The sequence below is a fragment of the Streptomyces sp. NPDC007808 genome (assembly GCF_042868655.1).
Classification (GTDB): Bacteria; Actinomycetota; Actinomycetes; order Streptomycetales; family Streptomycetaceae; genus Streptomyces.
The window spans coordinates 286,405-341,474 of record NZ_JBIAEQ010000006.1 but is presented as its reverse complement, the minus strand read 5'-3'; the positions used below and the strand labels follow the sequence as shown (position 1 = coordinate 341,474).

Annotated in this window: 53 protein-coding genes and 1 tRNA gene (2 of these 54 only partly in view); 26 read left to right on the top strand and 28 right to left on the bottom strand. The window is 72.1% G+C overall.

The features are described from left to right. A protein-coding gene (locus ACFYNL_RS23915) for an aldo/keto reductase (protein WP_388806792.1) crosses the window boundary here: on the top strand, positions 1 to 226 show its 3' portion. It extends 758 nt beyond the left edge of the window; the window shows 226 of its 984 coding nt (coding positions 759-984); its start codon lies beyond the left edge, outside the window; its stop codon occupies positions 224 to 226. Beyond that, on the top strand, positions 223 to 2,520 hold the full coding sequence (locus tag ACFYNL_RS23910; RefSeq protein WP_388806791.1) for a helix-hairpin-helix domain-containing protein: 2,298 nt from the start codon (positions 223 to 225) through the stop codon (positions 2,518 to 2,520). The genes ACFYNL_RS23915 and ACFYNL_RS23910 overlap by 4 nt, the downstream gene beginning before the upstream one ends. Positions 2,521 to 2,631: 111 nt before the next feature. Here the strand turns inward: ACFYNL_RS23910 and ACFYNL_RS23905 are convergent, their stop codons facing one another. Further along, positions 2,632 to 3,318 carry a hypothetical protein gene (locus ACFYNL_RS23905; RefSeq protein WP_388806789.1) on the bottom strand — a complete coding sequence of 229 codons (687 nt, stop codon included), beginning with the start codon at positions 3,316 to 3,318 and terminating at the stop codon, positions 2,632 to 2,634. A 47-nt stretch (positions 3,319 to 3,365) separates the two neighbouring features. On the opposite strand from ACFYNL_RS23905, the gene ACFYNL_RS23900 reads away from it, so the two are divergent. Continuing rightward, the gene (locus ACFYNL_RS23900) at positions 3,366 to 3,554 is read left to right on the top strand and encodes a DUF5703 family protein (protein WP_388806787.1); all 189 of its coding nucleotides are present in this window, start codon (positions 3,366 to 3,368) and stop codon (positions 3,552 to 3,554) included. Between the two features lie 95 nt (positions 3,555 to 3,649). Here ACFYNL_RS23900 and ACFYNL_RS23895 read toward each other — a convergent pair whose 3' ends face one another. The 3 genes from ACFYNL_RS23895 to ACFYNL_RS23885 all read right to left on the bottom strand — a co-directional run bounded on the left by ACFYNL_RS23895 (position 3,650) and on the right by ACFYNL_RS23885 (position 6,398). Next, positions 3,650 to 4,537 (bottom strand): chaplin, encoded by an 888-nt coding sequence (locus ACFYNL_RS23895; RefSeq protein WP_388806785.1) that lies wholly within the window; start codon positions 4,535 to 4,537, stop codon positions 3,650 to 3,652. A 144-nt stretch (positions 4,538 to 4,681) separates the two neighbouring features. Beyond that, the gene (chpH, locus tag ACFYNL_RS23890) at positions 4,682 to 4,915 is read right to left on the bottom strand and encodes a chaplin ChpH (RefSeq protein ID WP_388806783.1); all 234 of its coding nucleotides are present in this window, start codon (positions 4,913 to 4,915) and stop codon (positions 4,682 to 4,684) included. A 157-nt stretch (positions 4,916 to 5,072) separates the two neighbouring features. Then, on the bottom strand, positions 5,073 to 6,398 hold the full coding sequence (locus ACFYNL_RS23885) for a M20/M25/M40 family metallo-hydrolase (protein WP_388806781.1): 1,326 nt from the start codon (positions 6,396 to 6,398) through the stop codon (positions 5,073 to 5,075). 190 nt (positions 6,399 to 6,588) lie between these two features. Between ACFYNL_RS23885 and ACFYNL_RS23880 the strand changes: the two genes are divergently transcribed. The 4 genes from ACFYNL_RS23880 (at position 6,589) to ACFYNL_RS23865 (ending at position 10,701) form a co-directional block, all read left to right on the top strand. Further along, a tRNA-Leu gene (locus tag ACFYNL_RS23880) sits at positions 6,589 to 6,676 on the top strand. 83 nt (positions 6,677 to 6,759) lie between these two features. Continuing rightward, complete coding sequence (locus ACFYNL_RS23875; protein ID WP_388806779.1) at positions 6,760 to 8,868, top strand: AAA family ATPase; 2,109 nt, start codon at positions 6,760 to 6,762, stop codon at positions 8,866 to 8,868. After that, the gene (locus ACFYNL_RS23870; RefSeq protein ID WP_388806777.1) at positions 8,852 to 10,132 is read left to right on the top strand and encodes an McrC family protein; all 1,281 of its coding nucleotides are present in this window, start codon (positions 8,852 to 8,854) and stop codon (positions 10,130 to 10,132) included. The genes ACFYNL_RS23875 and ACFYNL_RS23870 overlap by 17 nt, the downstream gene beginning before the upstream one ends. A gap of 146 nt (positions 10,133 to 10,278) precedes the next feature. Then, positions 10,279 to 10,701 carry a YchJ family protein gene (locus tag ACFYNL_RS23865; protein WP_388806775.1) on the top strand — a complete coding sequence of 141 codons (423 nt, stop codon included), beginning with the start codon at positions 10,279 to 10,281 and terminating at the stop codon, positions 10,699 to 10,701. Between the two features lie 2 nt (positions 10,702 to 10,703). Here ACFYNL_RS23865 and ACFYNL_RS23860 read toward each other — a convergent pair whose 3' ends face one another. After that, a complete protein-coding gene (locus ACFYNL_RS23860; RefSeq protein WP_388806773.1) occupies positions 10,704 to 11,405 on the bottom strand; it encodes a FadR/GntR family transcriptional regulator in 702 nt (233 codons plus the stop codon). A 136-nt stretch (positions 11,406 to 11,541) separates the two neighbouring features. Here ACFYNL_RS23860 and ACFYNL_RS23855 point away from each other — a divergent pair, with 136 nt between their 5' ends. The 3 genes from ACFYNL_RS23855 (at position 11,542) to ACFYNL_RS23845 (ending at position 15,120) form a co-directional block, all read left to right on the top strand. After that, on the top strand, positions 11,542 to 12,060 hold the full coding sequence (locus tag ACFYNL_RS23855; RefSeq protein WP_388806772.1) for a gluconokinase: 519 nt from the start codon (positions 11,542 to 11,544) through the stop codon (positions 12,058 to 12,060). A gap of 160 nt (positions 12,061 to 12,220) precedes the next feature. After that, on the top strand, positions 12,221 to 13,699 hold the full coding sequence (locus ACFYNL_RS23850; protein ID WP_388806770.1) for a GntP family permease: 1,479 nt from the start codon (positions 12,221 to 12,223) through the stop codon (positions 13,697 to 13,699). Between the two features lie 281 nt (positions 13,700 to 13,980). Beyond that, positions 13,981 to 15,120, top strand: coding sequence for a hypothetical protein (locus tag ACFYNL_RS23845; protein ID WP_388806768.1), 1,140 nt, complete (start codon positions 13,981 to 13,983; stop codon positions 15,118 to 15,120). Here the strand turns inward: ACFYNL_RS23845 and ACFYNL_RS23840 are convergent. The 4 genes from ACFYNL_RS23840 to ACFYNL_RS23825 all read right to left on the bottom strand — a co-directional run bounded on the left by ACFYNL_RS23840 (position 15,070) and on the right by ACFYNL_RS23825 (position 19,057). Next, a complete protein-coding gene (locus ACFYNL_RS23840; RefSeq protein WP_388806766.1) occupies positions 15,070 to 15,693 on the bottom strand; it encodes a cytochrome b/b6 domain-containing protein in 624 nt (207 codons plus the stop codon). The two genes, ACFYNL_RS23845 and ACFYNL_RS23840, sit on opposite strands and share 51 nt — an antisense overlap. Next, the gene (locus ACFYNL_RS23835; protein ID WP_388806764.1) at positions 15,677 to 16,423 is read right to left on the bottom strand and encodes a molybdopterin-dependent oxidoreductase; all 747 of its coding nucleotides are present in this window, start codon (positions 16,421 to 16,423) and stop codon (positions 15,677 to 15,679) included. Before ACFYNL_RS23835 ends, ACFYNL_RS23840 begins: the two co-directional genes overlap by 17 nt. A gap of 99 nt (positions 16,424 to 16,522) precedes the next feature. Beyond that, on the bottom strand, positions 16,523 to 18,070 hold the full coding sequence (locus ACFYNL_RS23830; RefSeq protein WP_388806763.1) for an APC family permease: 1,548 nt from the start codon (positions 18,068 to 18,070) through the stop codon (positions 16,523 to 16,525). A gap of 36 nt (positions 18,071 to 18,106) precedes the next feature. Beyond that, on the bottom strand, positions 18,107 to 19,057 hold the full coding sequence (locus ACFYNL_RS23825) for a hypothetical protein (RefSeq protein ID WP_388806761.1): 951 nt from the start codon (positions 19,055 to 19,057) through the stop codon (positions 18,107 to 18,109). Positions 19,058 to 19,364: 307 nt separating this feature from the next. On the opposite strand from ACFYNL_RS23825, the gene ACFYNL_RS23820 reads away from it, so the two are divergent. The 4 genes from ACFYNL_RS23820 to ACFYNL_RS23805 all read left to right on the top strand — a co-directional run bounded on the left by ACFYNL_RS23820 (position 19,365) and on the right by ACFYNL_RS23805 (position 22,187). After that, positions 19,365 to 20,267, top strand: coding sequence for a DMT family transporter (locus ACFYNL_RS23820; protein ID WP_388806759.1), 903 nt, complete (start codon positions 19,365 to 19,367; stop codon positions 20,265 to 20,267). A 645-nt stretch (positions 20,268 to 20,912) separates the two neighbouring features. Then, positions 20,913 to 21,443, top strand: coding sequence for an NUDIX hydrolase (locus ACFYNL_RS23815; RefSeq protein ID WP_388806757.1), 531 nt, complete (start codon positions 20,913 to 20,915; stop codon positions 21,441 to 21,443). A 25-nt stretch (positions 21,444 to 21,468) separates the two neighbouring features. Beyond that, on the top strand, positions 21,469 to 21,861 hold the full coding sequence (locus ACFYNL_RS23810; protein WP_388806755.1) for a YidH family protein: 393 nt from the start codon (positions 21,469 to 21,471) through the stop codon (positions 21,859 to 21,861). After that, a complete protein-coding gene (locus ACFYNL_RS23805; RefSeq protein ID WP_388806753.1) occupies positions 21,858 to 22,187 on the top strand; it encodes a DUF202 domain-containing protein in 330 nt (109 codons plus the stop codon). The genes ACFYNL_RS23810 and ACFYNL_RS23805 overlap by 4 nt, the downstream gene beginning before the upstream one ends. Positions 22,188 to 22,245: 58 nt before the next feature. Here the strand turns inward: ACFYNL_RS23805 and ACFYNL_RS23800 are convergent, their stop codons facing one another. Beyond that, entirely contained in the window at positions 22,246 to 23,223 is a 978-nt protein-coding gene (locus tag ACFYNL_RS23800) for an NADP-dependent oxidoreductase (protein WP_388806751.1), read from the bottom strand. 112 nt (positions 23,224 to 23,335) lie between these two features. Here ACFYNL_RS23800 and ACFYNL_RS23795 point away from each other — a divergent pair, with 112 nt between their 5' ends. The 3 genes from ACFYNL_RS23795 to ACFYNL_RS23785 all read left to right on the top strand — a co-directional run bounded on the left by ACFYNL_RS23795 (position 23,336) and on the right by ACFYNL_RS23785 (position 26,076). Beyond that, a complete protein-coding gene (locus tag ACFYNL_RS23795; RefSeq protein ID WP_019757251.1) occupies positions 23,336 to 23,632 on the top strand; it encodes a hypothetical protein in 297 nt (98 codons plus the stop codon). A 201-nt stretch (positions 23,633 to 23,833) separates the two neighbouring features. After that, complete coding sequence (locus ACFYNL_RS23790) at positions 23,834 to 24,856, top strand: phosphotransferase family protein (protein ID WP_388806749.1); 1,023 nt, start codon at positions 23,834 to 23,836, stop codon at positions 24,854 to 24,856. A 5-nt stretch (positions 24,857 to 24,861) separates the two neighbouring features. Further along, complete coding sequence (locus ACFYNL_RS23785; RefSeq protein WP_388806747.1) at positions 24,862 to 26,076, top strand: acyl-CoA dehydrogenase family protein; 1,215 nt, start codon at positions 24,862 to 24,864, stop codon at positions 26,074 to 26,076. Between the two features lie 64 nt (positions 26,077 to 26,140). Here the strand turns inward: ACFYNL_RS23785 and ACFYNL_RS23780 are convergent, their stop codons facing one another. From ACFYNL_RS23780 to ACFYNL_RS23770, 3 genes are read right to left on the bottom strand one after another with little or no spacing between them, the layout of a single operon-like run. Beyond that, positions 26,141 to 26,734, bottom strand: a complete 594-nt coding sequence (locus ACFYNL_RS23780; RefSeq protein ID WP_388806746.1) for a TetR/AcrR family transcriptional regulator — start codon at positions 26,732 to 26,734, stop codon at positions 26,141 to 26,143. 39 nt (positions 26,735 to 26,773) lie between these two features. Continuing rightward, positions 26,774 to 28,438: a class I adenylate-forming enzyme family protein gene (locus tag ACFYNL_RS23775; protein ID WP_388806744.1), complete on the bottom strand. Its 1,665-nt coding sequence runs from the start codon at positions 28,436 to 28,438 to the stop codon at positions 26,774 to 26,776. Beyond that, positions 28,435 to 29,208 carry an SDR family oxidoreductase gene (locus ACFYNL_RS23770; protein ID WP_388806743.1) on the bottom strand — a complete coding sequence of 258 codons (774 nt, stop codon included), beginning with the start codon at positions 29,206 to 29,208 and terminating at the stop codon, positions 28,435 to 28,437. Before ACFYNL_RS23770 ends, ACFYNL_RS23775 begins: the two co-directional genes overlap by 4 nt. A 142-nt stretch (positions 29,209 to 29,350) precedes the next feature. On the opposite strand from ACFYNL_RS23770, the gene ACFYNL_RS23765 reads away from it, so the two are divergent. Both ACFYNL_RS23765 and ACFYNL_RS23760 read left to right on the top strand, forming a co-directional pair. Then, the gene (locus tag ACFYNL_RS23765; RefSeq protein WP_388806741.1) at positions 29,351 to 30,589 is read left to right on the top strand and encodes an exo-beta-N-acetylmuramidase NamZ domain-containing protein; all 1,239 of its coding nucleotides are present in this window, start codon (positions 29,351 to 29,353) and stop codon (positions 30,587 to 30,589) included. A gap of 108 nt (positions 30,590 to 30,697) precedes the next feature. Continuing rightward, positions 30,698 to 32,044, top strand: a complete 1,347-nt coding sequence (locus ACFYNL_RS23760; protein ID WP_388806739.1) for a serine-threonine protein kinase — start codon at positions 30,698 to 30,700, stop codon at positions 32,042 to 32,044. A 3-nt stretch (positions 32,045 to 32,047) separates the two neighbouring features. Here ACFYNL_RS23760 and ACFYNL_RS23755 read toward each other — a convergent pair whose 3' ends face one another. Then, complete coding sequence (locus tag ACFYNL_RS23755) at positions 32,048 to 34,846, bottom strand: penicillin acylase family protein (RefSeq protein WP_388806737.1); 2,799 nt, start codon at positions 34,844 to 34,846, stop codon at positions 32,048 to 32,050. 231 nt (positions 34,847 to 35,077) lie between these two features. Between ACFYNL_RS23755 and ACFYNL_RS23750 the strand changes: the two genes are divergently transcribed. The 3 genes from ACFYNL_RS23750 to ACFYNL_RS23740 all read left to right on the top strand — a co-directional run bounded on the left by ACFYNL_RS23750 (position 35,078) and on the right by ACFYNL_RS23740 (position 37,803). Next, a complete protein-coding gene (locus ACFYNL_RS23750) occupies positions 35,078 to 35,683 on the top strand; it encodes a hypothetical protein (RefSeq protein ID WP_388806735.1) in 606 nt (201 codons plus the stop codon). A 99-nt stretch (positions 35,684 to 35,782) separates the two neighbouring features. Next, complete coding sequence (locus ACFYNL_RS23745; RefSeq protein ID WP_388806733.1) at positions 35,783 to 36,511, top strand: 3-keto-5-aminohexanoate cleavage protein; 729 nt, start codon at positions 35,783 to 35,785, stop codon at positions 36,509 to 36,511. Positions 36,512 to 36,735: 224 nt separating this feature from the next. After that, positions 36,736 to 37,803: an RNA ligase (ATP) gene (locus ACFYNL_RS23740; protein WP_388806731.1), complete on the top strand. Its 1,068-nt coding sequence runs from the start codon at positions 36,736 to 36,738 to the stop codon at positions 37,801 to 37,803. 172 nt (positions 37,804 to 37,975) lie between these two features. Here the strand turns inward: ACFYNL_RS23740 and soxR are convergent, their stop codons facing one another. Further along, a complete protein-coding gene (soxR, locus tag ACFYNL_RS23735; RefSeq protein WP_388806729.1) occupies positions 37,976 to 38,443 on the bottom strand; it encodes a redox-sensitive transcriptional activator SoxR in 468 nt (155 codons plus the stop codon). Positions 38,444 to 38,562: 119 nt separating this feature from the next. Here soxR and ACFYNL_RS23730 point away from each other — a divergent pair, with 119 nt between their 5' ends. Beyond that, the gene (locus ACFYNL_RS23730) at positions 38,563 to 39,024 is read left to right on the top strand and encodes a MaoC family dehydratase (RefSeq protein WP_388806728.1); all 462 of its coding nucleotides are present in this window, start codon (positions 38,563 to 38,565) and stop codon (positions 39,022 to 39,024) included. A 20-nt stretch (positions 39,025 to 39,044) separates the two neighbouring features. On the opposite strand, the gene ACFYNL_RS23725 is transcribed toward ACFYNL_RS23730, so the two are convergent. The 3 genes from ACFYNL_RS23725 to ACFYNL_RS23715 form a co-directional block, all read right to left on the bottom strand. Further along, positions 39,045 to 39,668 (bottom strand): TetR/AcrR family transcriptional regulator, encoded by a 624-nt coding sequence (locus tag ACFYNL_RS23725; RefSeq protein ID WP_388806726.1) that lies wholly within the window; start codon positions 39,666 to 39,668, stop codon positions 39,045 to 39,047. 115 nt (positions 39,669 to 39,783) lie between these two features. Continuing rightward, entirely contained in the window at positions 39,784 to 40,071 is a 288-nt protein-coding gene (locus ACFYNL_RS23720; protein WP_062701451.1) for a YiaA/YiaB family inner membrane protein, read from the bottom strand. Between the two features lie 59 nt (positions 40,072 to 40,130). Next, a complete protein-coding gene (locus tag ACFYNL_RS23715) occupies positions 40,131 to 41,282 on the bottom strand; it encodes an acyl-CoA dehydrogenase family protein (RefSeq protein ID WP_388806724.1) in 1,152 nt (383 codons plus the stop codon). Between the two features lie 104 nt (positions 41,283 to 41,386). Between ACFYNL_RS23715 and ACFYNL_RS23710 the strand changes: the two genes are divergently transcribed. From ACFYNL_RS23710 to ACFYNL_RS23700, 3 genes are all read left to right on the top strand, one after another. Then, positions 41,387 to 42,037: a TetR/AcrR family transcriptional regulator gene (locus ACFYNL_RS23710; RefSeq protein WP_388806722.1), complete on the top strand. Its 651-nt coding sequence runs from the start codon at positions 41,387 to 41,389 to the stop codon at positions 42,035 to 42,037. A 35-nt stretch (positions 42,038 to 42,072) separates the two neighbouring features. Further along, positions 42,073 to 42,795, top strand: a complete 723-nt coding sequence (locus ACFYNL_RS23705; protein ID WP_388806720.1) for an ArsR/SmtB family transcription factor — start codon at positions 42,073 to 42,075, stop codon at positions 42,793 to 42,795. Between the two features lie 66 nt (positions 42,796 to 42,861). Next, positions 42,862 to 43,809 carry a DMT family transporter gene (locus ACFYNL_RS23700; RefSeq protein WP_388807289.1) on the top strand — a complete coding sequence of 316 codons (948 nt, stop codon included), beginning with the start codon at positions 42,862 to 42,864 and terminating at the stop codon, positions 43,807 to 43,809. Here the strand turns inward: ACFYNL_RS23700 and ACFYNL_RS23695 are convergent. The 10 genes from ACFYNL_RS23695 to ACFYNL_RS23650 form a co-directional block, all read right to left on the bottom strand. Then, complete coding sequence (locus ACFYNL_RS23695) at positions 43,801 to 45,123, bottom strand: MFS transporter (protein ID WP_388806718.1); 1,323 nt, start codon at positions 45,121 to 45,123, stop codon at positions 43,801 to 43,803. The genes ACFYNL_RS23700 and ACFYNL_RS23695 overlap by 9 nt on opposite strands. Positions 45,124 to 45,511: 388 nt before the next feature. Continuing rightward, complete coding sequence (locus ACFYNL_RS23690) at positions 45,512 to 46,594, bottom strand: Zn-dependent alcohol dehydrogenase (RefSeq protein ID WP_388806716.1); 1,083 nt, start codon at positions 46,592 to 46,594, stop codon at positions 45,512 to 45,514. Between the two features lie 24 nt (positions 46,595 to 46,618). Beyond that, positions 46,619 to 48,007 (bottom strand): aldehyde dehydrogenase family protein, encoded by a 1,389-nt coding sequence (locus ACFYNL_RS23685; RefSeq protein ID WP_388806714.1) that lies wholly within the window; start codon positions 48,005 to 48,007, stop codon positions 46,619 to 46,621. A gap of 144 nt (positions 48,008 to 48,151) precedes the next feature. Beyond that, positions 48,152 to 48,622, bottom strand: a complete 471-nt coding sequence (locus ACFYNL_RS23680; protein ID WP_388806712.1) for a DUF3574 domain-containing protein — start codon at positions 48,620 to 48,622, stop codon at positions 48,152 to 48,154. A 29-nt stretch (positions 48,623 to 48,651) separates the two neighbouring features. Beyond that, a complete protein-coding gene (locus tag ACFYNL_RS23675) occupies positions 48,652 to 50,001 on the bottom strand; it encodes an ABC transporter ATP-binding protein (protein WP_388806710.1) in 1,350 nt (449 codons plus the stop codon). Positions 50,002 to 50,127: 126 nt separating this feature from the next. Continuing rightward, positions 50,128 to 50,802 (bottom strand): class F sortase, encoded by a 675-nt coding sequence (locus ACFYNL_RS23670; protein ID WP_388806708.1) that lies wholly within the window; start codon positions 50,800 to 50,802, stop codon positions 50,128 to 50,130. Further along, on the bottom strand, positions 50,789 to 51,442 hold the full coding sequence (locus tag ACFYNL_RS23665; protein WP_388806706.1) for a hypothetical protein: 654 nt from the start codon (positions 51,440 to 51,442) through the stop codon (positions 50,789 to 50,791). The genes ACFYNL_RS23670 and ACFYNL_RS23665 overlap by 14 nt, the downstream gene beginning before the upstream one ends. Before the next feature lie 100 nt (positions 51,443 to 51,542). Next, positions 51,543 to 52,778, bottom strand: coding sequence for an MFS transporter (locus ACFYNL_RS23660; protein WP_388806704.1), 1,236 nt, complete (start codon positions 52,776 to 52,778; stop codon positions 51,543 to 51,545). 27 nt (positions 52,779 to 52,805) lie between these two features. Next, positions 52,806 to 54,263, bottom strand: coding sequence for a CitMHS family transporter (locus ACFYNL_RS23655; RefSeq protein WP_388806702.1), 1,458 nt, complete (start codon positions 54,261 to 54,263; stop codon positions 52,806 to 52,808). A 177-nt stretch (positions 54,264 to 54,440) separates the two neighbouring features. Further along, on the bottom strand, positions 54,441 to 55,070 hold the 3' portion of the coding sequence (locus ACFYNL_RS23650; protein WP_388806700.1) for a molybdopterin oxidoreductase family protein. Its footprint extends 1,602 nt past the window's final position; the window shows 630 of its 2,232 coding nt (coding positions 1,603-2,232); its start codon lies beyond the right edge, outside the window — the gene reads right to left on this strand; it ends in the stop codon at positions 54,441 to 54,443.

Genomic DNA, 55,070 nt, shown 5'->3' with positions numbered 1-55,070 from the left:
GACGGCCGCCGACGGGCTGGCCGTGACCCCGTTGCAGGTCGCCCTCGCCTGGGTCCGCGACCGGCCCGGTGTGACGGCGCCCGTCATCGGGCCGCGCAACTCACAGCAGCTCACGGCGGCGTTGTCAGTGGAGGACCTTAGTCTTCCTGACGAGATCTGCCGGGCGCTGGACGACGTGTCTGCGCCCGTGCACCGCTATCCCGATCACGACTGGAGCACGCTGTGAGCACGGAGCCGCCCGAGACCGCGGAGAACGCCGAGCCGGGGACGCCGGGCGCCGGGGGTGCCGGGGAGGCCCGGGACGCCGCCGGCGGAGCGGACACCGCGCCCGCGGTGGCCGGGGGCGGCGGTGCCGAGGAACCGACGGCCGAGGAGGCGGCGGCCGACGCGGACGGGACCGCACCCGAGGGGTCGGCGGACGGGGGCGGCGAGAGCGCGGACACCGCGGCCGACCCGGGCACCGGCGACGGCGACACCGCGGCCCGGATGTCCGAGGCCGAGGCCGAACTCGCCGCTCAGCGGCTTGAGCGGGAGCGGATCGAGCGGCGCAAGGCCGAGAAGCACGGCCCCCTGAAGAGCGGGGCCAAGCTGAGCGGGAAGGCCGCCGAACTGCTGGCCGCCGTACGGGCCGTGGAGAGCGGCGCGCAGCCGGCGGCCACCGTCTTCGAGGCACCGGAGCCGCCGCGCCGCCCCGCCCCGGAGCCGGTACGGCGGCCGGAGCCCGTGCCGGCCGAGACGGCCGCGGCCCCCGCGCCGCAGACCGTCGAGTCCGTTCGGCGCGCGCTGGCCGACGGCGGCGCCCCGGAGGCGCTCGCCCCGCGGGTGGCCGCGGCCCTCGGTGACGGCGCGGCCGACCAGCTGCGGGCCGATCCCTGGCAGTTGCTGCGGGTCGGCGGTGTACGGCCGGAGCAGGCCGACGGGTTCGCGCGGGCGCTGCTCGGCGCGGAGAGCGGACCGGACGACGAGCGGCGCGGCCGGGCGGTGACCGTCTGGTTGCTGGAGCAGGCGGCGCTGGCCGGGCACACGGCCCTGGAGCTGCCGACGCTGACGGCGGCCCTGACCCAGCGGGGTGTGCCGGACGCCGACGCGGCCGTGCAGAACACCCTCGCCGAGGGCGAGGCACTGGCCTTCCAGGACGCCCTGGAGGAGCCCGGCGCGCCCGCTCGCGGTGACGGCGACACGGAGGAGGACGAGGAGCGGCCCGTCCGTGTCCTGGTCGGCCTGGAGAGGTACGCCCTCGCGGAGGAGAGCCTCGCCGACGGGCTGGCCCGACTGATCAACTCGGCGCCGAAGCAGGACGGTTCGGCCGAGGAGTGGGAGCGGGCCGCGGCGGCCGGGGGTTCCGCGGCCGACCTGATCCGCGCGGTCTCGGCACACGGCCTGGTCCTGCACACCGGCGGCGAGGCGTCCTTGGCCGAACCGGTGGCACTGCTGCACGCGGCCGGCGCGCTGGGCCTGCGGGCCTGGGCGGCCACCTGCTCCCCGCTCGGCCGGGACCGCTTCGCGGCGCTGTGTGCCGGGCTCGACGGCGGGCCGGACGACCCCGGGCGGACGGGATCCGCGGCCGACGTCGCCACCGTGGCCGGGCTCCTCTGCGGTGCGCAAGGGCCCGGGCGGGACGCGGACGGGGCGTTGGACCTGGATCTGCTCGTCGTGCTGGACGCGCCGCAGCTCGATGTCGAGGCGGCGGCGCTGCTCACGGAGTCGTTGCCGGACGGGGCCCGGCTGGTGCTGGCCGGGGATCCGGCGGTGCTCTGGTCGGCCGGGCCCGGGCGGGTGTTCGCGGATCTGCTGGCGGCGCGGGTCTGCCCGCAGATCGCCTCACGGCGGCCCGATCCCGGCCCGCTGGGCGAGCTGGTGTCCGGCATCGGCATCGGTGAGCTGACCCAGGTCGAGGCACCCGGCAAGGAACTCGTGATCGTGCCGGTACGGGACGCGGGCGAGGCCGTGCACCGAACGGTGCAGCTCGTGGTGGACTCGGTGCCGCGCGCGATCGGCGTCCCGGCCGGGGAGACCCAGGTGATCACGCCGGGTCACGGCGGCGCCGCCGGCACCCGGGCCCTCAACGCCGCGCTCAAGGAACGCCTCAATCCCGGCCCCGGCCGCTTCGGAGGCTTCGACCCCGGTGACCGCGTCGCCTACTCCCCGGCGCCCGGCCGTACCCTGCCGGGCCGGGTGGTGAAGGCGGACGCCGAGGGTCTGCACCTGTCCTGCACCGGCGAGACCGTGGTCGTACCGAGGGAACGGGTGGAGCAGTCCGTACGGCACGGCTGGGCCCTGACCGCGCACCAGGCCGTGGGCGGCCGCTGGCCGGCGGTGGTCGTGGTGCTGCCGGGCGACGCGGCCCAGGCTCTCAGCCGCCCCTGGGTCTACACCGCGTTCGGCCGGGCGCAGCGGCATCTGTCCGTGGTGCACGGCGTCGAGCAGGCCCTGCCCCGAGCGGTGGCCGAGGTGCCGGCCAAGCCGCGTACGACCCGCCTCCCCGTCCTGCTCAGGCCGCAGGTACCGGCGACGGACTGACCCGACCGTGCCGCCGCTCGGCGTGGAGCGTCGGCGTGGACGGCCACACGACGACGGCGGTGGTCGCGGAGAGCATCCGTGACCACCGCCGTCGCACGGCCGCGCCTCGCGTCAGCGATCCGCGTCCAGTGGTTCGAGGTCGTCCTCGTCCAGCTCCGTGTCGAGTTCGTCCTCCAGATCGTCGTCGACGTCGTCCGGATCGTCGTCGAACACCGTGCTGACGTCGAAGCGGCAGACCACCTGCTGCGGGTCGACCCCCTCGAAGGGCGTCTCCAGCCACTCCCCCGGCTCGGCCGACTCGTCCGCGGCCATCACCCACAGCGTGGAGTCGCCCTCATCCAGTCCGAACTCCTTGTGCCGGGAAGCGATCTCGTCCGGTTCGAACTCGCCGAACAGGATGCTCAGCGCCCCGTGGACCGTGCCCGAGGCCTCCGCCCCCTCGTCGTCGTCCGCCGCCTCGACCCGCTGGGCCTGCGCCATCAGCCGCTGCGGCTCCACCACGGCGTAGTCGCGGCGGATCAGCACGCTCAGCGCGTTCGGTTCCTCGGGGCCGGTGTACGGCGGCAGCGCGTCGTCCGCCCCGGGGATCTCGAAGGGCGTGACCTCGTCGTAGCGGTCGTAGAGCAGCTCGTCGTAGGTCTCGGCGGCCGCGGCCAGCTGGTTGAAAGCCTCGTAGACGGCCGGGTCGTCCTCACCCGACCGGCGTTCGACCGCGGCCAGGTGGCGGTCGAGCGCGGTCTTGACCGCCTCGGCGGCGGCGCGTACCTCGGCAGCGGTGGGCTGCACAGCATCAGACATAGTGCAGACGCTATCCGTACCGGGCCCCAGCCCGCACAATAGATGCGATGCCGGAATACGAATTTGTCGACGTGTACGTACCTCGCGGGGTCTCCCGCAAGGACGCCGCACGCCTGCTGACGGACCATGCCGAGTACGGACACTGGGAGTTGGACCGCCTGAGCCTGCTGCGCGACGGAAGCCGCAAGGTGCGGCTGCGCCGCCGGATCATCCGGCAGGTACGGGCCACATGGTGAGTGAGGCAGCACAGCAGCACATGTGAGAACGCAGCGGGCCCCGCGTCGGCGGGGCCCGCTGCGTTCGGGCCCGACGGCCGTCCTTACGGCCGTCCTTACGCCGAGGCCCGTGCCTTGCGGTAGAGGACCGCGCCCGCGAGCAGCGCGCCCGCTCCGACCGGCAGCGTGAGGCCGAGCGGCAGCTCGCTTCCGGTCTGGGCGAGCTCCGCGTCACCCTGCGGCTGCGTCACGAAGTGGGCGCCCGGCTCGTTCCCCTCCGAGCCGCCCGGGTTCCCCGGCGTTCCGGGGTTCTCGGGGCTTCCCGGGTCACCGGGGTTCTCAGGGGTTCCGGGGTTGCCCGGGTTCCCCGGGTTGCCCGGCTCTCCCGGGTCACCGGGGTTGCCCGGATCACCGGGGTTTCCGGGGTTGCCCGGGTTCCCGGGGTTGCCCGGGTTCCCGGGGTTACCCGGGTTCCCGGGGTTACCCGGGTTCCCGGGGTTACCCGGGTTTCCGGGGTTGCCCGGCTCCTCCGGCGACCCTGGCGGGTTGTGGCTTCCACCCCCGCCGTTGGTGCAGTCGTTGCCCTCGGCCGGGTTGCCGATGCCGATGACGTCGACGCTGTTGCCGCACACGTTGACCGGCACGTGGATCGGCGCCTCGACATGGTTGCCGGAGCCGACACCGGGTGAGTCGGTGGCGTGCCCGTCGGACGACGCCCCCGAGCCGCCGTTGCCGCCGTTGCCGCCGGCCGAGCTGCCGCCCTGGTTGGCGCAGCTGTTGCCGCTCGCCGGGTTGAGCACCCCGACGACGTCGACCGTGTTGCCGCAGACGTTGACCGGGACGTGGATCGGGGCCTGCACCGTGTTGCCCGACAGCACACCGGGCGAGTTCGAGGTGGAGCCGTTCGCACCCGAGCCGGTTGCGTGGGCGGCGCCGGCGGCGGCGGCGAGGACGCCGGTCGCGGCCGCCACGGTCATCAGGCCCTTGCGGGTGACCTGTCGCATTGCTGATTTCCTGCCTTCGACCTTGTTCCGAAATGACGACGTCGGATGGGACCGACGTTCCGAAAAGGCCGGTCGGCCCCGGAGCGCATGGCTCGCGCTCCGGGGCCGACGGGCTCAGCCCCGCTCACAGGGCGAGGCACAACGTCACTTGTTGATGCAGGTGTTGCCGAAGGCGGGGTTCAGCAGCCCGATCACGGAGACCGTGTTGCCGCAGACGTTCACGGGGACGTGAACCGGAACCTGAACCACGTTGCCCGACAGGACACCCGGGGAGTGCACCGCGGCACCCTGGGCACCAGCGTCGGCAACGGCCAGGCCCGCGCCCGCGAGAACCAGCCCACCAGTGGCAGCCGCAGCGGCGACGACCTTCTTGATCATTATTCCTCCTTGTTGGCAATGCGATCACAAGTAGCTGATCGCATCACCTGTAACGAGGAGGAACTAATAGGGCTACGACCCTATGAGCGCGTTCACTCTCCCCGGTCACGGCCAGTACGCCTGGCCGAATCGGTGAACGGCGATTCAGTGGGTCGATTCAGGACGCATCGATGAAGCGGTCGAGCACGCGCACCCCGAATTGCAGCCCCTCCACCGGCACCCGCTCGTCCACACCGTGGAACATGCCCGCGAAGTCCAGCTCCGGAGGCAGCTTCAGGGGCGCGAAGCCGAAGCCGCGGATGCCGAGGTCGTCGAAGGACTTGGCGTCGGTCCCGCCGGAGAGCATGTAGGGGATCGCCTTGGCGGCCGGGTCCTCGGCGACCAGCGCGGACTGCATCGCCGCCACGAGCGCCCCGTCGAAGCCCGTCTCGACGGCCTTGTCGGCGTGCACGTCCTCGCGCCGCACGTTCGGTCCGAGGATCCGGTCGAGGTCGGCGAGGAACTCCTCCTCGAACCCGGGCAGGAAGCGGCCGTCGACGTGCGCGGTCGCCTCGCCCGGGATGACGTTGACCTTGTAGCCGGCGCCCAGCTGCGTGGGGTTGGCCGTGTTGCTGAGGGTCGCGCCGATGAGCTTGGCGATGCCGCCGAGCTTGGCGAGGGTGCCCTCCATGTTCTCCGGGTCGAGCTCGGTGCCGAGGGCGTCGCCGAGTTCGTCGAGGAAGGCCCGGGTGGTCTTGGTGACCCGCACCGGGAACTTGTGCCGGCCGAGCCGCGCGACGGCCTCCGACAGCTCGGTGATCGCATTGTCCCGGTGGATCATCGAGCCGTGCCCGGCCGTGCCGGCCACGGTCAGCTTCATCCAGTGCATGCCCTTCTCGGCCGTCTGGATCAGGTAGAGCCGCCGCTCCTCGCTCACCGTGAACGAGAACCCGCCCACCTCGCTGATCGCCTCGGTGACGCCCTCGAAGAGGTCCGGGTGCTTGTCGACGAGGAACCGGGCGCCGTACGTGCCGCCGGCCTCCTCGTCGGCGAGGAAGGCGAGCACGATGTCCCGCGGCGGCCGGCGTCCGCTGCGCAGCCGGTCGCGTACGACCGCCAGGGTCATCGCGTCCATGTCCTTCATGTCGACGGCCCCGCGCCCCCACACGCACCCGTCCGCGACCTCGCCGGAGAAGGGATGGTGGGTCCAGTCGTCGGCGTTGGCCGGGACGACGTCGGTGTGCCCGTGGATGAGCAGCGCCGGCCGGGACGGGTCCTCGCCCTCGATCCGCGCCACGGTGGAGGCCCGGCCCGGGTGCGACTCGAAGATCTTCGGCTCCAGGCCCACCTCCGCGAGCTTCTCGGCGACGTACTCGGCCGCCTTGCGCTCACCGGGACCCGAGTGGTCGCCGTAGTTGCTGGTGTCGATCCGGATCAGCTCGCGGCAGAGGTCCACGACCTCGTCCTCGCCGGTGACGCCCCTGGCCGTGTCCGTGTCGCTCACGCTGCTTCCTCCCACGCTGTCGCTGCTGGTGGTTCCCCCTCATCCTGCCTCTCCCCCCGCCGCCGCCCAAGACCGGCCGCGTCCCGTCACATGCCGTTCACGCCACGACGGGGGGTGATCGGGCCGCCCTCGAAAGCCTGGTAATGTTTCCTCCGTCGCCGCGAGGGAAACCCCGCACGACAGACACCTTGTCCGGGTGGCGGAATGGCAGACGCGCTAGCTTGAGGTGCTAGTGCCCTTTATCGGGCGTGGGGGTTCAAGTCCCCCCTCGGACACCAGTGAGGGCCCCTGTTCATCAGGGGCCCTCGGCTTTTCCCCGGTTTCCCTGCACCGCCTCCGCCCTTGCGTGGATCATGAACCGGTGGCAGACGACAGGACTGTGGAACAGGCGGCCCGGACCTTCGACCGGGCGTCGATGACAGACGTACTGGTGCAGGCGGAGCGGTCGCGTCAGCAGGTCGTCGAGAACTTCCCGCTCGGGGACTGGCCGACCCTGCCTCTGCACCGCTACGCGCTCGGCACGGTGCACGCCCCGGCCGCCGGCCGGCCGTTCTGCTGGTTGATGGAGTACGGGAGCGACCCCCTCGGCAGCATCCGGGGCGGCAGTGCGGCCAAGCACATCATCTACCGCAGTCGGCGCACCGGTGAGTGGCGGCTGCCGGCCCCGCTGCAGAAGACGAGCGTCGACGAGGCGTGGCAACAGGTGCGCGGCGAGTTCGTGGCCGCGTTCGTGGCCGTACGGGGCGGGGACTTCCGCGCCATCGACGACCTGGAGACGCTGTCGTACGGGCAAGCGCTGGTCACCAAGACCCTGACCACCTATTTCCCCGACGACTTCCTGCCCATCTACTCGGCGTCCCACATCCGGCACTTCACCGAGTTGCTCGGTGAGACCGGCCACCAGGCCTACGGCAGCGTCCGCTCCTGGCAGGCCAACCGGGATCTCCTCGCGCTGGTGCGCCGCAGGCCCGAGTTCGAGGGCTGGCACCCACTGGAGGTGATGCGCTTCCTGTACGGCGCGTTCTCCCCGAAGCCGCGGCGGCGCGACACCCTCAAGATCGCCCCGGGGCCGGGGGGCCGCCTCTGGCAGGAGTGCCGGGCGGGCCGGCACATCCGCGTCGGGTGGGACGAGATCGGTGATCTCGGCGAGTACGAGAGCGACACCGACCTCAAACGGGCGCTGGACGACGTCTGGCCGCAATCGGCCGGCGGGAATCTGCGGCTCGCCCGGCAGTTGCTGGCCTACCGCGATCTGGAACCCGGTGACCGCATCGTCGCGAATCGCGGCAAGTCGGAAGTCCTCGCGCTGGGTGAGGTCACCGGCGGTTACACCTACGACGAGGAGTACCCCGAGTACCGGCACAAGGTGCCCGTGGCCTGGGACGAGAGTTATGCCCAGGTCTTCGAGGCGCCCGAGAACGCCTGGCAGCCGACGTTCGCGAAGGTTCCGGAGAAACTGCTGCGGCGCATCCGGGACGGACGCGAGGCCACCTCCCCCGGGCCGGTGGAGGTTCCCGGTGCGGTCCAGGACGTCATCGACGCACTGAGGCACAAGGGCCAGGTGATCCTCTTCGGCCCGCCCGGCACCGGCAAGACCAGGTTGGCCCTCAGCGTCGCGCTGGCGCTCGCCGAGCGGGCGGACGCCATCGACGCGCCGCCCGCCGAACGCGCGTCCGTGCTGGCCGGCTTGCTTCCCGCTCCCGGCGCCTCGGAACCGACGGATGTGTCCATGGTGACCTTCCATCCGTCGTACGCGTACGAGGACTTCGTGGAGGGGTACAAGCCCGAACCCAGCGCCGACCGGGCCGGCCTGAACCTCAAGTGGCGTGAGGGGATCTTCCTGCGGATCTGCGCGGCGGCCGAGAAGGCCCCCGACCGGACGTTCCTGCTGATCATCGACGAGATCAACCGGGGTGACCTGCCGCGCATTCTGGGCGAGCTCGTCACGCTGCTGGAGCTCGACAAGCGGTGCATCCCGGTCACGCTGCCCATCAGCGGGCGCCAGGCCGCCATCCCGTCCAACGTGCGGATCATCGGCACCATGAACACCGCCGACCGCAGCATCGGTCACCTGGACGCGGCGATCCGGCGGCGCTTCGCGTTCCTGGAGGTACCGCCCGACCTGGACTCGGTCGAGGGTTCAGTGGGTGCGCTCGACCTCGCGGTGTTCCTCGCCGGGCTGAACGCCCGCCTGGCCCGGGAGTTCGGCGCCGACCATCAGATCGGTCAGGCGTTCCTGCTGCGAGAGGACCGTCCCGTCAGCTCCGAGGACGAACTCGGCGCGGCTTTCTACCACGACATCGTGCCGCAGATCGAGGATCACGGCATGGGCAGGCCCGAGCCGTTGCGGGCCGTCCTGGGCAGCCTTGTGGATCCGGAGACCGGCCGGGTGGCCCGGGTGCCGCCCCAGGATCTGCCCAACGCGCTCGCCGCCGAGTTCGCGGAGCCGGACGATGCCGTCGAGCGGTGAGCGCCGGTTCGGGCTCCGGGACGTCGCGCTCGATGAACACCAGTCCGCCCAGCTGGATCCGGACGAACTCACCGAGGCGGATCGCCGGGTCCTCGCTCCGCTCGTCGAAGGCAACCGGCTCCGACTCCGGCGGACCCCGGCCGGGTGGACCGTGAAGGCCAGATCCACGGTGGGGATCCTCAGACTGGAGCGGGTACGCCTGATCATCGCGCCGAAGATGACCATCTCCGGTGCCCGGTTGATCTCCTGGCTCTGCTACGCGCAGGACGTCCCCGTGCCCCACGACCGGACGCCGCGCACATGGCTGACGGGCAAGGCCGGCTACGCGAGCGTCGTCCCGCACGCCCTGCTCACCGAATGCCGGGCGCTGCTGGACGAGGGATTGCGGCGCGAGTACGTACGGACGGAGCAGGAGCAACCCGTGCTGCGCGGGCAGTTGGACCTGCGCGCGCAGCTGTCCCGTCGGTACGGTGCCGTCGACCGGCTGCACGTGCGGACGTTCGAACGGCACCTGGACACGTGGGAGAACCTGATCTGCGGGGCCGCACTGCACGCGGCGATCCCGCTGGCGAGCGACGCCGAACTGGCTCGGGCACTGCGGGACCTGGCCGAGCACTTCCCCCGGCCCCGGCCGGAGGTGAAGGCGTCGGGCCTGATGGCTCGTGCCCGGTACACCCGGCTCAACTCCCGTTACCGCGCCGCGCACACCTGGGCGCGACTGGTGCTGGGCGGTGGTGGTGTCACCGACCTGCTGACCGACCGGGGGTTGCCCTCGAAGAGTCTGCTGCTGGGGATGGACCTGCTCTGGGAACGCGTCGTGCGGCGGATGGCCGCGGGGGCGGCGGCCGAGTTCGGTGGCCGGAGAGTGGACGTCACCGACGGCCGGGCCATCAGGACGAGCGACGAGCACGGTCCCTACCGACAGCCGTTCAAGCCCGACGTGCTGCTGCGGTTTGAGAGCCCCACGGCGCGCTACCTGCCCATCGACGCCAAGTACATCGGATACGACGGGAAGCACATCAGCGCCGAGAACCGGCATCAACTGCTCACGTACATCGCCGGATACACCACATCCGACGCCCCGCTCGCCGCCATCGTCCATCCCGGGCCGGAGGGCGCCACGAGCCGGACCGTACGCGTCGACGGGCCGCACGCCCACCTGGGAACCATCAAGGTCCTGGGCATCGACACCCGGCTCGCTCCCGAGCAGGCGGCGCAGCCGTTGCGGGATCTCGTCGCGGAGTTCGCGGCGGGCGGCGGGTAGGTGCGGGGACGCGGCGGGTGGCTGCGGGGACCGCGCGAACGCACCGGGGCGGCACGGTGACCCGGTACCGACGGCGGCCTGCGGTATGGGTCCCGGTACCGACGGCGGCCTCCGGCATGCGTCCCGGTACCGGCACAATGGTGGCCATGTCCCGACGCCCCGCCCGTTCCACCAGCCGCTCCGCTTCCGCGCCGACGAACGGCGGCGCCTGCCCGTGCGGCCTGCCCGGGCCCTACGAGGGGTGCTGCGGCCGCTACCACTCGGGGGCCGCGGCGCCGACGGCCGAGGCGCTGATGCGATCCCGGTACAGCGCCTTCGTCAAGGGCGATGCGGCGTATCTGGTGCGGACCTGGCATCCGCGGACCCGCCCGGCCCGGCTGGACCTCGATCCGGGGATGAGGTGGACGGGGCTGGAGATCCTCGGGACGACGGACGGTTCGGCGTTCCACACCACCGGGACCGTGACCTTCCGGGCCTCGTTCCGGGGTGGGTCGCTGCATGAGCGAAGCCGGTTCGAGCGGGTGGAGGGGGCGTGGGTGTACGTGGACGGGGAGTTCCTGAGCCAGTAGTGCTACGGCGCCAGGATGTCCAGTTCCTGGAGGGCGCCGAACGTGATCTCGCGGGTCAGGTGTTCCGCGCGCGCCGCGTCGCCCGCGCGGACCGCCTCCGCGACCTGGACGTGCAGGGTCACCGCGGCCGGGTCGGGGTCCTCGAACATGACCTCGTGGTGGGTGCGGCCCGCGAGGACCTCGGCGACGACGTCTCCCAGGCGCGCGAACATCTCGTTGCCCGAGGCGCTGAGGATGACGCGGTGGAAGGCGATGTCGTGGACGAGGTAGCCCTCCAGCTGTCGGCCGCGTGAGTGGGCGACCATGCCGAGGGCGCACTCGGTGAGTTCGGCGCACTGGTCCGCTGTGGCGTACTTGGCGGCCAGGCCCGCCGCCACCGGCTCGACCGCCGAGCGCAGCACGGTGAGGGAGCGCAGCTGCCGGGGCCGGTCCGCGCCGGCCAGGCGCCAGCGGATGACCTGGGGGTCGTAGACGTTCCACTCGGACTCCGGGCGCACCGTCACGCCCACGCGGCGGCGGGACTCGACCAGGTGCATGGACTCCAGGACGCGGACCGCCTCGCGCATCACCGAGCGGGAGACGTCGAAGCGCTGGGCCAGTTCGTCCGTGCGCAGGACGCTGCCCGGCGGGTACTCGCCCGCGGTGATGGCGGGGCCGAGGGTGTCCAGTACGTGGCCGTGCAGCCCCCGGCCCGGTGTGCTCATGCACTCAGCGTACGCGGCGGATCACCCACCCAAAAAGTCAGACTTATTCATCACAGAATCTTGAATTCGTCGTACCTATAGGTTTCAGTTGCCTCGACATCACGTGCCGACGAAGACAGCAGACAGTGAGGCAGCGATGAACTCCCCCCAGGTCGTCGTGGTCATGGGCGTATCGGGCACCGGCAAGACCACCATCGGTGCGCTGCTCGCCGCCCGGCTCGGCGTCCCCTACGCCGAGGGCGACGACTTCCATCCGCGGGCCAACATCGACAAGATGTCGGCCGGCACCCCGCTCGACGACGCGGACAGGTGGCCCTGGCTGGACGCCATCGGCGCCTGGGCGAACGAGCGGGCGGGGCTCGGCGGAGTGGTCAGCTGCTCGGCGCTGAAGCGGTCGTACCGAGACCGGCTGAGGGCCGCCGCGCCCGGGGTGGTCTTCCTGCATCTCACGGGCGATCGCGCGCTCATCGAGGACCGGATGTCGCATCGGCAGGGGCACTTCATGCCCACGGCACTGCTCGACTCCCAGTTCGCGACCCTCCAGCCGCTGGGGCCGGACGAGGCGGGCGTCGCGGTGGACGTGGTGGGCAGTCCCGAGGAGATCGCCCGACGGGCCGTGGCAGCCCTGACGGCGCTTCCCGAGCCGACTCCCTGAGGGGCCCCGCGGCCCTGACCCCCTGCGGGCCCCCTCCCGGCCCGACCCGAGGGCCTCTCGGCCCGATCCCGAGGCGCTTTGCGGCCGAGGCCCTCTGCGGCTGAGGCCCTCTGCGGCCTGACTGCCTTCTCCCCCGTCCCCGTACTGCAAGGGAACCCCCGTGACCAGACTCAGTGTCGAGATGCTGGCAGCGGACACCGTCGAGCCCATCACCTCGGCCGGCCACGCTCAGCTGGGCATCGCCGTCCTGGCGGGCATCGCCGTCATCGTCCTGCTCATCACCCGGTTCAAGCTCCACGCGTTCCTGTCGCTGACCCTCGGGTCGCTGGCCCTCGGCGCCCTCGCCGGGGCGCCGCTCGACAAGGTCATCGCCAGCTTCACCACCGGGCTCGGCACCACCGTCGCCGGCGTGGGCGTGCTGATCGCCCTCGGCGCGATCCTCGGCAAGATGCTCGCCGACTCCGGGGGCGCCGACCAGATCGTCGACACGATCCTCGCCAAATGGGGAGGTGAGGGGGCGCAGGCCCCTCCGCACAAGGGTGGGTCCGGGCGGTCGGCGGGCCGTTCGATGCCGTGGGCGATGGTGCTGATCGCCTCCGTGATCGGCCTGCCGCTGTTCTTCGAGGTCGGCGTCGTCCTGCTGATCCCCGTGGTGCTGATGGTCGCCAAGCGCGGCAACTACTCGCTGATGCGCATCGGCATCCCGGCCCTCGCCGGACTGTCCGTGATGCACGGCCTGGTGCCGCCCCACCCCGGGCCGCTGGTCGCGATCGACGCGGTCGGCGCCGACCTGGGTGTCACGCTGGCGCTCGGCGTCCTCGTGGCGATACCGACGGTGATCATCGCCGGTCCGGTGTTCTCCCGGTACGCGGCCCGGTGGGTGGACGTACCGGCGCCGGAACGGATGCTGGTCGCGGCCGGGGGCTCCGCCCAGGACCCCGCGGAAGGTGTCTGCGAGGACCCGCGCAAGCGTCCTGCCTTCGGGGCCACGCTGGGCACGATCCTGCTCCCCGTCGTCCTGATGCTCTCCAAGGCGCTGGTCGACATCGTGATCGACGACCCCGAGAACACCGTCCAGCGGGTCTTCGACGTCATCGGCTCCCCGCTGATCGCCCTGCTCGTCTCGGTGCTCGTCGGCATCTTCACCCTGCTCAAGCCGGCGGGCTTCAGCAAGGAGCGCGTCTCGCCGCTGGTCGAGAAGAGCCTCGCGCCGATCGCGGGCATCCTGCTGATCGTCGGCGCGGGCGGCGGCTTCAAGCAGACGCTGATCGACACGGGCGTCGGCCGGATGGTCCTCGACATCTCCGAGGACTGGTCGATCCCGGCGCTGCTGCTGGCCTGGCTGATCGCGGTGGCGATCCGGCTGGCCACGGGATCGGCGACGGTGGCCACGGTCTCCGCGGCCGGTCTGGTCGCCCCGCTCGCGGCCGACATGTCGACGACCCACGCGGCCCTGCTGGTCCTGGCGATCGGCGCCGGCTCGCTGTTCTTCAGCCATGTCAACGATGCCGGGTTCTGGATGGTGAAGGAGTACTTCGGCCTCAGCGTCGGCCAGAACATCAAGACCTGGTCCGTCATGGAGACGATCATCTCGGTGGTCGCCGGGGGTGTGGTCCTGCTGCTGTCGCTGATCATCTGAGGCCTGTCGCATGGATCATGCCGGCGTCGCGGAGGCCGGACGCACGATGATGCGCGTCGGACGGGGCGGCAGCCGGCTCACCGAGGCCGCCGCCGGGCCCCGCGCCGACGGGGCACCAGGGGCGCTCGGGGCGTGCGGGTCCGGAATGCGCGGTGCACGGCGACCGAACTCACACGGACGATCACAGGAACCGGCTTCCGCGCGGGCGTCGTCGGACCGATGATGAGGTGACTCCCGGGGGCTGCCGCTGCCGTTCGGGGGCACGGACATCGGGGGGCGTCATGGCGGTTTCCCTCGGGATGCGCATCTCGGGGCTGCTCGTCGTCGGAGCGGTGGCGGTGGCCGCCGCGGCCTTCACCACTGACGGGGACGGCAGGGCGGACGGGCGGGGCGGCGGAGGCACGATCGTGACCGCGGGGCCCTCCGGTGACCCCCGAGGGCTGCCCACCGGCGCCGCCCACGGTACGGCGCCGCCCGTGCGGCCCTCGCCCAACGGGCAGTTGGGCGCCCCCGAACCCGTCGACACGCCGGGCGCGCGCCCCGACGGCGCGGCGAGCAGGACGCCGAGCGCCACGCCCGCCCCGTCCCCGAGCAGCAGCGCCACCGTCGCCCTTCAGGCCCCGCCCTGGCTTCCGCCCGGGCCCGTTTCGCCCGACTCCGACGGCATCGCCGACCCCGCCGGCATGTACGACCGGCTCCGCGCCCCGAGCCAGTGCGAGTCCGCGCTCGGCGTGATCCCCCGTCAGCCGGTGGACGGGGAGTGGCGGTTGCTGCGCGCGCTGGCCACCGCCTGCCTGGCGGTGCAGGGCGAAGGCGGTGACTGGGACACGGTGACCGCGGAGCACGCGGCTCTCGCCGGTCGCGTCGACACGTGCAAGGGGCGTGCCGCGTACGCCGTGCTGGGCGGGCTGCTGGACTTCCACCGGCGTCATCCCGACGCCCGGGTGCGGCTCGCGACCCCGACGGGCGCCCCTCCCGCCTGCGGCTACCGGATCGCCTCGGTGGAGACGGGCGGCGACGGCGAGGTCCGGCCGGGTGAGACCGTCGCGGTCGAGCTGGCGGACACCCACTTCGACCACGCCGAACTGCTGGGTGCCGCGAGCGTGAGCGTCGGTGGGCTGGAGGTGCCCGGGACGCCGGTCATGAAGTCGCAGTCGGGTGACCGCCTGGTGCTGTCGGTCGTCGTGCCGACGGCGCTGCGGGCGGGCCCGGCCGATGTCGCCGTGCGCCACGGCGGCACCGAGGTCCGCCTGCCGGCCGCGTTCACCGTCACCGTCCCCGATGTGGTGGCGGAGCCGGGCGCGGGCACGGACGCGCCCGATGAGACGGCGTCGTTGCCGAGTGTGGTGCCGGACGTCGCGTCCGCCGCCTCACGGCCGCCAGAGCGGATGTTCCCGTTCCGCCCACTCCCTGCCGACTGATCCCGTCCGCATGCCCCGGCGGGCCTCCGGGTCGCGCAGGGCCATGCCGATGTGGCCCGCGAGGACGATGCCGATGGTGAGGGCCAGCCAGTCGTGGACGAAGGTCGCGCTGGTACGCCACACCAGGGGCGTGAGATGGGTGAACCACATCATGAGACCGGTGCCGAGCATCACCAGCGTCGCGCCGGCGATCCAGGCCGCGTAGATCTTCTGCCCGGCGTTGAACTTGCCCGCCGGCCTGGAGGCGGGCCGCCTGTCTCGGCGGACCGCGGCGCGCAGCCAGCGCCGGTCGTGCGGGCCGAATCGGTTGAGGGACCCCAGGTCGGCGCGGAACGCGCGGGAGGCGAGCCCGGCCAGAACGGGCCCCGGAAGGGCGAGGCCGGCCCATTCGTGGATGCGGACCACCAGCTCGCGGCGGCCGACCAGTTCGGCGAGCTGCGGCACGTACAGACAGGCGGCGGTCACCACGCACACGCCCATCAGCGCGGCCGTCGTCCGGTGCACCCAGCGCTCGGCCCGGCTGAAGCGCCGGACGCGCACGGGGCCGGGGGGTGCGTCAACTCGTAGGCTCATCGTCACGTCCGTTCGAGCGGCCGACCCAGGCGTCGACGTCGTAGCCCCGTTCCTCCCAGTAGCCGGGCCGCACGTGCTGGGTGACGGTGATGCCGGAGAGCCACTTGGCGGACTTGTAGAAGTACATGGGCGCCACGTAGAGGCGGGCCGGGCCGCCGTGGGCGTGACTGAGGTCCTTGTCCTGCATGCGCAGGGCGACCAGGACGTCGGCGCGGCGGGCCTGGTCGAGCGTGAGGCTCTCGGAGTACGTGCCGTCGAAGCAGGTGAAGCGCACCGCACCGGCCCCCCGGCGCACCCCCGCGGCGTCCAGGAGCCGGGACAGGCGCACCCCTTCGAACGGTGTCTCGGGCACGCGCCAGCCGGTCACGCACTGGACGTCGCGCACCAGCCGGGTCTGCGGCAGGGCGCGCAGGTCGGCCAGGGTGTAGGCGCGGGGGCGGTCGACCAGGCCGTCGACCGTGAGGCGGAAGGTGCGGTCGTCCTTGCGGGGCACGGAGGCGGCGACCGAGTAGTAGCGGAAGCCGCCGCCATTGGGCAGCAGGCCGGTCAGACCGGTGGGGTCCTTGTCGGACGCGTTCGCGAGGAAGGACTCAAGGCCGCGTTGCAGGGTGGGCGCGGTGACCACGCCCAGGGCGCCCAGGCCGATCGTGCCGAGGAGGACGCGTCGGCCGATGGGCCTGCCCTTCTCCTCGCCCTTCGCTTCGAAGGCTTCGGGCTGTTCGGGGTTCACGGGTCCATTCGAACACCCGCGACCCGGGTGGGACCAGGAGTCGCGGGTGCTCGTCAGCGTTCCGTAAGACCTCGGAGAGACCGGGAGGCGGTCGCCGGGCTACGGGGTCTCCCGCGCCGCCTTCTCCAGCTGGAACGCCTCGTTGCCGAGCCCGATACGGGCGTGTTTCTCGGGGGCGCGGGAGCGCAGCAGCAGGCCCTGGGCGAGGCCGGCGGCCAGGGCGAGGGCGATGACGGCGGGCAGGGCCCAGCTCAGGGACGAGCCGGGGCCGGCCCCGATGAGGACGTCGAAGTCCTTGACGGTCCAGACGACGATGAAGAGCAGGGCGAGAAGGGCGAGCCCGGAGGCGGCCAGGCGCCAGAACTGGGCGGCGGCGGCACCGCGGCGGACGAAGAAGACGATCACCGAGACCGAGGCGGCGGCCATCAGGGCGGCGACGCCCAGCGCGCCGAGGCTGCCCATCCAGGTGAACAGGTGCAGGACCGGTGCCGTCGGGTCTCCGGCGGGCCCGTCGTCGGTGAGCGCGAAGGCGCTGACGACCACGAGGGAGACGGCTGTCTGGAGCAGGGAGCCGGTGCCGGGGGCGCCGCTCGCGCCGCTGGTGCGGCCGAAGGCGGCGGGCAGCAGTCCCTCGCGGCCCATGGCGAAGGCGTAGCGGGCGACGACGTTGTGGAAGCTGAGCATCGCCGCGAACATGCCGGTCACGAAGAGCACGTGCAGGACGTCGGTGAAGCCGGTTCCGAGCAGGTCCTCGGTGAGGAAGAACAGCAGCCCGGCGCTCTGCTCCTGCGCGGTGCCGACGATCGCCGAGGGGCCGGCGGCGACGGTGTACGCCCAGCAGCTGACCGTGTAGAAGACGGCGATGCCCCCGATGGCCAGGAACATCACGCGGGGCACCAGGACGTGCGGGCGGCTGGTCTCCTCGGCGTAGACGGGGGCCTGCTCGAAGCCGAGGAAGGCGGCGACGCAGAAGCACAGGGCGGTGCCGATCCCGGCGCCGGTGAGTGTCTCGGGGTTGAAGGCGTGCAGCGACAGGCCCTCCTCGGCGGGACCGGCGATCGCGGCGACGTCGAAGACGACGACGAGGGCGACCTCGATGAGCAGCAGCACGCCGAGCACGCGCGCGTTGAGGTCGATCTTCAGCCAGCCGAGGCCGCCGACCAGGAGGACCGCCAGCAGCGCCGGTATCCACCAGGCGACCTCGGTGTCGAGGTAGGTGGCGAACAGCCCCGAGACCTCGAAGCCGAAGATGCCGTAGATGCCGACCTGGAGGGCGTTGTAGGCGACGAGCGCGACCATCGCGGCGCCCGCGCCGGCCGTGCCGCCGAGGCCGCGGGAGATGTAGGCGTAGAAGGCGCCGGCGTTGTGGACGTGGCGACTCATCTCGGCGTACCCGACGCTGAACAGGGCGAGGACGATGCCGAGGATCACGAAGAGCAGCGGCTGTCCGAGGACACCCATCACCCCGAAAGTCGTGGGCATGACACCCGCGACGACCATCAGGGGCGCCGTCGCGGCGAGCACGGACAGGAGCAGGCCCGTGGTGCCCAGCCGGTCGGCGCGCAGGGCGCGGTCCTGCCCCTTGAAGGTGCTGATGCCGTCACTGCCTGCGGCGGCTCTGCTCGTGCTGGAACTGCCCGTGGTCATCGGGGACCGTCCTTGGGTCGACTGCGGTCGGGGGGGTTACGCCGTGCCGAGCGCGGTGTCGCGTGCGGCGCGGAAGGCGGGGTACGGATCGCGGTCCGGGTAGGACCAGGGCGACGGGGTGGCGTAGCGGCCGATGCGGTGGAACAGGGCGGCCGCCTCGGCGCCCCGGCCCTCGCAGACCTTGGCGTGGGCGAGGTAGTTCAGGTCGATCAGGCGGCGGGGGTGGCCTTCCTGCTCCCACTCCAGCCACCAGTCGAACGCGGCCCGCATCACCTGCCGGGCCCGGCGGCCGGTCCAGTGCGCGGAGGCGCTCGCGTCCGGGGGTTCATGTCCCGCCGCCGCGAGGACGCGGTAGCGCTCGGCGTGGGCGATGACCGGGAGGATCGCGAGCGGGGAGTCCGCGGGTGCCCGCTCGGCGGCCTCGTTGGCGAAGTCGTAGACCTCGTGGAGCGGGTCGGCACCGGTACCGGAGCGGTGCTCGGCGAGCCGGGCCACCAGCAGGTGGTGGGCGTGGTGGTGGTCGGCGTACCGGGCTCGGACCTCGGCGAAGAGGCGGCGCACCTCCGCCTCGGCGCCCAGGGCGCACTCCAGCATCAGCAGACCGAGCCACGGGGTGGGGTCGTCGGGCGCGAGCGCGGCGGCGGCCTGGCAGGACTCACGGGCGCGGACCGGTTTCTCCTTGCGGCGCAGGGCGCGCCGCACCGTGGCGAGGGCCAGCAGGACGGCGGCGTCGGCGGACTCCGGTTCGGCGAGCAGCCAGTCGCGGGCCCAGGGGGCGCAGTACGGCTCCTGGGCGAGGACGGTGACGCGGTGCCCCCTGCGGTCCCAGTCGTCGCCGGTCCGGGCGAGCAGCGAACGGACCGTCTGCCATCGGCCCTGGGCAAGCGCGGTGCGGGCATCGGCGAGCTCGGCGTCGTCGAGGGCCGCGTCGAAGGCGTGCGCCGCGCGCTTGCGTCCGCGGCCGAGGGGTGGCGGGGGTGGGGGCACCGTGGTGGGTTCTGTCGGGGGGCGAGTGTGGACTGTCATCAAGCGATCACGGACAGCAAAGCCGCAGCCAACGGTTCGCGTCAAGGGCGACCGGCGCGTTACACGCGTCAACCATTGTTAACCATGGGGCAGTTGCGACATGCGGGGTGACCGCTATGCCGGATTTGTTCAAAGTGTGTGGCGTACGTCATGGCGCGGCCGTAGAACCGCACCGCAGGATGGCAGGACGCGCATGCCGGGTTCGGGGCCGCTACGGTCGGCCCCTCCGCATCCCCGTCCGCCCGGCAGGATGATCGAGGTACGCAGCGTGTCGCTCCAGATCCTGATACTCGCCGTCAGTGCTGCATGCTGCCTGGGCTTCGGCTTCGTACTGCAGCAGAACGCGGCCCAGCAGGCTCCGCTGAAGGACTTCTTGTCGCCGCGGATCCTGCTCGACCTGATGAAGGTGCCGCGCTGGCTGGGCGGCATCGGACTCATGGTGGTCGGCATGGCGCTCGGCGCGATGGCGCTGGGCCAGGGGGAGATCTCCCTCGTCGAGCCGTTGCTGGCGACGAACCTGCTGTTCGCGCTCGCGCTCTCGCGCCGCCAGAGCAAGCAGCCCCTCGGCCGCCAGGGCTGGGCGGGCCTCGCGCTGCTCGCGGGTGGGGTGACGGCGTTCATCGCCGCCGGCCGGCCGCACGGCGGGGCGGCGCCCGACGGCCCCTTCCGCCAGTGGCTGATCATCGGCGTCATGGTCGGCGCGGCCCTGCTGCTGACGGCGTACGCCAAGCGTTCCCGGCTCGGCTCCGCCCCCGCGCTGCTGGCGACGGCCGCGGGCCTGCTGTACGGCGTGCAGGACGCGCTGACGCGGGTGACCGGGCAGCGTTTCGCCGAGGGCGGCCTGGCGCATGTGCTGACCGGCTGGCAGCCGTACGCCGTGGTGGCGCTCGGCCTCACCGGTCTGGTGCTCGTGCAGAGCGCGTTCGAGACGGCGTCCCTGCGCATGTCCCTGCCCGCCCTCACCGCGGCCCAGCCGCTGGCCGGCATCCTCTGCGGCGTCGGTTTCCTCGGCGACCGGCTGCGCGCCGACCCGGGCGCGCTGGCATGGGAGTCCGCCGGGCTCGCCGGCATCGTGGTGGGCATCATCCTGCTCGGTATGCATCCGGCGATGCCGTGCGCCGCGACACAGCCGGCCACGCGCACGGCACCGGCAGCCGTCCCGGCCGGCTGACCGCACACCGGCACGGACGCCCTGCGGCAGCGCTGGGCACCTCACCGCACGGACACGACACACCCGACCCCGGACACGGCGGGCGCAGCCGCCCCGGCCGCTGACCACACACCACCGCGGACGCCCCGCGGGGCAGCGCGGCGCAGTTCACCGCACGGGCGGGAAGGGCGCACCCCACCCGCTCCGGGCAGCGGCGCGCACCGACCGACGCCGACCGCATTCGCCCCCTGACGGTGGGCACGGCGCCCGCAGCGCATCGACCGACACCCACCGCGTTCGACCCCTGACGGCGGGCACGGCGCGCGCAACGCATCGACCGACACCCACCGCATCTCGACCCCCCACGGCACGCACGGCCCGCGCAACGCAGCGCTCCGCCCCCGAGAGCGGGCAGGATCGGCACAGCCCGAGCCCTCACCCTCCGGCGGAACGGCCCCCGCCACCCGGCCGCGGGGCACGGCCGACACGGCCCGACGGCCGGCCCGACCGACTCGCCCCCGCACCGAGCGCACACCTCGCCCGCCCCGACCGACTCGCCCCCGCTCCGAGCGCCCACCTCGCCCTCCCCGACCGACTCGCCCCCGCACCGAGCACACTCCTCGCCCGCCCCGCCCCCGCCGCGAGGCGCCCTGCTTGGATGGCTCCATGAGCTCTGCTGACGAGATCCTCGACATCGTCGACGAACACGACCGGGTCATCGGCCGGTCCCCGCGCGGCGAGGCCTACGCCCGGGGCCTGCGGCACCGCTGTGTCTTCATCGAGGCCCGCGACGCGCAGGGCCGTCTCTTCGTACATCGCCGCACCCCGACCAAGCTGGTGTTCCCCTCGCGGTACGACATGTTCGTCGGCGGCGTCGTCGGCGCGGGCGAGTCGTACGACGACGCCGCGCTGCGCGAGGCCGAGGAGGAACTCGGGGTCAGCGGCCTGCCCCGGCCCTCGTACCTGTTCAAGTTCCTGTACGACGACGGCGCCGGGCAGTCATGGTGGTCGGCGGTGTACGAGGTGCGTTGCGAGCTGCCCGTGAATCCGCAGGTCGAGGAGGTCGCCTGGCACGACTTCCTCCCCGAGGCCGAGGTGGAGCGGCGGCTGGGCGAGTGGGCGTGGGTGCCGGACGGGCTGGCGGCGTACGAGCGGCTCAGGGCCCACCGGACGACCGGCGCCGACCGCACCCGCTGACAGGCGCCCGGATAGGGTCGTGCGTGTGATCGAGTTCGTACGAAACGTCCGCCTGTGGTTCGAACCGCAGCGGGTCCGGCAGGAGGGCGGCACCCCCGACTACCGGTTCTCGCTGGCGAACGAGCGCACCTTCCTGGCCTGGCTGCGTACCGCGCTGGCGCTCATCGGCGGCGGTTTCGCGGTGGACCAGTTCCTGCCGGACCTGCGCTGGGGCTGGCGGGTCGGGCTGGCGCTCGCGCTGCTCGCGGCCGGCGTGCTGTGCTCGCTGCGCGCGGTCAATCACTGGGTGCGCTGCGAGCAGGCGATGCGCCGGGGCGAGGACCTGCCGGTCTCCCGCTTCCCCGCGGTGCTCGGCCTCGTGGTCGCGGTCGTGGCCGTCGCCATGGTCGTCGTCGTGCTCGTCGGGTGGGAGGGGTGAGCCCCGACGCTCTGGCGGAGCCCGTGCGGGACCCGGGACTGCAGCCCGAGCGGACCCGACTCGCATGGCGCCGTACGACGCTCTCCGGCACCGTGGCCGCCGTGCTGGCCATGAGGACCGCGCTGCACGACGGTGTCTCGGTGGCCGGGACGCTCGGCTGCGCCCTGTGCTTCGCGCTGTGGCTGGGCTTCCTGGCCCTGGCGCACCGTCGCATTCGCGTCCTCGCCGCGTCGGCCGAGCCCGCGGCGCTCTCCCCCCGGCACGCCACGGCCTCGGCCCTGCTCACCGTCGCTCTCGCGGTGTGTGCCGCCGCCCTGCTCTTCTGAGGGTGCTCCCCCGCGGAAACCGACGAACGACGAACGACAGGCGAAGACGACCGCACCCCTATTCCGCCCCCTGCCACAGCCCCTCCGGCGCCACCCCCTCCTCCGCCTCCCACTCCACCGTCACCACGATCTTGCCCCGCGTACGGCCCTTCTGACTGAGCCGATGGGCGTCCGCTGCCCGCTCCAGCGGGAACGTCTCCGAGACGTGCACCGCCACCACCCCCTGTTCCGCCAGCTCGGACAGCCGCAGCAGGTCCTCGGCGTCCGGCCGGACGAAGTAGTAGCGGCCCCCGTAGTCGAACACGTCCGGGTCGGCGATCGACACCAGGCGGCCCTCGGGGGACAGCAGGTTGGCCGAGTCCTTCAGCGAGTCGCCGCCCACCGTGTCGAACACCGCGCTCACCCCCTCGGGCGCCAGCCCGCGCACCCGCTCGACCAGGCCGTCGCCGTACTCGACCGGCTCGCCGCCGAGGTCGCGTACGAAGTCGTGGTTGTGCGCACTCGCCGTGCCGATGACCCGTGCGCCCAGGTGGCGGGCGAGCTGGACGGCCATCGAGCCCACCCCGCCGGCCGCGGCGTGCACGAGGACGGTCTCTCCGCGCCGGACCTGGAGGACCTTGACCAGCACCTGATACGCCGTCAGGCCCACCAGCGGCAGCCCCGCCGCCTCCTCCCAGGTGAGGTTGCGGGGCTTGCGCGCGAGGGTGCGTACGGGGGCCGCGACGTACTCGGCGAAGGTGCCGTGCGACAGGAGGTCCTCGCGGACGTACCCGACGACCTCGTCGCCGACGCCGAACTCCGTGACGGAGACACCCGGCTGGACCACGACCCCCGAGACGTCCCAGCCCGGGACCACCGGGAAGAGCGGTTCCAGCAGCCTGTCCATATGGCCCTCGCGGCACTTCCAGTCGACGGGGTTGACGGCCGCCGCACGGACCTTGACCAGTACGGAGTCGGGCCCGACCCGCGGGTCGCGCACGTCGCCGTATGCGAGCACCTCGGGCCCGCCGTAGCGTGAGTAGCTGATCCCCTTCATGGGTCCGACCATCCGGCGTGACAGGGCGCCACGCAAGCCGAATAGCCCGATATGCACCGTTCGCGTGGCAGCCTGTCCGACGTCATCACCCGCACCTTCGAAGGTGAGCTCCATGACCACGCAGCACCTGGAACACCCCTCCCACACCCACGCGCACGGCCCCGACTGCGGCCACACCGCGGTGCCGCACGGCGACCACACCGACTACGCGCACGACGGCCACCTGCACCGCGAGCACGGCGGCCACTGGGACGAGTGCGAGTCGGACGGACACGTCGCCCACGAGGGCCACACCCATCAGCACGGCGCCGAGTGCGGGCACGAGAGCGTCCTGCACGGCGACCACGTCGACTACCTCCACGAGGGCCATCGGCACGCCGCCCACGACGGGCACTGGGACGACCACTGAACCCACCCGGCGGCCTCGGCCCGAGACCTCGTCGGACTCGGCGCGACCGGCCGAGAAGGCACCCCGGCAGCTCCCCGGCGCTCCACGCGGGGAGCTGTCGGCATATCGTGGCCCCGATCACGTTCCGCTCCCGCACTGGACTACATACCGACTGGTCGGCATCATGAGTGAGGTCCCGTTCACCTCCCTTTAGGAGCGATGATGAGCCCCGACCATCCGCCCGGACTCGACCTCGACCGGCTGCACGGCCTGCTCGATCGCGAGCGGCCCGGTCTGGCGCAGGGCCCGCTGACCGGTCGGCTGATCGAGGGCGGACGCTCGAACCTCACCTATGCGGTCGGCGACGGCACGTCGAAATGGGTCGTACGGCGACCTCCGCTCGGCCATGTCCTCGCCACGGCGCACGACATGAAGCGGGAGCACCGCGTGATCAGCGCGCTGCACCCGACGGACGTGCCCGTGCCGCGGCCGGTGCTGCTGTGCGAGGACGAGGAGGTGCTCGGGGCGCCGTTCTACGTCATGGAGTTCGTCGAGGGCACCCCGTACCGCACCGCCGACCAGCTGGCCCCGCTCGGCCCGGAGCGCACCCGCGGCGCGGTGCTGGGGCTGGTGGACACGCTCGTCGAACTGCACGCGGTGGATCCCGCGTCGGTGGGGCTGGCGGACTTCGGCCGTCCCGAGGGCTTCCTGGACCGGCAGCTGCGCCGCTGGGGCAAGCAGCTGGACGCCTCCCGCAACCGCGAACTGGCCGGCATCGACGAGCTGCACGCGACGCTCGGCCGCCGGCTGCCGGCCTCTCCCGCGGCGACGGTGATCCACGGCGACTACCGCCTCGACAACGTTCTGATCGGCGAGGACGACAGGATCAAGGCGATCCTCGACTGGGAGATGTCCACGCTCGGCGACCCGCTCACCGACCTGGGTCTGCTCGTGATGTACAGCATGCCGCTGGGTGCGGCGGACTCCCCCGTCTCCACCACCGCCGAGGCCGCGGGCCACCCGGACCCGGCCGAGCTGATCGAGCGGTACGCCGCGCGTTCGGGCCGCGACGTCTCCGCGGTCTCCTGGTACACGGCGTTCGCCTGGTTCAAGCTCGCCGTGATCCTGGAGGGCATCCACTACCGCTACACGCTGGGCCAGACGGTCGGACAGGGCTTCGACCGCATCGGTGACCTGGTCCCCGTCTTCATCCAGCACGGTCTGACCACTCTTCAGGAAGGCTGAGGCACATGGACTTCGCGTTCGACGCACGCACCGAGGAGCTGCGCGGCAGGCTGCTGGCCTTCATGGACGAGTACGTCTATCCGGCCGAGGCGGTGGCCGAGGAGCAGCGGGCCGCACTGGCCTCCCCGTGGGACACTCCGGCCGTGGTCGAGGAGCTGAAGGCACAGGCACGCAGGCAGGGCCTGTGGAACCTCTTCCTCCCCGACGCCGAGCACGGCGCCGGCCTCACCAACCTCCAGTACGCCCCGCTCGCCGAGATCACCGGCCGCTCCCCGCAGCTCGCGCCCACCGCGACGAACTGCGCGGCGCCCGACACCGGGAACATGGAGGTGCTGACCCAGTTCGGCGACGAGCGGCAGAAGAAGCAGTGGCTGGAGCCGCTGCTGGCCGGTGAGATCCGCTCGGCGTTCGCGATGACCGAGCCGGACGTGGCGTCCGCGGACGCCACCAACATCACCACGCACATCGAGCGGGACGGCGACGAGTACGTCATCACCGGCCGCAAGTGGTACATCTCCGGGGCGATGAACCCGGACTGCAAGATCTTCATCGTGATGGGCAAGACGGACCCGGACGGCGAGGACATCCGCCGTCAGCAGTCCATGGTCCTCGTCCCCCGTGACACCCCGGGCGTCACGGTCCAGCGCGCGATGCAGGTCTTCGGTTACGAGGACCACTCCCACGGCGGCCATGCCGAGGTGATCTTCGATCACGCGCGTGTGCCGGTGTCCAACCTGATCGGCGAGGAGGGCGGCGGCTTCGCCATCGCCCAGGCGCGGCTGGGTCCGGGCCGTATCCACCACTGCATGCGGCTGATCGGCATGGCGGAGCGCGCGATCGAGCTGATGTGCAAGCGGGCCGTGTCCCGTACGGCCTTCGGCAAGACGCTGGCCCAGCAGGGCGTGGTGCACAACTGGATCGCCGACGCGCGTGTGACGGTCGAGCAGCTGCGGCTGCTGGTGCTGAAGACGGCCTGGCTGATGGACACCGTGGGCAACCGGGGCGCCCACACCGAGATCCAGTCGATCAAGATCGCCACGCCTCGCGCGGTCGTGGACATCATCGACCGGGCGATCCAGCTGCACGGTGCCGGTGGTGTCAGTCAGGACTTCCCGCTGGCCGAGCTGTACGCCGGGGCGCGGACCCTGATGATCGCCGACGGGCCCGACGAGGTGCACCAGCGGTCGCTGGCGCGACGGGAGTTGAAGAAGTACCTGTAGGGATCATGTGCGAGGGGCGACCGCCCATGGCGGTCGCCCCTCGCACATGTCCTCGGTACGGCGGTCAGGGCCGCAGTGCGCGCAGCAACAGGTCCGCGAGGTGGTCGGCGACCTGCTGGGGGCTCATCGGGCCGTCGGGGCGGTACCAGGTCGACAGGTGGTGGACCGAGCCGAAGTGGTAGTCCACCACCAGGTCGGCCGGAGTCGCCTTGGAGAAGACGCCCGACTCCTGTCCCTCCTCGATGAGCGCGCGGAAGCGCTCGTGGTAGCGCCGGCGCTCGGCGCGCACCTGCTTGTTCTTCTCCGGGCTCAGGTGGTGCATGGAGCGGAAGAAGATCATCGCGTCGTCGAGGTTCTCGATGGTCGTGACGACGACGTCGGCGGCGGCTCCCCGCAGTCGCTTCTCGATGGGCTCGTCGGACTCCGCGAACGCGTCGAGGCGCTCCTGCTGGACACGCAGCACGCGCGCGTACACCTCGTGCAGGAGGTCGTCCTTGGAGCCGAAGTAGTGGTACAGCGCCCCCTTGGTGACGCCGGCCGCCTCCACGATCTCCTGCACCGAGGTGCGGTCGTAGCCCTGCTCGGCGAAGAGCCGGGTGGCGGCGGCGAGCAGCCGCTGCGGGACGGGCGTACCGTCTCCGTCCGTCGTCCTGGCCACTGTGCCGCCACCTGCCTTTCGCGAGGTCTTCGTGCTGTCTCAAGCGTCGTTGTCCCGGGAACGGAGTTCCCGACGGAGGATTTTCCCACTTGCCGTCTTGGGCAGGTCGGGCAGGATCTCCACCTGACGCGGATACTTGTAGGCGGCCAGTCTCTCCTTGCAGTACGCGGCGAGTGCGGCGGGGTCCGTTTTCGCACCCGGACGGAGACTGATGTACGCCTTGACGGTCTCCCCGCGGTACCCGTCGGGCACCCCGACCACGGCCGCCTCGCGTACCGCCGGGTGGGTGTAGAGCACGTCCTCGACCTCGCGCGGCCACACCTTGAAGCCGGACGCGTTGATCATGTCCTTCTTGCGGTCGACGACGTACAGCCAGCCCTGCTCGTCCATGAAGCCGATGTCGCCGGTGCGCAGCTCGCCGTCCGGGAAGGTCTCGGCGGTCGCGTCGGGACGCCGCCAGTAGCCGGGCACGACCTGCGGGCCGCGTACGAGGATCTCGCCCTGCTCGCCGAACGGGACCTCCTGGCCGAGGTCGTCGACGATCCGTACGACGGTCTCGGGACCCGGCAGGCCCACGGCGAGGGTGCCGGACACCGGGTCGACGGGGGCCTCCAGACCGGGCGGGACGGAGGCGCAGGGGGCGGTGCACTCGGTGAGGCCGTAGCCGTTGCGGATGTACGGTCCGAAGCCGGCCCGGAACTTCTCCACCAGGGCGGGCGGCAGCGGGGCGCCACCGGAGGAGATCATCCGGAAGGAGGCGAAGTGGTCGCGGGTGACGGCCGGGTGGGCGGCCAGCGCCATGAAGGCGGTCGAGGGGCCGACGGTGTAGTGCGGCCCGTGCTCGGCGAAGGCGTCCAGCACGACTCCCGCCTCGAATCGGTAGGCCAGCACCAGCGTGCCGGCGCTGTCGAGGCAGGCGCCGAGCTGGACGACCATCCCGGTGATGTGGAACAGGGGGGCCAGCGCGAAGTAGACGGGCGGGTCGGGCAGGTCCATGCCGGTCCGCTGCCGCTCGGCGTTGTACATGATGTTGCCGTGCGTGTTGGTGGCGCCCTTGGGGGCACCGCTGGTGCCCGACGTGTAGCTGATCAGCGCGATGTCGGCGGGTCCGGCGTCACGGCCGTCGGGTGCCTTGTGGCCGGCGCGGGCGACCGTCGTCAGGTCGTCGGCGTCCGGGGCCTGCGGCAGGCGCTCGAAGTCCAGCACACGCGCGTCGTCGCGCGTCTGGAAGTCCAGCTCGCAGGCGGTGAGCACGATCCGCACCGGCGTCTCGGCCGCCGTCTCGCGCAGGTACGACGCCCAGGCCCGGTCGGAGCAGACCAGTGCGGCCACCTCGCCGTCCCGCAGGACGTGGGTGACCTCCCCGGACTTGTACATCGGATTGACGGGCACGACGGTCGCCCCCGCCTTCCAGGCGCCGAGCAGGGCGATCACGAAGTGCGGGGAGTTCTGCAGCAGGATCGCCACACGGTCGCCGCGCTCCAGTCCGCGGGCGGCGAGGTGGCCGGCGACGGAGTCGCTGAGCTCGTCGACCTCGCGGTAGCTCACGCGGCCGTCGAAGTAGGCGAGGAAGGGGCGCTCCGGGGTCGCGGCGACGGCCCGGCGCAGGGCGTGCACGAGGGAGTCGGCGGGGTGGACGGGGGCGCGCTGGGCGTCGTTGAGCAGGGCCAGCCAGGGCTTGGCCGCGTACCGGGACTCGGTCACCTGGTCTCCTCCCACTTGCGCTGGATGTGGTTCATGCCGGCCAGCCAGCGGTCGGTCTCGGCGGCCCGCGCCGTGTAGAAGGCAGCGACCTCGGGGTGCGGCAGGATCAGGAAGCGGTCCTCCTCCATCCCCTTGAACAGCGCGTCCGCCACGTCCTGCGGTGCGATGGCGGTGGGCTTGAGCACCAGGTCGCCCGCGCTGCCGGTGGCGTCCAGCATGTCGGTGCGCACCCCCTGCGGGCAGATGGCGTGGACCTTGATCCCCCGGTGCCGGTAGGTCAGCGACAGGTACTCGGCGAAGGCGTACGCCCCGTGCTTGGTGACGGCGTAGGGGGCGGCCCCGATCATGGTGAGCAGCCCGGCGGCGGAGACGGTGGAGACGAACCGTCCGCTGCCGCGCTCCAGCCAGGCCGGGAGCAGGGCGTTGGCGGCCCGTACGTGGGCCATGACATTGACGTCCCAGGACGTTTCCCACGCCTTCTCGTCCAGTGGCTCTCCGGGTCGCTCACCGGCGAAGGCGACGCCCGCGTTGGCGCAGTAGACGTCGACGGTGCCGCCGAGCGCGTCCCGGGCCTCGGCGACGACGGCCGAGGCGTCGCCCGGGACCGCGATGCCGCCGATCTCCGCGGCGACCGCCTCGGCCTTCCCGGCGTCCAGGTCGTTGACGACGACACGAGCTCCCTCGGCGGCGAAGCGCCGGGCGAGGGCCGCGCCGATGCCACCCCCGGCCCCGGTGACGACCACTCCGGCACTCTGAACGGCTTCCACCATCGGTCTCCTTCGACTGCGCGGCTCTCGACTACCCCGTCAGACTAACCGGTCGGTATGTATCTGAGGAAGGGCAGGACAAGCCGACCCGGCACGGCGCGCCGACACCTTCCCCCCAACACCCCGGAGCAATACCGTGCCCCCCATGCGCCTATCCAGACGAGCCCTCCTCGCGGCGACAACGGCAGCAGCTTCCCTCACCACGACCTCCCCGGCAGCCGCGGCGGAGCGCGGCAGGCGACTGCGCACGGGCTTCGAGAACCTGGCCGCGGACGGCTACGCCCGGCTCAGCGGCGAGCGCGTCGGCATCGTCACCAACCCCACCGGCATCACCCGCGACGCCCGCCACATCGTCGACGTCATGCACGCCGACGACCGGGTGAACCTCGTCGCCGTCTTCGGCCCCGAGCACGGCTTCCGGGGGACCGCCCAGGCCGGCGGCTCCGAAGGCCGCTACGACGACCCCGCGACCGGCCTCCCGGTCTACGACACCTACCTCAAGAGCGGCCAACCCCTCGCCGACATCTTCACCGCCTCCGGCGTGGACACCGTCGTCTTCGACATCCAGGACGTGGGCGCACGCTTCTACACCTACATCTGGACGCTCTACGACTGCATGGAGGCGGCCCGGCTGGCGGGCAAGCGCTTGGTGGTGCTGGACCGGCCGAACCCGGTCACCGGGCGCTCCGCCCAAGGCCCCGTCCTGCACAAGGAGTTCGCGAGCTTCGTCGGCCGCCAGCCCGTCTCGCAGGCGCACGGCATGACGGTCGCGGAGCTGGCCCGGCTGTTCAACGGGGAGTTCCTGGCCGCTCCGGTACCGCTGGAGACGGTGCGGATGTCGGGCTGGCGGCGGTCCGACTTCTACGACGCCTCGGGTCTGCCCTGGGTGCCGCCGAGCCCGAACATGCCGACGCCGGAGACCGCGCTGGTGTACTCGGGGACCTGCCTCTTCGAGGGCACGAACCTGTCGGAGGGGCGCGGGACGACCCGGCCGTTCGAACTGCTCGGCGCGGAGGGCGTCGACGGCCGCTGGGCCGCCGCGGCCAACCGGCTGGAACTGCCCGGCGTGCGCTTCAGGGAGGCGTACTTCACGCCCACGTTCTCGAAGTTCCAGGGCAGGACCGTGGGCGGCGTGCAGATCCATGTGCACGACCGGGCCGCGTACGACCCCGTCCGCACCGGCATCGCCCTGCTGGTGACCGCCAAGGAGTGCTTCGGCGGCTTCGGTTGGCGCTCCGACAACTGGATCGACAAGCTCACCGGATCCGCCCGGGTCCGCACGATGATCGACGCCGGCGCGAACACCGACGAGGTGGTGGCGGGCTGGCAGCAGGAGCTGGCGGCGTTCCGGCGGATGCGCGGGGAGTACCTGCTGTACAAATGAGCGCCCCTGACACACGCCCCTGATGAGTGACGACGTATGGCCAATTCGGTCCGTCGGCAGGACGATGCGCCCGTACCACATCACTACGGGGGGACAAGGGGGCCTGTGATGGGCAGACCGGCGGTGAGCGTGAGCCCGTACTGGGAGCTGACCTTCGACGCGGACGGGGACCCGGACGCCGGGAGACGGGACCGGCTGCTCGCCGGGGTGGCTCAGCACCGTGTGCGTGAGCTGATCGTCTTCGCGCACGGCTGGAACAGCGACCGCTCGGGGGCGACCAGGCTCTACGACCGCTTCTTCGCACCGATGCCCCGGCTCGCTCCGGCGGCGGGGATCGGGTACGTCGGTGTGGTCTGGCCGTCGATGCGGTTCTCGGACGAGCCGATCCCGAATTTTCCACGGGCGGTGGCGGCCGAGATGCCGCGTCGGCCGGTGCTCGACAAGGACACGCGGCACGGGCTGCTGGAGACCTTCCCCGGGCGGGCCACCGTGATCGACCGGATCGCCCGGCTGCTCGACCAGCAGCCGCGCGAGGAGGCCGAGTTGGAGGAGTTCGGGCGGCTGGTGCGGATGCTGGTGGAGGTCGTGCCGCCGGGGCCGCAGGCGCTGTTCGCGGCGGACACGCTGGCGGAGGGCGTGCCGCAGGGTCTGCCGGAGATGCTCTCGGGTTCGGTGGCGGCGGTGTGCGAGGAGTTCGCGCGGGCGCTGGCGCATCTGGAAGCGCCGGAGGGAGCGGCCCGCGGCGCGGCCTCCTTCTCACTGCCGAACCCGTGGGAGGGTGCGCACGAGTTGCTGCGGCAGGCGACGTACTACGCCATGAAGCGGCGCGCGGGCACCGTCGGTGAGCGCGGGCTCGGCCCGGTCATCGGGCAGCTGGCGGCGCGGGCGCCGGGGACCCGGGTGCATCTGGTGGGGCACAGCTTCGGGGCGCGGCTGGTGTCGTTCGCGTTGCGCGGGCTGCCGAAGGGTGTGCGCACGGTGAAGTCGGTCACGTTGCTCCAAGGTGCCTTCTCGCACTACGCGTTCGCGTCCCGGCTGCCGCACGACCCGCGGGCCGGCGGGCTGCTGGAGGGTCAGCACAAGCGCGTCGACGGACCGCTGGTGTGCTGTCACTCACGGCACGACTCGGCCCTGTCGACGATGTATCCGCTGGCCGCCCGGATGGCGGGCGACGCGCGCGGGATCGCGGCGTGGGACATCGGCTGGATGCTGGGCGACAAGTGGGGGGCGATGGGACACGGCGGGGTGCGGGCGGTGCCGGGGACGCGGTCGCTCACCCTGGCCGCCGCGCTGCGGGAGCCGCTGCCGGCGTCGGGGTGCGTGAACGTGGACGCGGCGGCTCTCGTCAGACGCGGCGGTCCGCCGACGGGAGCGCACAGCGACATCGTGCACCCCGAGCTGGCCCAGCTGGTGCTGGTGGCGGGCCGTGTCGTACGGCCCGCCTCCGGCCCCTGACCGTCACCGATGTGACGTGAACTCCACGACCTGCTGGTACGTCGGCCTGTTCTGCCAGCTGATCCTGCCGTGCTTGATGCCGCCCAGGGTGCGCTGGACGATCGAGTCGGCGCACCACTGGTCGCCCGCCGCGCACTGGTCGTCACCGGGATAGACCTGGGCCGCGGTCCTGCCGGCGGCCTCCTTCAGGGTGCTGATCAGGATGTCCCGGCAGGCGCCGAGGCTGCCGCCGCCGCAGTACTTCCGGTCGAGCGGACCGCGCACCGACTCACCGAGGACGGCCCGGATGTCCTTGTCGACGTAGCTCCACCAGCCGTACTGGAAGGAGCTCCCGGCGTGCGAGCCGGTCGGGCCGTGGCCGGCCGAGGGGGCCTCGTCGATGGGCAGGTTGGCGGTCATGGCCTGGTACAGCTCGCTGCCGAGGCCCGGTTCGAACTCGGCCTCGACCAGCAGGGGCCACCACGCGTCGAGGATGCGGATCGCGTCGGCGTCGGCGTACTTCTTCGAACCGGCCGACGTCTCGGTGCGCTTGGCGCCCGCGGTGACCCACGCCCGGAGCTTGCTCACCGCGGCCGCGGCCGTGGAGTCGGTCACCGGGGAACCGGTGACGACCTTCAGCAGATCCGGCAGGACGTCCTCGGCCCGCAGGTCGGCCAGGCCCGCGTCGGCCATCGCCTTCACCAGCGAGGCCCGGGTCACGCCGCCCGCGGCGACCAGCTTGCGCACCCGGTTCTCCAGCAGGTTGCCGCGGTGCACCGAGCCGTCGCCCCAGGGAGCGGTCGTGTAGTCCTTGGCCTGCTTGTTGTTCCAGGAGATGTAGTAGTCCTGGTCGATGGAGTTGGGGTGCTCGGACGGCGGCGTGTACTGCGCCGTGTTCGTCGTCGCGTCCCAGCCGCGCCACTCGTACGCCGGCCGCGCCCACACCGGGAACTCCGCGTCGACGCCGGTCGCCCGGACCGGGTTGTCGCCGCTGTTGTAGTAGGCGGTGTGCTCGGAGTCCACGTAGAACCAGTTGAAGGTGTAGTTGATGTGCTGCACCGCCTTCTGGAAGTCCTCCGGGCCCTTGACGTGGTCCGGGTCGTTCAGCATCTGGAAGCCGATGATCGAGTCGGCCTCGTGCATGAACGACGAGCGCAGGGTGGTGTAGGCGACCTTCTTGCCGCCGACGGTCGCGCGGTGCGTCACGGGGCCGTACTTCGTGCGCCAGACCCGCATCGTGTACGAGCCCGCCGGCGTGCCGTCGGCGGTCGTCGGCTTCCAGGCGTTCTTCTGCTCGATCTTCTCCATCGCGGTGCAGGTACCGCGGTAGAGGTAGTGGTGGTCGTCCTGGCACAGTTCGACGGCGTAGGTGTCGATGATGTCCTGGCCGGAGGTCGTGGCGCTCCACGAGTAGTCCTGGCCGCGGCCCAGTTCGACGTACATGCTCAGGCCGGCGAACGAGGCGCCGCGGGCGCTGATGCCCGGGCCCTGGATCTCCTGGAGCAGCAGGAGCTGGGGGGCGAAGTAGCCGGTCTGCGGGCCGAAGACGGCCACGGGGTGACCGCTGGCGGTGTGTTCGCCGCTGACCACGAGAGCGTTGGACATGCCCCGCTTGGCGGAGGTCATGGCCGCCTCGGCCGCCGTGACCGAGGCACCGGCCGCGGCGGAGCCGGCCGCGCTGCCGGTACGGTCGTACACGAGCTGTTCCTCGGTCACCGAGCCGGCGTCGGGCAGGGCGCCGCCCTGGGGGTCGGCGGGCTTGGTGGCGTACGGGAAGCTCTTGTCGTGGACGGTGACGACCGCCTCGGGGTCGTTGCGCTCGCGGAAGGACTCCCAGAGCCTGGTGCCCTCGACCACGCCGTACTTCTCCTGGGCGGCCAGCAGGGAGATCGCGTTGTTCACCTCGCCGCCGCCCCCGGAGCCGAACAGCGCGCCGATGACGGAGCCCAGCGCCACCAGGTCGGTGATCTTGAACTTCTCGATGGTGCCGGCGTTGGTGACGGAGTCCTTGTGGCCGGTCAGAACGTACTCGCCGGGGAAGTAGCGGCCGCTGTCGGAGGCGTCGATGTAGGCGTTGATGCCGTCGAGGTAGGCCCTGGCGTCGGCGAGGGCCAGCCGCCCGCGCTCCCCGTTGGAGGCCACCGCGTTGTCGATCTGGGCCTGGAGATCGGCCTCCGTGTAGGGGGCGTGACGCCAGAACTGCTGCTCCAGCCCCTGGTTGGAGGGCGCCCCGCCCGCGAAGGAGGTCAGCTGTCCCCGTCCGACGTGCCGGAAGACGTCCATCAGCCACAGCCGGTCCTGGGCGGCCGCGTAGCCGGCGCCGAACTCGGTGCCGTACCTGGTGGTGCCGGTGATGTGCGGCACACCGGTCTTCTTGTCCCGGACGATCGTGACGTCGGTGCGTCCGGCGGGCTTCAGGGTGGAGGCCACCTGATCGGACGGGACACCGAACGAGGCGTCGTTGAAGAAGGTGTTGATCGTCGCGTTGGTGAGGCCGGAGTGGCCCTTGGCGAGGTCGGCGTACGGGCCCAGCTGGTCCGAGGCATGTTCGGGCATGCTGCCGAAGGCCTGGTTGAGCAGGATCTGGGCGAGGGTGGCGTTGCCGTTCTGGCCCGGCGGCAGGATGTCGGAGCACTGGTTGCCGCAGTGGTCGACAGCGGCCGTCGCCTCGGCCGCCGCCGCCGGGTCGGCGGTGGCGGCTTGGGAAAGAGGCGACAAAAGACCGGCAATCAGCGCGCATATGGATGCCGTCTTCAGGAACCCGGGGAATCGACCGGGAGTTCTCAGTGTGTCGAGGGCGGTGCGTGGGATGCGCCGTGGCATGGCAGCTCCTACCGACGAGGCTGGGCCGGGATGTTACCGGCGGTATCCCCGAGATTGAAGATGAGCATGCGTCACTTTCTGGAGTCCGCAGGGTCCGCTATGGAGGTCATCGGAAATCGGATGGAGCCGAATCGCTTGTCGATACGTCTACTCGTCAACGTCGCGCGAAGTCCGTGCGACTACGCCGAAGTGACCGAAGTACAGGTGCAGGTGTGACGGAGGTGCAGGGCGATGGCCGGTTTTCGGAGTCTGGCGAGACAGGTGCGCGACCCGCGGTGCGATCTGGCACTGCGGCGCTACTCGCTGCGCAAGTGCCTTGAGCGGTTCGCTCCTTACGGGCACAGGGCGACGTGGGACCACTTGTGCTCCCGGGCGGGATTCGGTCCGGAGGACCGCTCCCCCGATCCAGCGCGGCTCGTGGCGGCGTTGGAGGAACTGGAGGAGGCGCGTTCGGTCTGGCTGGCCTACGAGGTCGAGTTCGCCGAGCGACGCAAGAAGGAGAAGCACGACGGACTGCGCAGGCCGGGCAGTGTGGACGACTGGCACCGGCTGACCTGGGGCGGTTTCGGGGTCGCGTGGTGCGACGACCCGCGGGTCCACCCGCATGAACCGCTGGCCGAGGTGCTGCGCCGGCTGATCTCCGCGCTGGAGCGCGAACCGGGTGCGGAATGCCCGGTGTGCGACGGGGATCGGCTGACCTGGAGGTACGACCTGGCCCATGAGCCGTCGTCGGGCCCGGTCTGCACGGACTGCGGCATCGTGGTGCCGCGTCCGGTGCTCACGCCCGAAGCGCTGGCGGCGGCCCGGCGCGGACGGCGACTGCTCGTGTCCGCCTAGTACGACGGGGGTGCGCCGGGGATGCCGCACCCCCCTTTCGCCGGTGGTCTTCTCCCCTCCCGTGCCGCCGCCGTCGGTGCCGGAGGGCATGATCGAGCCATGATGCAGGTGTGTCTGAACGGGCCCCGCGGAGCGGGCGACGGCGTTGTGGTGCCGCTCTCGCCGGAGGCGCTGGCCGAGTCTGCGGCCGAGGCCGTCGCGGTCGGCGGCACGGACATCCATGTCCATCCCAAGACCCCTTGCGGACGAGACAGCCTGTCGCCGCGCGCGCTCACGCCGGTGATCGAGGCCATCCGGGCCCGGGTGACGGTGCCGGTCGGGGTGACCACGGGCGCGTGGGCCGAACCGGACGCGGCCGCGCGGGTGGAGCGGATCCGCGGCTGGACGGTGCTGCCCGACCACGCCTCCGTCAACTGGCACGAGCCGGGCGCCGAAGAAGTGGCGGCGGCACTGCTGGAGCGCGGCGTGGGCGTCGATGCGGGCATCTGGTCCGGCACCGACGGGGCGGCCCGGTTCGCCGCCTCACCGCTGGGGCCCAGGGTGCTGCGGGTGCTGGCGGAGGTGATGGACACCTGCGCCGAGACGGCCGAGGCGACCGCGGGTGCGCTGCTCGCCGACCTGGGTCCGGCCTTCGGCCGGCCGGTGCTGCTGCACGGGGAGGACGGGGGCGCCTGGCCGGTGCTGCGGCTGGCGGGACGGCTGGGGCTGGCGACACGCACAGGACTGGAGGACACGCTGCTCCTGCCGGACGGTGAACGTGCCTCGTCCAACGCACAGTTGGTGACCGAGGCCCTGTACCAGTACGCGAGCGCGCAGCGCTCGTCCTAGAGCTGCGAGCACAGTCCGTTCGGCTCGCGGCGTCCGGTGCGTGCGATCCCAAGGCGCCGGAAGCGACGGCAGTGCGTCCCGTCAGGACTCCGCGCGCTGCGGGAACGGTGGCCGCCGGGCGAAGATCGCGACGATACCAGCCGCTAATCCGGTCGCTCCAGCCCTTTGCCGTGCGGACAGTTGGGGGCGATGAAACACACCTGAGGAAGACCGAGGAGTCCCTGATGTCGACGCTGCGCGTCACCGCCGAAATCCTGACCGTCCACGAGCATCCGAACGCCGACGCGCTGGAGCTGGCACAGGTGGGCCTGTACCGGGCCGTCGTCGCCAAGGGTGCCTACCGCACCGGTGACGCGGCCGTGTACATCCCCGAGCAGTCCGTGCTGCCGGCCGGGCTGATCGAGGAGCTGGGGCTGACCGGGCGGCTGGCGGGGAGCGGCGCCGACCGGGTCAAGGCGGTGCGGCTGCGCGGTGAGCTGTCGCAGGGGATCGTGTGCCGGCCCAAGGCGCTGGGCGACGTCGACCTGGCCCTGGCGGCGGCGCAGGGGACGGACTTCGCCGAGGTGCTGGGGATCACCAAGTGGGTGCCGCCGATCCCGCCCACGATGTCCGGTGACGTGGAGTCGGCACCGGATCTGCTGCCGTGGGTGGACATCGAGAACATCCAGCGGTACCCGGACATCTTCGCCCCGGGCGAGCCGGTGGTGCTGACCGAGAAACTGCACGGGTCGGCGTGCCTGCTGACGTATGCCGCCGACGAGGGCCGGGTGTACGTGTCCTCCAAGGGGTTCGGCTCGAAGTCGCTGGCGCTGCGGGAGGACCCGCGCAACCTGTACTGGCGTGCGGTGCGGGGGCACGGTGTCGCCGAGGCCGCGGCCAGGCTGGCCGAGCGGCTCGGGGCTCGGCGGGTGGGCGTTTTCGGCGAGGTGTACGGCGCGGGGGTGCAGGACCTGACGTACGGGGCCGATGGCCGCCGGGAGACCTTGGGGTACGCCGCGTTCGACGTGTCCGCGGAGATCGACGGTCGGGTGCGATGGCTGGACCCGGCCGAGGTGCTGGAGGGCGAACTGCCCTTGGTGCCGCGGCTGTTCGAGGGGCCGTACGACATCGATCGGGTGCTGGAGGTCGCCACGGGGCGGGAGACGGTCTCGGGGCGGGAGCTGCACCTGCGGGAGGGTGTGGTGATACGGCCGGCTGTCGAGCGGTACAGCGCGGTGACCGGCGGCCGGGCGATCGCGAAGGCGATCAGTCCGGCGTATCTGACGCGGAAGGGCGGGACCGAGTACGAGTGACCCGGGGCCGTCGGCCGGTGGGTGCGCGGTGGGGCGGCCGAGGCGGGGCCCGGGCGCCCGCCGGCGCCGCACCAGCGGCACGACTGCTCGCCGGGGAGGCGGGCCCGCTCGGCCGGTCGCCCACCACCCGCGACCACCGCGTCCCGGGCCCGAACTCAGGGGCGCCCGGCCCCTACGACCTCCCCCTTTGCTCCACCATCAGCCGCGAACCCGTCAACCGCTCACCGAAGACGTCGTCCGGGTTGGACAGGACGCAGGTGTCCAGCGAGAGGCAGCCGCAGCCGATGCAGTCGGTCAGGTGGTCGCGCAGGCGGTTCAACTGGTTGATGCGTTCGTCGAGTTCCGAGCGCCATGTCTCCGACAGACGGGCCCAGTCCTCATGGGTGGGGGTGCGTTCCTCGGGGAGTTCGGCGAGGGCCTCGCGGATCGTGGCCAGGGGGATGCCGACGCGTTGGGCGGCCCGGACGAAGGCGACCCGGCGGAGGGTGTCACGGGTGTAGCGGCGCTGGTTGCCGGCGGTACGGCGACTGCTGATCAGGCCCTTGGACTCGTAGAAGTGCAGGGCGGAGACGGCGGCGCCGCTGCGGGCGGACAGCTGTCCGACCGTGAGCTCGTGGATCTTCTCGGGGATCTGGGGCACGACCCAAACTTACCTACCGCGTCACGGCCCCGGTCCGTTGACAGGGGCTCCCCGCGCTAGCATGCTAAGCAGTTGCTTAGACATGACTGTCCGGAAAACGCGACGCGAGAGGCCTGGACATGGCAGAGCCGAGGATCTTCACCTCCGCCGACGACCTGAGGTCGGCGGTGGGCGAGCAGCTGGGGTACACCGACTGGCTGGAGGTCGACCAGAAGCGGATCGATCTGTTCGCGGAGGCCACGGGTGATCACCAGTGGATCCACGTCGACCCCGAGAAGGCCGCCGCCGGGCCCTTCGGGACCACCATCGCGCACGGATACCTGACGCTGTCGCTGCTCCCGCTCTTCGGGCCGCAGCTCATCCAGGTCGACGGCGTGAGGATGGGCGTCAACTACGGGACGAACAAGGTGCGTTTCCCCGCCCCGGTGCCGGTCGGGTCGCGCCTGCGCGCCACCGCCACGATCACCGGGGTCGAGGACGTGGCGGGTGGCATCCAGGTCGCCGTCGCCTTCACCGTGGAACGCGAGGGCGGGGACAAGCCCGTGTGTGTCGCCGAGTCCGTCTCGCGGTACTACCTGTAACGCGCGCGGAGCCGACGGCGCTACTTCGCTCCCACCATCCGCAGCACGAGGTCGGCGTAGAGTGCGCCGACCTCGTCGGGGGTCCAGGGGCCGTCGACGTTGAACCAGCGGGCCACGTCGATGCAGAGCGAGAGCACGGCCAGGGTCGTGCCCTTCACGTCCAGCACGTCGAACTCGCCGGCCGCGACGCCGTCGTCGATGATCCCGCGCACCTCGGCGTCGACCTGCCGCCGCAGTTCGAGGATCTCGGCGCGGGCGTCCGGGCCGAGCGAGTCCAGCTCGTACTGCACGACGCGCGCGGTGGTGCGCCCCCCGGCGTGCCAGCGGACGAAGGAGCTCACGGCGTCGGCGAGCCGCTCGGCCGCGCTGCCCTCGCGCCGGGCCGCCGTCTGGAGGATCTCCAGGGCCTTCTCGTGGCCGATCCTGCTGATGCGGTGAAGCAGCTCTTCCTTGGTCTTGTAGTGGATGTAGAGCGCGGCCGGGCTCATCCCGGCGCGGCCCGCGATGTCACGGGTCGTGGTGGCGTGGTAGCCGCGCTCGGCGAAGGCCTCCACGGCGGCGATCAGCAGTCGCCGGGCCGCGTCGGGCGTGACCTCACCCCACGCCGACGTCTCGCCGCCGGCCGTCTCCTCCGCCGTACTCATCGCTCACTCGCCCCTCTCACAGACAGAGGCACCACCATACCGCCGATACTGAGCGATCGCTTAGCGGGCCGGTGGAGGCGTCGCGTCCGCACGGGCGCCGTCGTCCCGCCGGGCGTCAGATCTTCTCGAACGGGTCGTGCTCGGCGAGCAGCTTCTCCAGCCGTGCCTGGTCGACCCGGCTCACGATCTGCCCGGCCTCCTGCCGGTCCCGGATGACCTTGGCCAGGGTGAACGCCGAGGTCACCAGGTACAGGACGGCGATCGCGAGGAAGCCGCGCACCCAGGCGTCGGCGTTCAGCTGGTAGATGCCGACGCCCGTGGCGGCCATGGCGACGGCGAAGGAGGCGACGGCCTGGCCGTAGAAGGCCGCCGTGCTCTGCTGCTTGACCGGTGTGTCACTCATGGGAACAGGGTCGGGGCGGCAGGCGCCGGTCACATCCGCCGACGTACTCATCCTGGTACTCAGAACGCCGAGACACCCGTCAAGGCCCGCCCGATGACCAGCTTCTGGATCTGGCTGGTGCCCTCGTAGAGGGTCATCACGCGGGCGTCCCGCAGCAGTTTGCCCGCCGGGTACTCGTCGATGTAGCCGTAACCGCCGAAGACCTGCAGGGCGTTGTTCGCGGCGCGGACGGCGGCCTCCGAGGCGAAGAGCTTGGCCTTGGAGGACTCGACGGCGAAGGGCAGCCCGCGGTCGATCAGGTCGGCGACCCGCCAGGTCAGCAGCCTGGCCGCGTCCACGTCGACGGCGATGTCGCTGATCAGCTCCTGGACCAGTTGGTGATGGGCGATGGACCTGCCGAACTGCTCGCGCTCCCCGGCGTACCGGACGGCCGCGTCGAGGGCGGCCTGCGCTATCCCGACACAGCCCGCGGCGACCGACATCCGGCCCTTGGCCAGGGCCGACATGGCCACCGAGAAGCCCTTGCCCTCCTCCCCCAGCATGGCCGTCGCGGGCACCCGCACGTCCTGAAGCACCAGCTCGGCGGTGGCCTGGCCGCGCAGGCCCAGCTTGCCGTGGACGGTGCGGCGGGTCAGGCCGGGGGTGTCGGTGGGGACCAGGAAGGCGGAGACGCCCTTGTGGCCGGGCGCGTCGGTGGAGCGGGCGAAGAGCAGGACGACGTCGGCCCAGGTGCCGTTGGTGATGAACATCTTGGTGCCGTTGATGACGTAGTCACCGCCGTCCCGGACCGCCCGGGTGGCGAGGTTGCCCGCGTCGGAGCCGGTGCCCGGCTCGGTGAGGCCGAAGCAGCCGACCAGCTCGCCCGCGGTGAGCCCCGGCAGCCAGCGGCGCCTGTGCTCCTCGCTCCCCCAGGCCGCGATCGTCTTGGCGACCAGCCCCAGGGAGACCGACACGATGCCGCGCACCGAGGAGTCGCCCCGGCCCAGCTCCTCCGTGACCAGGCAGTACGCGAGGTGGTCGCCGCCCGAGCCGCCGTACTCCTCGTCGATCGTCAGGCCCAGGAAGCCGACCTCGCCGAGCTTCTTGACGATCGCGGGGTCCACCTCCTCGGCGCGGTCCCACGCGACGGCATGGGGCGCGATCTCGCGGTCCACGAAGTCCCTGGCCAGTTGCCGGACGGCGGTCTGCTCCTCGCTGAGCCCCAGATTCATACCGAGTCACCCCACAGTCGGTGGACGCCGAAAGCCGTACATTGAAAACGGTACGTTTAAATTAGCACTGCTAGTTTCTGTTGGGCAGCCCTACTATGTGGGCCATGGCCCGACCGCGCAAGCCCCTCCTGAGCTACGACCGGATCGTCGAGACCGCGCGCGAACTCGTGGACGGGGAGGGCCTCGCGGCCGTCTCCACCCGCCGGCTCGCCGCCGAACTGGGCGTGAGCGGGCCGTCGTTGTACAACCACTTCCGCACGAAGGACGAGATCCTGGAGGCGGTCGCCGACTCGGTCAGCGCCCAGGTCGACCTGTCGATGTTCGAGGACGGCCGGGACTGGCGGACCGCCCTGCACGACTGGGCCGTCTCCTACCGGGCCGCCCTGCGCGACCACCCCAACATCGTCCCGGTGCTGGCCCGCGGCCCCGGCCGCCGCCCGGCCGCGCTCCGGCTCGCCGACGCCGTCTACGGCGCGATGGTCGCCGCGGGCTGGCCACCGGCCCAGGCCACATCCATCGGAGCCCTGATGCGGTACTTCATCATGGGCTCGGCGCTCGGCTCGTTCGCCGGGGGGTTCGTGGACGACGCGAGCGCGTACGACCCCGCCGACTACCCCCACCTCGGACAGGCCCACCTGCTCGCCGAGCAGCAGGAGAAGATCGACGAACGGGCCTTCGAGACGGGCCTGGCGGCACTGCTGGACGGGCTGTCACGGCAGTACGAGCAAGCGGGGCAGACGGGGCAGGCCGGCTGAGGACGCTTCGGCCGGCGCCGAAGTGTCCGTACCGCATGCTGGGTCGTATGACCACCAGGGATCCCCAGGCAGCGCAGTTGGCCCGGCTGGCCGGGCTCATCGCCGACGAGACGCGGGCGGCCTGTCTGCTGGCGCTGCTCGACGGGCGGGCGTGGACCGCGGGTGAGCTGGCGCGGCACGCCGGGGTCGCCGCGTCCACACTCAGCGAGCACCTGGGCAAGCTCGTCGGGGGTGGGCTGCTGACCGAGGAGCGGCAGGGACGCCACCGGTTCGTACGGCTGGCCGACCCGAGGGTCGCCCAGCTGCTGGAGGACCTGGCCGCCCAGGTGGTCCCGGAAACCCCCGCTCGGCCCCGCAGCCTGCGGGAGGCCGGCGCGGGCTCGGCGATGGCCCGCGGCCGCACCTGCTACGACCATCTCGCCGGGCGGCTCGGCATCGCCGTCACCGACGCACTCACCGCGAAGGGTCTGCTGCGACAGGACACCGGGTTCGCCCTCACCGACTCCGGCCTCGTCTGGTTCGACTCGGCCGGGATCCGTCTCGACCGGACGGGTCGGCGCCCGCTGGCCCGCGCCTGCCTCGACTGGACCGAACGCCGGCCCCATCTCGCGGGCGTCGCGGGCGCGGCCCTGTGCCGGCACGCGCTGGACGCGCGGTGGTGCGTACGGATCGGTTCGGAGCGGGCCGTGAAGGTGACGGACTCCGGCGAGCGCGCGCTGTTCGAGCTGCTCGGCGTCGAGCCGGGGGCGCTGCGCTGAGCCGCGGTGCCAGGTCGCAAAACCGCGAGCGTCACACCTCTCCTCCTCCCTAGTGTCTGGAGCATGATGAACCACTCCCCTGCCCGCCCCGCCCGCCGCGCCGAACTGCTCGCCGCCGGTGCCGCGGTCGTGACCGTGGTGCTGTGGGCCTCGGCGTTCGTGTCGATCCGCAGCGCGGGCGAGGAGTACTCGCCGGGCGCGCTGGCGCTGGGGCGGCTGCTCGTCGGTGCCGTCGTGCTGGGCGGCATCTGCCTCGTGCGACGGGAGGGGCTGCCCCCACGGGCGGCCTGGCCCGGGATCGCCGTCTCGGGCCTGCTGTGGTTCGGCTGCTACAGCGTCGCGCTGAACTGGGGCGAGCAGCAGGTGGACGCGGGTACGGCGGCGCTCGTGGTGAACATCGGACCCGTCCTCATCGCGCTGCTGGGTGCCCGGCTGCTCGGCGACCCGATGCCGCCACGGCTGCTGGCGGGGATGGCGGTGTCGTTCGCCGGTGCGGTGACCGTGGGGCTTTCGATGTCGGGCGGGGGCGGTTCCTCGGTGCTCGGGGTGGTGCTGTGCCTGCTCGCCGCGGTCGGGTACGCGGGCGGTGTCGTGGCGCAGAAGCCGGCGCTCGGCCATGCGAGCGCGCTCCAGGTGACGACGTACGGGTGCCTGGTCGGCGCGGTCCTGTGCCTGCCCTTCGCCGGGCAACTGGTCGACGACGTGGCCCACGCGTCCGTGTCCGCGACGCTCAACATGGTCTACCTGGGCGTCTTCTCGCTGGCGCTCGCCTTCACCACGTGGGCGTACGCCCTGGCGCGGACGACCGCCAGCCGTATGGGCGCGACCACCTACGCGGTGCCCGCGCTGGTCGTGCTGATGTCGTGGCTGGCCCTGGGGGAGGTGCCGGGGCCGCTCACCCTGGTGGGCGGAGCGCTGTGCCTGGCGGGGGTCGCCGTGTCGCGGTCGCGGGTCCGCTCCGCCCGGGTCGTGGCGGCGGCGCCACGACCCGAGCAGGCCCGTGAGTCAGCGTGAACGGGACCGGTCCGCCAGGACCTTGATGGACAGCAGGGCGATCACCGACAGGCCGATGATGTAGCCGGACACCGCCATGGAGGTGCCCGTCGCCTCCAGCAGCAGCACCATGACGAACGGGGCGAGGCCGCCACCGGCCACCGCAGCGATCTGGTAGCCGAGGGAGGCGCCGGTGTAGCGCATCTCGGGCGTGAACAGTTCGGCGAACAGGGCCGCCTGGGGCCCGTACATGATGCTGAGGAAGCAGCTGGCGACGAAGGTGCCCACCGCCAGCCACAGCAGCGAGCCGGTGTCGATCAGCAGGAAGAGCGGTACGGCCCACAGGGCGATGCCGATCGCGCCGAGCGCGTAGACACGGATCCGCCCGATCTTGTCGGAGAGCGCGGCGGCGGCCGGGATCAGCACGAGCTGGGTGAGGCTGATGCAGAGCGAGACGGTGAGGACGGCGCTCTTCTGCATGCCGAGTTCGCGGGTCGTGTAGTCGAGGACGCCGGTGATGATGATGTAGAAGGTCGCGGTGTTCACGGCGAAGGAGCCGCCGGCGAGCAGCACCGTGCCGAGGTGCTCGCGCAGGATCGTGCGCAGCGGGGAGGACTGCTCGGCCTTCTCCTGCTCGGCAAGTTTCCTCTCCGCCTCCCGGAACTCAGGGGTCTCCTCGACGCGGGTGTGGATGTACCAGGCGAGGACGAGGACGAACAGGCCGACGAGGAACGGCACACGCCAGCCCCAGGACGCGAACGCGGCGTCCGTCGTGAACGCGCCGGCCAGCAGGAACACCGTGTTGGCGGTCACGACGCCGATGGGGACGCCGAGCTGCACGAAGCTGCCGTAGAAGCCGCGTTTGCCCTCGGGGGCGTACTCGGTGGCCATCAGCATCGCGCCGCCCCACTGGGCGCCGACGGCGATGCCCTGCATCACACGGAAGGTGACCAGCAGGATCGGCGCGGCGACGCCGATCGTCTCGTACGTCGGGAGCAGGCCGATGCCGGTGGTGGCGAGGCCCATGAGGGTGAGCGCGAGGACCAGCATCGGCTTGCGGCCGCGCTTGTCGCCGAGCTGGCCGGCGACGATGCCGCCGAGGGGGCGGGCCAGGAAGCCGACGGCGAACGTGGCGAAGGAGGCGAGCACGCCCGCGGTGGAGCTGCCGGCGGGGAAGTAGAGGTCACCGAGGACCAGGGCGGCGGCTATGCCGAAGACGAAGTAGTCGTACCACTCGACCGCCGACGCGAGGGCCGCGGCGGTGGCCACGCGGCGGCGGTTGCCGGTCGCGGGAGCGGTGGGGGCGAGCGGCTGGGCGGAAGGTGCCGTGTCCATGCGTGCACACTCCGGTGGGTGCTGGGGACGGAACGGGGGGTGGCTCGGGTCCACGGAACGTACTGACCGGACGGTATGCGAGTCAACGGTTAAGGCCGCAGGAGTTTTGCCCGAACGGGGCACGGACTGCGGACACGGGCATGCCGAAGGCCCCGGTCGCGCACAGCGGCCGGGGCGAAGCGGAAGGCCCGGGGGGACCGGCAGGCCCGGGCGGACCGGCAGGCCCGGGCGGACCGGCAAGCCCGGGCGGACCGGCAAGCCCGGGCGGACCGGCAAGCCCGGAGCGACCGGCAGGCCCCGGGCGTCCGGCAGGGCTGGGCGGGCCGGCAGGCCCGGGCAGGCCGGCAAGCCCGGAGCGACCGGCAGCCCCGGGCGTCCGGCAGGCGGGCTAGAACACCACCAGAGCCCTGCCGCCCTTGCCCGCCAGCATGTTCTCGAAGGCCGCCGGGATGCCCTCCAGGGCGATCCGCTCCGTGACGAGCGCGCCCAGGTCCAGGCGGCCCGCCCGGACGTGCTCGGCCAGCACGGGCAGGTCCCGCGCCGGGTCGGAGTTGCCGTAGACGCATCCGGAGAGGGTGCGGCCCCAGTGGAAGATCTCCAGGGCGTTGAAGGTGACCTGCTGGTCCTTGCCGCCGATGCCGACGACCGTGGTGCGGCCGCCGCGGCGGGTGGAGTCCCAGGCCGCCCGGATGGTGGCGGCGCGTCCGACGCACTCGACGGCCACGTCCACGCCCTGCTTGCCCGTCAGGCCCCGGATCTCGCGTGCGGTGTTCTCGGAGGCGAGCACGTAGTCGGTGGCTCCCGCCGCGCGCGCCAGTTCCTCCTTCTCGGGCGAGACGTCGACGGCCACGATCTTCGCCGCGCCCGCGATGCGGGCGGACTGGAGGGCCGCCAGCCCCACGCCGCCGACGCCGAACACGGCGACCGTCTCCCCCGCCCCGACCCGCGCCGAGTGGTGCACGGCGCCGTAGCCGGTGAGCACGGCACAGCCCAGCAGGGCGGCGTCGGTGAGCGGGACGCCGTCCGGGAGCGGCAGGACGCAGCCGGCCGGTACGACCGTCTCCTCGGCGAACGCGGCGACGTTCAGGCCGGGGTGGAGGTCGGTGCCGTCCACGGTGCGGGCGTGGACGTTCGCGGCACCGTTCAGCGCGTTGGCGCACAGCCAGACCTCGCCGAGCGAGCAGGCATGGCAACCGCCGCAGGACGGTGCCCAGTTGAGGACGGCTCCGGCGCCGGGCGACAGGTGGGTGACGCCCTCACCGACGGCGACGACCGTGCCGGCGCCCTCGTGACCCAGGACGGCGGGCACCGGGACGCGCATGGTGCCGTTGGACAGCGACAGATCGGAGTGGCACACCCCGGCCGCGGCGAGGCGGACGCGGACCTGGCCGGGGCCGGGGTCGGGCAGATCGATCTCGGTGACCTCCAGCGGGGCACCGATGGCGGGCAGGACGGCGGCACGGACGGCCATGCGGGGTGACTCCCTTGAACTGGCTCAGAACTGGAGGGACTTGGTCTGGAGGTACTCGGCCAGGCCGTGCGCACCGAGTTCGCGGCCCACGCCCGACTGCTTGTAGCCGCCGAAGGGGGCGAGCGGGTTGAACCGGCCCCCGTTGATGTCGACCTGCCCGGTGTCCATACGGCGCGCGAAGGCCACCGCCTCCGCCTCGTCGGCCGCCCAGACGGCGCCCGCGAGGCCGTAGACCGTGCCGTTGGCGATGCGCAGGGCGTCCTCCTCGTCCTCGTACCTCAGGACGGACAGGACGGGGCCGAAGATCTCCTCCTGTGCGACGGTCATCTCGGAGGTCACGTCGGCGAGGACGGTCGGCGCGACGAAGTAGCCCTGCTCACGCGGTACTCCGGGGCCGCCCGCGACCAGCCGCGCCCCCTCCGCCACGCCCTTCCTGATGTACCCGAGCACCCGCTCCTGCTGCTTGGCGTTCGCCACCGGGCCGATGCGCTCGCCGTACTTGGCGGCGGCGGCCGAGGCCAGCTCCACGGCCTCGTCGTACTGGTCGCGGTGCACCAGCATCCGTGTCCAGGCGCTGCAGGTCTGCCCGGAGTTGGACATGACGTTGGCGACGCCGACGTTGACCGCCTTGGCGAGGTCGGCGCTCGGCAGGATGACGTTCGCGGACTTGCCGCCCAGCTCCAGGGCGACCTTCTTGATCGCCGCTCCGGCCACCGCGCCGATCTGCCGGCCGACCGCGGTCGATCCGGTGAAGGAGACCAGGTCGACGCCCGGGTGTTCGGCCAGCGCCTGGCCGGCGACCCGGCCGAGCCCGGTGACCAGGTTGAAGACGCCCGCGGGGACGCCCGCCTCGTGCACCGCCTCGGCGAAGAGCTGGGCGACCAGCGGGGTGTCCTCCGCGGGCTTCAGGACGATCGTGCAGCCCGCGGCCAGCGCCGGGGCGGCCTTGGCGACGATCTGGTGGAGCGGGTAGTTCCAGGGCGTGATCGCGCCGACGACACCGACGGGCTCGTGGAACACGGTCGAGTTGCCGACCTTCTCCTCGAAGGCGTACGTCGCCGCCAGCTCGGCGTACGAGCCCGCGACCGCGATCGGCACCGCGGCGTGGACGGCCTGGGAGAACTTCAGCGGCGCGCCGAGCTCGGCGGTCACCGTCTCCGCGATCTCGTCCTTGCGGCCCTCCAGGACGTCCCGCAGGGCCGCGAGGAGCGCGGCCCGTTCGGCGGGCGGGGTGGCGGCCCAGCCGGGGAGGGCGGCGCGGGCGGCCCGTACGGCGGTGTCGACGTCGGCGGCGGTACCGGCCGGGACGGTGGCGATGACCTGCTCGTCGGCCGGGTTCACCACCTCGATGACGTCCCGGCCCGCGGCGGGGCGCCACGCTCCGTCGATGTACATGCCGTCGTGTGCCTTCATCGCGCTTCCTCCCGGGCGGGGCCGCCTCGTCGTCAGGCGTCGTCGTCAGGCTGTCGCCGTGGACTCACAAACTAGCGGCGATAGTTTTTGAGCGCCAGACGCTCCTATGAGAACAGAAGCCCCGACGGCGGCCTCACCCGCCCGTCAGAAGTCGGCCGCGACCCGGTCGTCCACCCTTCCCACCGACTCCTGCCCGAAGGTCTTCTCGTAGGCCCGGCGGATCTCCTCGATCTTCCGGTCACCGGTCTCGGCCACGCCCACCGGATACAGCAGGATCAGCTCGTACGACCGCTCCTTCTCGATCGTCCCGGTCGCGTCCCGCCACTGCCCGCGCCCGCTCTGCACCGTCAGCCCGTCCGGGAAGTCCGGCGTGACCTCCTTGTCGACGAACGCCATGAACTGCTTGTCGGTGACCGCCGGCCCACCGTCGGGTCGCGCGGTACCGAAGAGAAGCCGCGTCTCGACGTACGGCTGACCGCGGGGCGGTGCCCAGGAGGCGGCCGGCGTCGACGCGCCGGCGTCGCCGAGGGTGGCGTACGCGGTCGGTGCCCCTACGGCCAGCAGGAGGCCGACGGTGGTGAGGACGGCCCGGGTTCGGGTCGGACGCAGATTCATGGGTCGTACCTGGCCGTCGGGCCCGGACTTCAATCCTCCAGGTCCGGAAGCCGGTCCGGGGCCGGGCAGATGCGGTCGCCGTGCTGGTCGAAGACGAACAGGTGGGCGAGGTCGACGAGGAGGGGGACCTGCATGCCGTGCCGGAGCTGGATGTCGGGGGTGGTGCGCACGATGAGGTCGCCGGGCAGGCGGCCCTCGGGGGGCGCCGGATCGGCGTGGGTGTCGGCCGGGTGGTCGAGGACCACGACCGGGCCGGCGCGCAGGGCGCCCGCGCGCTCCCTGAGCCGGTCCAGGACCCTGCCGTCCGCACCGCCCGCACGTCGGCGCCGCCTCGGGGGACGGGCGGCGGGACGCGGCGCTTCGAGGTCGGGTACGACGGCGGGCCGGGAACCGGTGTCGAAGTGGACGAGGATCTCGTGGCCCTGGAACTCCACGTGCTCGACGAGTCCGCTGATCGCCACCTCCCCCGGACGTGCCGCGGCCGGCTCGGCGATGCGCACGGCCTCGGAGCGCAGCCCCACGATGACCTCGCGCCCCTGCTGGACGCGGAGCAACTGGTGGTCGAGGGAGAGGGGTTCGGGCAGCCGGAGGTACTGCTTGCCGAGGCTGATGGTCATCGCGCCGTCCAGCGGGGCGCGTACGACGCCGCGCAGCAGGTTGATGCGCGGGGTGCCGATGAAGGCGGCGACGAAGACGTTGCGGGGCAGGGCGTACACCGAGCGCGGGGTGCCGACCTGCTGCAGGACGCCGCCGCGCATGACGGCGACCCGGTCGCCGAGCGACATCGCCTCGGCCTGGTCGTGGGTGACGTACACCGTGGTGACGCCCAGCTTCCGGGTGAGCCCGGAGATCTCGGCGCGCAGATGGCCTCGGAGCTTGGCGTCGAGGTTGGACAGCGGCTCGTCCATCAGGAACGCGGTGGGGTGGCGGGCGATGGCCCGGCCCATGGCGACGCGTTGGCGTTCGCCGCCGGAGAGCTGGGCGGGGAAGCGGTCGAGGAGGTCCTCGATGCCCAGCATGCGGGCGGTGGCGTCCACTCTCGGGGCCGGGTTCGCGCCGGGCGACTCGATGCGCAGCGGGAAGCCGATGTTGTCGCGACCGGTCATGTTGGGGTAGAGGGCGAAGTTCTGGAAGACCATCGCCATGTGACGGGCCGCCGGCAGCAGGTCGTTGGCGTACTCGCCGTCCAGCAGCAGGTCGCCCTCGTCGATCTCCTCCAGGCCGGCGATCATTCTGAGCACCGTGGACTTGCCGCAGCCGGAGGGCCCGAGCAGGACGAGGAACTCGCCGGGCTCGATGTCCAGGGTGAAGCGGTCCACGACGCGGGTGCCTCGTGTGTAGGACTTGCTGACGTCGTGCAGGGAGATGGCGCGTGTCATGGCTGCTGCCCCCGGGGGCCGTGCGGAGCGCCGCTGCTCCGTGTGTCCGATGGCCCCGTGCGGGTCGTACGAGGCCTGTGCGTCACGGAAGTTAACGGAATGTGCCCGGGGTGGGGAATACATCGGTCACTTCGTCGCGGTCAGGTGGGCGAAGACCACCACGTTGCTGGTGTAGCCGGTCCGCCGGTCGAACAGTCCGCCGCACGTGATCACCCGCAGCTCCGGGCGCCGGGTCGGGCCGTAGACCTCCTTGTCGGGGAAGCTCGCCTTGTCGAAGACCTTCACCCGGTCCACGGTGTAGACGGCGGTACGGCCGTCCTCGCGCCGGGCCTCGATCCGCTTGCCGCGCTTCACCGAGGCGAGTCCGGCGAAGACGGCGGGACCGGTTCGGGTGTCGCGGTGCCCCACCGCGATGGCGGCGCCCTGCTCTCCCGGCGTGGCGCCGCCCCGGTACCAGCCGATCAGCTTCGGTCTGTCGATCGGCGGTGTCTCCAGCTCCTGCGACGCGGTGAGCCCGATGCCGAGGATCGGGGCGTCGATGCCGAGGGACGGGATCCGCAGGGAGGTCGGCCGGGAGCGCGGCAGCGGGCGGGGCGGCGGTGTGGGGCGGGTGGCGGCGGGGTGGGCCCGGCCCGCGGCCACGGTGTCCGGACCGTCGCGTCCGCCCGGCGCGGTCACGTCGCCGTCTCCCCCGCACCGGGCCACCACCGACACCAGGACGACCGTGAGCAGGGCCGTCCTGGTGAGGCGGTAGGCGCGGGTCCGGTGCCAGGGCCTGCGTCTGCGCCTACGCGGCACCATCGCGCTGCCGGCGGTTCCTGCGGACGTACACGACGCCGCCGACCGCCACCAGGCCCACGGTCGCCGCGGCGGTCACGGGAGCGTACGCGGCCGCGGTGTCGACGAGGCCGCCGCCGCCCGCGTGCACGCCGCCCTTGGGGCCGTGGTCGCCGCGACCCCAGTTCTCGTCGTTGTGTACGCGGTCCTCGATGCGCCCCTCGGGACCGTGCCGTCCCTCGCGCTTGTCGCCGCACTTGACCCGGAAGAGCTTCCTCTTGGTGTTGGTGACGTCCACGGTCCAGGTGAGCATGTACTGCCCGTCCGCCAGGCCCAGCAGGTCGGTGTGCCCGGCACCGCCCGCGAGTTGGATGGTGCCGGTCACGGTGGCGGCACTGGGCAGCGGGGGCTGCGGGGTGATGGTGTACTCGATCGTGGGGAGGGTGTCGAAGTTGACGGCGTCGAGGTAGAACCGGCAGACCACCGACTCGTCGTCCGGGGTCCCGTAGGGCATGCCCTCGCTGTGGATCCTGATGTCGCCGTTCGCCTGGGCCGACGCCGTCGGCGCCGCCACCCACGAAGTGCCCGCCGCGGCGAGCGCGGCGAGGACGACAGTGGCGCCCGCGCGGACGCGGGACGTACGTGAGGGTGTCAGGGTCGGCATGCGCGCTCCTCTGATTCAGACGATTTTCATACAAATCGCTCCTTCGCCTGACTTTCAGCTATGCGCACAGCGACTCGCCGTACCGATGCCCGGCGCGTCGTCAAAGATCGCTCGTACGGCGGAATCCTGAGCGCTTCGGCCGCTCCCGGGCGCCCTTTACGGGCCTGTCCGGCCGCTTCGGCGTCCGCGCGGCGATGCCCGCCGACAGCAGCAGCAACACCCCGAGCATCAGAAACGGAGCGGCCACCCCGGCGACACCGGCGACCAGGCCCGCCGAGGCCGGCGCGGCGACCTGCCCGAGGCGGTTGCCGGTCAGCCGAAGGGCGAGCGCCGTGGAACGGGCGCCTTCCGGGGCCGCCTGGACGACCGTCGTCATGGACAGCGGCTGCCCGACACCCAGGCAGAACCCGAGCACCGCCAGCGTCAGCGCCAGCGCCCACACGGGCACCGGCACCGCGATGCCCGCGCACAGCAGGGCCGCCAGCAGACAGGTCACCGTGAGCAGCAGCGTGCGACCGAGCAGCCGCAGCAGGGGCGTCAGGACCAGTCGGCACGCGATGGTGGCCGCCGCGCGCAGGCTGAGCAGCAGGCCGATCACGGACGGCGCGATGCCACGGTGCTCGCCGACCACCGGAAGGTAGGCGGTGAGGATGTCGGTCGCGGACAGCACGGCGAGACTGATGAAGATGCCGGCGGGCACACCACGGGCCCGCAATATGCCCCGCACGGGCACGCGTTCGCCTCGTTCCGTCCCGGGCTCGGCGGTCGTACGGCTCTCGATGCGCCACAGCGACGTCAGCGCGACGGCACCGCCCGCGCCCGCGACCAGCAGCGCGAGTGCGCTGGTGCCCACCATGTCCCGGCCGCCGATCAGCGCGCCCGCCGCGATCGGGCCGATCAGCTGGCCGAGGGAGGCACCGATGGTGAAGTGGCCGAAGTTGCGGTCCTGCTCGTGCGGGGCGGACTGGCGGGCGACGAGCGACTGGGCGCCGATGACGAAGCAGAGGTGACCGAGGCCCATCACACCGCTCCAGACCGCCATCGCCCAGAGGGACCCGGCGAGGCCGCTGAGCGCGCAGCCGCCGGATATCAGGACGACGCCGACGGGAAGCAGGTGCGCGCAGCGGCCGTGGTCGGTGCGGCGGCCCAGCGGGACGGCGACGAACAGCGGGAGCAGGGCGTACACACCCGCGATCACGCCGATCGCCCGCTCGTCGGCGCCCAGCGCGAGCGCCCGGTAGGAGACGGCGGGCCGGGCCATCGACACCGCCCCCTGCGCGAAGCTGAAGGCGATGACGAGGCGGAGCAGCCAGCCGCGGTACCCACCGGGCGCCATGATCGTGTCCTTTGCGGAAGGTCGGGGTCAGATGATTCCGAAGAGCATTCCGGCGGCGAGGATGACGAGGCAGGTGAGCGCCGCCCACTTCACCACGAACCTGGTGTGGTCGCCGAACTCGACCTTGGCCATGCCGACGAGGACGTAGACGGCCGGGACGAGCGGGCTCGACATGTGCAGCGGCTGACCGACCAGGGAGGCGCGGGCCATCTCCAGCGGGGAGACACCGTGCGCCGCGCCGGCCTCGGCGAGGACCGGGAGGACGCCGAAGTAGAAGCCGTCGTTGGACATGAAGTAGGTGAGCGGGAGGCTCAGCACGCCGGTGACGAGCGCCATGTGCGGGCCCATGCCCTCGGGGATGACGTCCACCATCCACCGGGCCATGTGGTCCACCATGCCGGTGCCCTGGAGGACGCCGGTGAAGACGGCGGCGGCGAAGACCATGCCGGAGACGTTGAGGACGTTGTCGGCGTGGGCGGCCAGGCGGGCCTTCTGGTCGGGGATGTGCGGGAAGTTGACCGTCAGGGCGAGCGCGGCGCCGAGCAGGAACAGGACCGGGATCGGCAGCCACTCCATGATCATGGCGGTGAGCAGGGCGACCGTGAGCAGCGCGTTGAACCAGTAGAGGTTGGGCCGCAGCGTGGGCCGGTTCGGGTCGAGCGCCTGGAACCGCTCGTCCTCGCCGTCCTGCTCCTCGGCGTCGGTGCCGGAGCCAGAGCCCGAGCCGGAGCCGGAGCCGGAGCCGCCGACGCCCTTGCGCGCGCCGGGGGCATCGGAACCGGAGCCGGCGGCGATCAGGACCGTCTCGGTCTCCTTCTCCTCGACCGTCTCCCCGGCCTTCTCCTCGACCAGGACGTCGTCCAGCGTCAGCACGCCCAGACGCTTGCGCTCGCGCAGGCCGAGGACGTACGAGAGGACGAACACGCCCAGGAGGCCGACGGCCAGAGCCGGGATCATCGGGACGAAGATGTCGCTGGCGTCGAGCTTGAGCGCGGTGGCGGCACGGGCGGTCGGGCCGCCCCACGGCAGGGTGTTCATCACGCCGTTGGCCATGGCGGCGACACCGGTCATCACGACCAGGCTCATCTTCAGGCGCTTGTACAGCGGGTACATCGCCGAGACCGTGATCATGAAGGTGGTCGAGCCGTCGCCGTCGAGGGAGACGATCGACGCGAGGATCGCCGTGCCGACCACGATGCGCATCGGGTCGGCCTTTGCGAACTTCAGGATGCCGCGGACGATCGGGTCGAAGAGGCCGACATCGATCATCACACCGAAGTAGACGATCGCGAACATGAGCATCGCCGCGGTGGGGGCGAGGCTGGTGACGCCTTCGATGACGTAGTCACCGAGCTTGGCGCCCTTTCCGACGAACACACAGAACAGTGCCGGAATGAGCACGAGCGCCGCGATCGGCGACATCTTCTTCATCATGATCAGGACCAGGAAGGTCGCGATCATGGCGAAGCCGAGAATGGTCAGCATGAGTGGATACCTAACGTTCGCCCTTGAACGACCCACCAGGGCCGGCGGTGCGTTGACGTTAGGACTCGTCAAGCAGCGTTAACAAGACGTTGACGTGCGAGCAATAAGCGCAAAACTCCAGGTCAGAGCTTTGCTCAGGTCAGCGGCTGATCATTTTCGGTCGCACGGGAGCTTTTCTCAGCCGACCGGCGCGACCTCGACGGGCACACCGTTGAGCACCGCGTTGCCCGACAGCGGGTCGAGCAGGCTGCCGTCGAGGAGCTGGTTGACGTTGACGCCGGGGTCGGCGGAGGCGTGGCCGAGGCGGGTGCCGGGACGGTCGTGCCCCCAGCCGTGCGGCAGGCTCACCACCCCGGGACGCACCCCGTCGGTGACCTCGGCCGGGGCGGTCACCTCTCCCCCGGCACCCTTGAGCCGTACGTCAGCCCCGTCCCGTACGCCGAGCCGCTCGGCGTCCTCGGGATGGATGTGCAGGGTGCAGCGGTTGGAACCGCCGGTGAGGGCGGGCACGTTGTGCATCCAGCTGTTGTTGGAGCGCAGATGGCGGCGGCCGACGAGGACGAGTCCGTCGGGGCGCTCGCGCAGGGCCGCCCTGAGCCGGGGCAGGTCGTCGGCGAGGGGCCCCGGCAGCAGCTCGACCTTGCCGCTGAGCGTCTTCAGCGGCTGCGGCAGACGGGGCGTGAGCGGTCCGAGGTCGATGCCGTGCGGATGCGCGAGCAGCTTCTGAAGGCTCAGACCGTCGGGGCGGGCGCCGAAGCCGTCGCCGTAGGGGCCGAGGCGCAGCATCATGTCGAGGCGTCGCTCGGG

Bases quoted from the DNA above. Each gene is read 5' to 3' on its own strand.
- ACFYNL_RS23905 (WP_388806789.1), bottom strand. From the start codon at position 3,318: ATGTCTGATGCTGTGCAGCCCACCGCTGCCGAGGTACGCGCCGCCGCC.
- ACFYNL_RS23900 (WP_388806787.1), top strand. From the start codon at position 3,366: ATGCCGGAATACGAATTTGTCGACGTGTACGTACCTCGCGGGGTCTCC.
- ACFYNL_RS23895 (WP_388806785.1), bottom strand. From the start codon at position 4,537: ATGCGACAGGTCACCCGCAAGGGCCTGATGACCGTGGCGGCCGCGACC.
- chpH (WP_388806783.1), bottom strand. From the start codon at position 4,915: ATGATCAAGAAGGTCGTCGCCGCTGCGGCTGCCACTGGTGGGCTGGTT.
- ACFYNL_RS23870 (WP_388806777.1), top strand. From the start codon at position 8,852: ATGCCGTCGAGCGGTGAGCGCCGGTTCGGGCTCCGGGACGTCGCGCTC.
- ACFYNL_RS23865 (WP_388806775.1), top strand. From the start codon at position 10,279: ATGTCCCGACGCCCCGCCCGTTCCACCAGCCGCTCCGCTTCCGCGCCG.
- ACFYNL_RS23860 (WP_388806773.1), bottom strand. From the start codon at position 11,405: ATGAGCACACCGGGCCGGGGGCTGCACGGCCACGTACTGGACACCCTC.
- ACFYNL_RS23855 (WP_388806772.1), top strand. From the start codon at position 11,542: ATGAACTCCCCCCAGGTCGTCGTGGTCATGGGCGTATCGGGCACCGGC.
- ACFYNL_RS23845 (WP_388806768.1), top strand. From the start codon at position 13,981: ATGGCGGTTTCCCTCGGGATGCGCATCTCGGGGCTGCTCGTCGTCGGA.
- ACFYNL_RS23840 (WP_388806766.1), bottom strand. From the start codon at position 15,693: ATGAGCCTACGAGTTGACGCACCCCCCGGCCCCGTGCGCGTCCGGCGC.
- ACFYNL_RS23830 (WP_388806763.1), bottom strand. From the start codon at position 18,070: ATGACCACGGGCAGTTCCAGCACGAGCAGAGCCGCCGCAGGCAGTGAC.
- ACFYNL_RS23815 (WP_388806757.1), top strand. From the start codon at position 20,913: ATGAGCTCTGCTGACGAGATCCTCGACATCGTCGACGAACACGACCGG.
- ACFYNL_RS23800 (WP_388806751.1), bottom strand. From the start codon at position 23,223: ATGAAGGGGATCAGCTACTCACGCTACGGCGGGCCCGAGGTGCTCGCA.
- ACFYNL_RS23795 (WP_019757251.1), top strand. From the start codon at position 23,336: ATGACCACGCAGCACCTGGAACACCCCTCCCACACCCACGCGCACGGC.
- ACFYNL_RS23790 (WP_388806749.1), top strand. From the start codon at position 23,834: ATGAGCCCCGACCATCCGCCCGGACTCGACCTCGACCGGCTGCACGGC.
- ACFYNL_RS23785 (WP_388806747.1), top strand. From the start codon at position 24,862: ATGGACTTCGCGTTCGACGCACGCACCGAGGAGCTGCGCGGCAGGCTG.
- ACFYNL_RS23770 (WP_388806743.1), bottom strand. From the start codon at position 29,208: ATGGTGGAAGCCGTTCAGAGTGCCGGAGTGGTCGTCACCGGGGCCGGG.
- ACFYNL_RS23765 (WP_388806741.1), top strand. From the start codon at position 29,351: ATGCGCCTATCCAGACGAGCCCTCCTCGCGGCGACAACGGCAGCAGCT.
- ACFYNL_RS23760 (WP_388806739.1), top strand. From the start codon at position 30,698: ATGGGCAGACCGGCGGTGAGCGTGAGCCCGTACTGGGAGCTGACCTTC.
- ACFYNL_RS23755 (WP_388806737.1), bottom strand. From the start codon at position 34,846: ATGCCACGGCGCATCCCACGCACCGCCCTCGACACACTGAGAACTCCC.
- ACFYNL_RS23750 (WP_388806735.1), top strand. From the start codon at position 35,078: ATGGCCGGTTTTCGGAGTCTGGCGAGACAGGTGCGCGACCCGCGGTGC.
- ACFYNL_RS23745 (WP_388806733.1), top strand. From the start codon at position 35,783: ATGATGCAGGTGTGTCTGAACGGGCCCCGCGGAGCGGGCGACGGCGTT.
- ACFYNL_RS23740 (WP_388806731.1), top strand. From the start codon at position 36,736: ATGTCGACGCTGCGCGTCACCGCCGAAATCCTGACCGTCCACGAGCAT.
- ACFYNL_RS23730 (WP_388806728.1), top strand. From the start codon at position 38,563: ATGGCAGAGCCGAGGATCTTCACCTCCGCCGACGACCTGAGGTCGGCG.
- ACFYNL_RS23725 (WP_388806726.1), bottom strand. From the start codon at position 39,668: ATGAGTACGGCGGAGGAGACGGCCGGCGGCGAGACGTCGGCGTGGGGT.
- ACFYNL_RS23720 (WP_062701451.1), bottom strand. From the start codon at position 40,071: ATGAGTGACACACCGGTCAAGCAGCAGAGCACGGCGGCCTTCTACGGC.
- ACFYNL_RS23715 (WP_388806724.1), bottom strand. From the start codon at position 41,282: ATGAATCTGGGGCTCAGCGAGGAGCAGACCGCCGTCCGGCAACTGGCC.
- ACFYNL_RS23710 (WP_388806722.1), top strand. From the start codon at position 41,387: ATGGCCCGACCGCGCAAGCCCCTCCTGAGCTACGACCGGATCGTCGAG.
- ACFYNL_RS23705 (WP_388806720.1), top strand. From the start codon at position 42,073: ATGCTGGGTCGTATGACCACCAGGGATCCCCAGGCAGCGCAGTTGGCC.
- ACFYNL_RS23700 (WP_388807289.1), top strand. From the start codon at position 42,862: ATGAACCACTCCCCTGCCCGCCCCGCCCGCCGCGCCGAACTGCTCGCC.
- ACFYNL_RS23695 (WP_388806718.1), bottom strand. From the start codon at position 45,123: ATGGACACGGCACCTTCCGCCCAGCCGCTCGCCCCCACCGCTCCCGCG.
- ACFYNL_RS23690 (WP_388806716.1), bottom strand. From the start codon at position 46,594: ATGGCCGTCCGTGCCGCCGTCCTGCCCGCCATCGGTGCCCCGCTGGAG.
- ACFYNL_RS23685 (WP_388806714.1), bottom strand. From the start codon at position 48,007: ATGAAGGCACACGACGGCATGTACATCGACGGAGCGTGGCGCCCCGCC.
- ACFYNL_RS23680 (WP_388806712.1), bottom strand. From the start codon at position 48,622: ATGAATCTGCGTCCGACCCGAACCCGGGCCGTCCTCACCACCGTCGGC.
- ACFYNL_RS23675 (WP_388806710.1), bottom strand. From the start codon at position 50,001: ATGACACGCGCCATCTCCCTGCACGACGTCAGCAAGTCCTACACACGA.
- ACFYNL_RS23670 (WP_388806708.1), bottom strand. From the start codon at position 50,802: ATGGTGCCGCGTAGGCGCAGACGCAGGCCCTGGCACCGGACCCGCGCC.
- ACFYNL_RS23665 (WP_388806706.1), bottom strand. From the start codon at position 51,442: ATGCCGACCCTGACACCCTCACGTACGTCCCGCGTCCGCGCGGGCGCC.
- ACFYNL_RS23660 (WP_388806704.1), bottom strand. From the start codon at position 52,778: ATGGCGCCCGGTGGGTACCGCGGCTGGCTGCTCCGCCTCGTCATCGCC.
- ACFYNL_RS23655 (WP_388806702.1), bottom strand. From the start codon at position 54,263: ATGCTGACCATTCTCGGCTTCGCCATGATCGCGACCTTCCTGGTCCTG.